Genomic DNA, 55747 nt, shown 5'->3' on the forward strand with positions numbered 1-55747 from the left:
CTTCGCGCCCGGCTGCCTGCCTGCGGCACCGCTTCCGGTCACTCACCGCCCACGCGGCGCAGCCGCAGATCGGCGGCCCCCTTCTTCGGGTTGATCCCGCCCGAATACCGCGTCTGGAGGAGGTCCGCACCCACCTCATCGACCGCCTTGCAGGAGGCCGAGGCCAGGGAGCAGGGCCGGCTCGGGGAGGTCGCCGCGGCCGAGACGACCCTGGCCGCCGCACTGCAGAAGCTGGAGGCCATGCGTGATCTGACCGCGAAACACACCACCGTCCACCTCGGCACGCCCGACTTTCGCAGGAGCGCCGGACGTCTTGATGCCGAGCTGTGACGGTGGCGCCTCGAATCAGTAGCGTCTGTCCAGGGCATCAACGAGGCTGCGGAGTTCGCGCGCCCGCCGTCGAGTCATCGCCGACATCACCGCTTCAAGGTGCTCGCGGGCCTGCCACGGGTCTCCGCAACAGGCCCACTCCGTGCAGCCGTCGCTCCCGTAGTCCCAGAGGCGACGATTCGGCTGGTGAACGAAGCTTCTCCAGCGCACCACCGATGCCCCGATCGAGCCCGGCCACAGGTACTTCTTCTGACGCTCGATCCGTCGAACCTCAGCGAGTGCTGCCGAGGACAGGCCATGGATGGTAGTGATGTCGTCCTGCATCCGAGGCCGACGCGAAAGCTCGGTACGGACGCGGCCAGGCCGTCTACGCGGCATCGGCCTTTCTGGTGATCGTCATGACGGTCATCTTCCCACCAGCGGAAGCCATCCGGCCAGCGTCGAGCGCAAGGACGGAACACCGTTCGACACCCGCGCTTCGCCGCGAGGAGCGGAGGCCACTCATCGGACCTTCTTATCGGGTCGGACTGTCAGGATGAGCCGCTATCGTGCAGCCGTGACCGGTTCCGGGCAGCGTCCACTGCTCTTCCTCGATGTCGACGGACCCCTCATTCCCTTCGGCGCGGCGTCGCAGAAGTATCCGACGTATCAGGCGAGTCCTGAACCACGGGGAGCCGACTCGAACCCGCTTCTGGCCAGGATCAATCCCGAGCACGGGCGCCGGCTGGCGGCGCTACCGTGCGATCTGGTCTGGGCCACGACGTGGATGGCCGACGCGAACGAGTGCATCGCTCCGCGGATCGGCCTGCCCCAGCTGGACGTCGTGATCTGGCCGGAGCCATCCGATACTGATGAGCAGGACGAGCGGAACGGGCTGCACTGGAAAACCCGCACACTTGTCCACCGGGCTGGAAGGCGCGCATTCATCTGGGTCGATGACGAGATCACGAACACCGATCGAACCTGGGTGTCTGCACACCATCAAGGACCTGCCCTGCTCCATCGCGTCGACCCCCGTCAGGGCCTGACCGACGCTGACTACGCCACTCTGAACAAGTGGCTGCAGAGGACCATCGGGGCGCCCCCGGCGCATGGTTCGGCGTGAAGCGGGCCCACGAGTCAAGCAGCCCACGACACGCCGAAGAGCCGGACGTCGAATAGCCTGCCTCAACATGACGCGCGCTTGGATCTTCCCGATGTCGCTTGTGGTCTGCGGCTCACTCGTTGCGACCACGATGGTCGTCAGGGGATTTCCCGGCGCGGCCGTTGCGCTACTGCTGGTGTTCGTCCTGCTCGCAGGGCTGAACTCGCCGCTGGCGTTCCCGCGGTCGATCGGTGCGGCGGAGGCACAACGCCGCAGCGCGGTCGACGGCCGACCGATCGTCTACTGGCGGGCGGGCTGCACGTACTGCCTGCGCCTGCGGATCCGGTTGGGCCGCAGCGCCCGCCGGCTGCATTGGGTCGACATCTGGCGCGACCCGGCTGGGGCAACGGCGGTGAGGGCAGCCAACGATGGCGACGAGACCGTGCCGACCGTCGTGGTGGCGGGCCGGCCGCACGTCAACCCCGATCCCGAATGGGTGCGCGGACAGCTCCCCCCATCCACGTGATGGGGAGCGGTTCACCAATCCCGGGCCTGCGCCCTCAACGTCGGACGCTGATCCACCGTTGATGTAGTGCAGAGAGGGAACCGGTACCACCTGAGCAGATCCATCCCGTACGACCGGACCTGGCCGCCGGGCTGCCGGCGCAGCGCCGTGCGGACCCGGGCCCGGTAGCGGGCCTCATTCGCCCGCCGCCTTTGCTCACGGCAGCTTCGGGAGAACAGGGCCGTGCCCCCGCGTCTGGGGGCACGGCCGAGGTTCATCCCGCCATCGGCAGGACCTTCCGGGACCGCACCGCGTTGAGCTCGTCCGCGGCCACCGGCGCTCCGCTGTCCGCGTCGACATAGCTGACGCGGACGAGGGGAGCGTCGCCGCTGTCGCGGCCGGCCGTGGCGTCGAGTGCGAACACGACCGCGACCGGGCGCGCGTTGTCCTGGTCCCCGTACACCCCCGAGTACTGGAGGATGCGCCAGCCGTCCTCCTCCCAGTGGTCCAGGAGGGCGGACCGGACCACCGGCGCGGCGGCCTGCCAGGCGAGCGAGCTCTCCAGGAGTTCGACGCTTGCCGCGACGGGCACCTGATTCCCGCCGGCGGTCCCGAGGAGCGGATGGCCGAAGACGCGCAGCCTCGTCCGGCGCAACGGCAGCAGCCACCACCGGTCGAGGTCGGCCGAGAGGGCGATCAGAACCGCCGTCGCCCCGGCCAGGAAGAGAACGGCACCGGCAGGCCGCTGGGCGACCGCCGACCACCAGGTGTCCTGCGCCACCGCCGCCGTCGCCCCGCCGATGAGCACCACCGCCGCCCGTGCGAACGCCCTCCAGGTGAGGGGGGATTCCTCACTGGCCGAGCATCCGCACGATGACTCCGGCGCCACGGCCCGGCCGTAGCCGAGATAGCCGAGGAAGCCCGCTCCGAGCGCCGCGGTGGCGGCCCCCGGCACCGGGTTCGCCGGGGCCACCAGCAGCCCTGCCGCGATGAGGAGTTCAGCCGCGCCCGTAGCGCGCAGGACCGTCGTGGCCCGCTCGCTGCTGCGCAGCATGCGGGCCAGCGCCGTCTTCGGGGCCTGCCGCGCGGTGCCCCGGCTGAACGCCTTGACCGCTCCGGTCCACCCGAGCAGGCCCGCGAGGACCAGCGGTGCGAGGCCCGTTGTCAGTGACAGCATCTCTTCCTCTCCCCGTGTCCCTGGGCCCGCATCAGTGGCCGACGGAGATGCGGACGACGTCCACGGAGTTGTCGGACGGCCGCCAGGCGCCGAGCACCTGGGCGCTCTGCCCGATCCGCAGCTGGGACAGGTCGGACGTCAGTGCGCGACCCGCGTAGGAGGCGCTGGCGTCCGGGGCGACGTGGCCGACCAGTTCGTGCTGCCCGTGGGCGAGGTGCAGCCGGTTCTTCGCGATGCCGCGGATCTGCGTGTCCAGGTTCACGATGTTCACCCACACCGCGTCCGCGGCCACGGTGCCGTCCGGCATCGTGATGCCGCGGGCGTAGAGTCCGTCGCCGACCTCGATGACTTCGGCCGTGGTGGCGCGCACCTTCCACACGCTGGTGACGTTGGTCATCTGTACCCGGGAGTGGCCGCCGTTGGATCCGGCCACCTCCAGAACACTGCCCGTGATGCCCGTGATACGGCCCTCCACGAAGGTGGACTTCGCTATCGCGGGGTCGAGCGAGGGTTCCGAGGCGAAGGCGGAATCGGCGTCGATGCCGCCGAGCGCGGTCGCGCCGATGATGGTCGCGCCGCCCAGGGCGGCGTTCGAGAGGAAGCGGCGACGGCGCATCCCGTCTGCCCGGTCGTATCGTGCGGTCATGTCCGGCCTCCTCACTCGTAGATGTAGACCGGCAGCTTGCCGGAGCTCAGGTTGCCGATCGCCGAGAAGGCGGCCGGTGTCAGGTCGAGGACGCGGTTGGTGCGACAGGTGCCGTTGCAGCAGGCCGCCTCGCCGCACCACTCCTTGGTGCGCGGGCCGCAGTCGGTGATCGTGATGCATACCGTCGCGCCCGAGCACTGGTGCCTGACGTTCATGACCGCACCGCAGCCGCGTCTGGGGATGCTCTCCCCGCAGAGGTCGGGCCGGGTGATGTCCCAGCACGCCTGCGAGGCGTTGGGCCACGCGCCGTGGTTCGCGCCGGACTGGCAGGTGCCGCAGGCGCCACCGCCGGCGCTGGAGCACGGCCCCCAGGCGTTGCCGCAGCAGAACCAACTGGTTTCACCGGCCCACAGGCTGGTTGATCCGCAAGCCATCGTGTTGCCCCTCCCGAGAGAGTTGACGAGTGCATGACAAGTACGTGACCGGCCGGCGGCGGGCACAGAGCAAGCGGGTACGCCCGTGGTGCGGCCGAGGACGGTGGTGCGGGCGAAGCAACTCAATGATGCGCGTAGACAAGCGGGTTGCATAGATGGCCTGTTCCGTATCGCGGGGAGGCCCGCCCCTCGCCGGCCGCCGCGTACGGCCCCGGCCGTCCGGTGCGCCGGCCGCTCAGCCCTCTGGTCCCGTACGACGGACCAGGCGGCCCACGAACCACTCCCTGGCCAGGTCCGCGACCTCCGCGAGGGCGCCGGGTTCCTCGAACAGGTGCGTCGCACCGGGAACCACGGCCAGTCGGCTCTCGCAGCGCAGTTGCGCCTGGGCCCGGCGGTTGAGGTCCAGCACCACCGCGTCCTCCCCTCCGACGATGAGCAGCGTCGGTGCGGTCACCTCCGGCAGACGGCGTCCGGCCAGATCGGGCCTGCCGCCCCTGGAGACGACGGCCGCGGCCGGGGAGCCGGGCTCGGCGGCTGCCCACAACGCGGCGGCCGCGCCGGTACTGGCGCCGAAGTAGCCGACCGTGAGGCCCCGGGTTCCGGGCTGGTCGAGCAGCCAGCGCGTGGCATCGGACAGCCGGCGGGCGAGCAGGACGGCGTCGAAGACGTGGGCGCGGTCCAGTTCCTCCTCCGCCGTGAGGAGGTCGAACAGCAGCGTGGCCAGACCGGCCTCGTTCAGCGCGGCCGACACGGAGCGGTTGCGCGGGCTGTGCCGGCTGCTGCCGCTGCCATGGGCGAACACCACGATGCCGGTGGCCCCTTCGGGGACGGACACCTGCCCCTGGAGCCGGACCGGTCCGGCACGTACCACGACATCCGTGGCCCTCATGCCCGCTCCTCCCGCAGCTCCCGAAGTCGCCGCGTCATCGTGGCCGCCACTCGGTCTCCTGGAGAAGGTGCGCTCGTCTTCCTGAAGAGAGCGCACACGTCCGCCCCGCATCGACACCAGGGGTTGAGACGTTCCGCTGTCCCACGGCCCCGGACCATCCGTCTCACGGCCACGGCGCCACGGACCGGACGTCCCGGCAACCCCGCACCGCCCTTCCACGCTACTCGCGTTCCGCCCGGCCGCGAGCCACTGACCGGCTCCAGCTCCGGATCCCACCGTGACCGCACTCCCGTGTCCGCCTCCGCGGGAGCCGCGCCCCTCCTCCCCGTTCCGCAGCCGCTCATCCCTTGACGACGCCCAGCGGCACCAGACGGGCGACCGGGCGGGCGAGTCCGGCGCCCTCGGTGACGGCGGCGACCGCGTCGACGTCCTTGTACGCTTCCGGCGTCTCCTCGGCGAGGCCACGCCACGACGAGGGCCGCACGGCGATCCCCCGTGCCTCCAGCTCCCCGCGAAGCCGCTCCCCACGGACCATGCGCAGTGCGTGGTGACGGCTCCAGACCCGGCCGGCACCGTGACAGGCGGAGTGGAAGGCATCATTGCCGGGCAGACCGACCATCACGTACGAGGCGGTGCCCATCGTCCCGGGCACCAGCACCGGCTGCCCCGCCCGGACGAGGTCTTCGGGCAGGCCCGGATCGCCGGGCGGCAGCGCCCGTGTCGCGCCCTTGCGGTGGACGCACAGCCGACGCGCCACACCGTCCACCTCGTGGGTCTCAAGTTTCGCGGTGTTGTGCGAGATGTCGTAGACCAGCTCCAGACCGACTCCCGCAGCTGTCGCGAAGGCGCGGCGGCCGGCCTCGGACAGCAGCTGACGGTTGGCCCGGCCGTAGTTGGCGGCCGCGGCCATCGCCCCGAGGTAGGCGCGGCCCCGCGGCGATTCGACCGGCGTGCAGGCCAGCTGCCGGTCCGGAACCTCGATGTGGTGCCGATGGAGTTCCTGGTCCATCACGCGGACGTGGTCGGTGCACACCTGGTGGCCCAGACCGCGCGAGCCGCAGTGGATCATGACGCACACCTGGCCCACCCGCAGGCCGAAGGCGGCCGCGGTGTCCGGGGCGTAGATCCGGTCCACCGCCTGGACCTCCAGGAAGTGGTTCCCCGAGCCGAGGCTTCCCACCTGGTGGAGGCCGCGCTCGACCGCGCGCTTGCTCACCTGCCCCGGGGCCGCGCCGTCCAGGACGCCGTAGTCCTCGCAGCGTGTGAGGTCGCGCGGAACACCGTGGCCGCTCTCGACCGCGTACCGGGCTCCGCCAACCAGCAGATCGTCCATCTCCCCAACCCCCGACAGCTTCCAGAGTCCGCCGCGTCCCATGCCGCGCGGGATGGTGCTGTCGAGGATGTCCATCAGTCTGCGCATCCGGTCGTGGCCGAGATCCGCGCGGTCGATGCCGGCGGCCAGCAGCCGTACGCCGCAGGAGATGTCGAACCCGACGCCGCCGGGCGAGATGACGCCGCCGTGGGAGATGTCGGTGGCTGCCACTCCGCCGATCGGGAAGCCGTAACCCCAGTGGACGTCGGGCATGGCGAAGGAGGCCCGGACAATGCCGGGGAGCGTCGCCACGTTCGCCACCTGCTCCAGCGCCTTGTCCCCGGCCGCCTGCGGCAGCAGCGCCCGGGAGGCGAACACCGTCCCGGGCACGCGCATCGGATCCCGCCGCTCGATACGGAAGCGGTACGGGCTCCTCTCCACCAGTGCGATGTCCACGTCCCTCACCTCCAGTCGATCGTCAGCCGTCCGTTCCGGTCGGCGACGGCGGTGCCGAATTCGGCGCAGGCCGTGGTGAGCCGTTCGCGGATCCACTCCCGTTCCGCGCCGCGCGCCAGGCGGGTGTGGCAGTAGTCCAGGGCCAGCGGCACCACCTCCACCCGGGCGGGAACCAGATGCGCGGCATCCGGTCCGTCCAGAGTCACCAGGAAGAGAAGCCCGAGGTCGTTGCGCAGGACCGGGTCGACCGCGTAGTCGTCGACGAAGTCGCCCAGGTCGTAGAGGATCCGGGGGGCTGTCCCGTGGAAGACATGGGCGGAGTGCCCGGCGACCAGCGTCGCTCCCGCCGCCAGCAGCTCCGGGGCAGCCGCCGCGACGTGCCGCGGCGGCCGGGAGGTCATGTTGGGGCCCCAGTGCGGCGTGACCAGGACGACATCCGCCGCGGCGGCGGCCCGGCCCACCGACTCCGTCAGCCAGCCGGGCACCCCCGCGTGGAGATCGGCCCAGGCCACACCGGGACTGTCCGCCCCGGCCGCGTACTCCTCCGGGTGGTCCGTGACACCCACCACCGCCAGTCGCACACCGACCGCCTCCAGCACGGTGAACCCGCGGGCCGCGCGGGCGTCCGCACCCGCGCCGACCGCGTGGACGCCCGCCCCGGCCAGCAGGGTGCGGGTGTCGGCCAGGGCGTCGTACCCGTAGTCCAGGGCGTGGTTGTTCGCGAGCGTCACACAGCTCGCGCCCAGGCCGGCCAGGACCTGTGCGGCGGCCGGGGGAGCACGGAAGAAGAACGCCTTCCACGGGTCGGACCAGCGGCGCCCGCGGTCCGAGACACAGCACTCCAGGTTGAGCACGAACAGGTCCGCGCCCGCGAGCGCCTTCCTGACACCCGTGGAGACCAGCGTCTTTGGCACCGGTGAGCGGCGCAGTTCCTCGGCGACGCCGCGCCCGAGCATGGTGTCGCCCGCCAGCGCCAGCGTGAGCACCATGGTCCTGCCCCTTCCCCGTCTGCGCTCAGACGTCGAGGGTCACCCCGCAGCTCCAGCCGCCCGGGCCGCCCCGCAGCCGGAGACCGTGCAGCGACACGGCCTTCGGTACCGCACCGACCGCAACGGCGGTGCCGGCATCGGCCATGCAGAAGCGGACCGTGCACAGAACCCGGCCGAATCCCGCCGACCGGATGGTTCCCACCTCCAGATCGAGCGGAATCTCACCGTCGGCGTCCATCCGGTAGACGACCTCCTCCAGGACGGACACCAGCAGATCCTCGTCGGACTCCGCCGTCACCGCGTATGCGCGTTCACCGACCACCGAGGCCGACGACGTGTCGGCGAAGCCCTCCAGCACCGCGCGCACGGCCTCGGCGATGCAGCCCTCGGCCGTCGGCGACCACGCCTCCACCCGCATGTCCGCGGTGTGCGGCACGGTCCGGTGGCCACGCGCGCCGGGCTGCTTCCCCGCCGGTTTCCGACCGCCCACGGCCGGCGCCTCTCCGTCGTCCTTCGGACTCTCCGTCGTCCTTCGGATGCACGGCCCGACGCCCCGTTGCGAGCACCGGGCGATGCCTCCTCCAGAGTCGTCCCGGACGCCGCTCCGAGGCAACCCGCACGATGAATACGCCGTTCCTCACGGATACGCCGTTCAGTCCGGTCGCACCAGAGCTTCGAGCGGGAGCACCCCCACGCCGTCGAAGAGGCTGCGGGCCGTGGCGATGCGCCGCTCGCGCACCGGGCCCGGAGCGGTCAGCCTGTCCAGCGACCGGATCAGCGCCCACGGGTCCGGTGCGTGGTCGGTGAGACCGCGCTCCGCCATCCGCAGGGCGCCCTCCCTGCCGTGTCCCGGAATGGGCCGATAGCTGACCACCGGCACCCCGGCGGCCATCGCTTCGAGCGCCGTCTGTCCCGCCGCGTTGTCGATCAGCGCGCGGGAGGCCCGCATGAGCCCCGGCATGTCCTCGACCCAGCCCGTGGCGTCGGCGTGCGTGATGCGTGACAGGTCCCGGCGCAGGCGCGTGTTGGTACCGCAGAGCACGACGGGTCTGTAGCCCGCCGAAGCCACGAGCCGCGTGGTCTGCTCCAGGCGGGCGCCGGCCCCCCAGGCTCCCGTCGAGATCAGGACCGGCGGACGGCCCGACGAGTCGAGTCGTCGCCGCCAGTCCGTCGCCGTGGGCGCAGGGGCGTGGAACCGGGATGCCACCAGAGCACCGGAGACGACAGCCGGCTGCCGGACCGCTTGCCGTACCTGATGGGCACCATCGGATGTGAGACACAGATGGAGGTCGTTGCCCGGATGCAGCCATTGGCGGTGAACGGCGAAATCGGTGATGACGACCGCGCTCGGAACGGCGAGGGCACCGCGTGAGCGGAGCCCGCCGGTGAGCTGGGCGGCGAGGTGGAAGACGGGGACGACGACGTCAGGTTGCTGCTGTTCGACGAGGTTCAGCAGTCGGCGCTGTGCGAGGGAAGCGAGCGGGGCGCTGCCGGGGCGGGGGCCGCTGCCGGCGCGGAAGAACGCCGCGTACAGCCCCGCGTAGACGACGGGCGCGCGGCAGATGACCGACCGGTAGAAGCAACGCAGCCCGGCGCCGATCCCGGGAGGCAGCAGATCAAGGACATCGACCGTCGCCGTCCGTCCTCCGTCGGCCTCCAGCCGACGGGCCAGTTCCGCGGCCACCGCATGGTGACCGGAGCCCATGCCCGCGCTGAGGATGAGGAAACGTCCGGATACCGCGCTCATCGGCCGTACCCTTCCTGGCACTGGCACTGGCACTGGCACTGGCACCCGCACTGGCACTGGCACCCGCACTGGCACCCGCACTGGCACCCGCACCCGCACCGGAGCAGGCCGGTTTCGGCCCTGGGAATGCCTTCCTGTCGCTCCGAGCCCGACGGTGCCGATAACGCCTCTGCCCGTCGCGGCGGGAACATCCCCCTCCGGCCGAGGCATCGCGACGCTGCCGAGGGCTCGGCTGCACGATCAGCAGGCACCTGTTCACCTTTCGCTCGGCGAGCACCCGAGGGATCCATCGGACGCGGCACTGAACGCGGTCCTTCCATCATTCTGTGGGTGCGAGCGGTGCGGTGCAGTGAGGTGTGAGCCCCGACGGTTTTACCGACGCGCGCCCGGGCTACTCCTAACCCGACGCGGCGACGCGAAGTCCCACATCCTGAATCCGCGAGGAGCGCCGCGCCGCCCGGTGCCGACACAGGGGAGAGGCCATGCCACGTGTTCCGGACATCGCGCACCGCGGGGCGCGCGGCCGCGACGCGTCCGACGGCCCCGAGGCCCGGTCCGGAGTGGCTCTGGTGACGGGGGCCTCCTCCGGGATCGGAGCCGCGGTCTCCCGCCGGATCGCGGCCGAGAAGGGCTGGCGGCTCCTCGTCACCGGCCGTGACCGCGAGCGGCTGGACGGTGTCGCGGCGACGACGTACTCCACGGCGCTCTACGCGGACCTGATGTCACCCGACAGCACCGAGCAACTGGTCAAGGAGGCCCTCGACACCGTCGGCGGAGTCGACCTGCTCGTGGCCGCGGCGGGGGTCGGCTGGGCGGGCTCCCTGCACTCCATGCCCGCCTCCGCAGCCGACCGGGTCCTCACCGTGGACCTGGTGTCCGTCGTCCATCTGGTACGGCTCCTGCTGCCGCACATGCTCGCAGCGGGACGCGGACACATCGTCCTGATCGGATCGGTGGCCGGATGCGCAGGGGTCCGCAGCGAGGCCGTCTACTCGGCGGCGAAGGCGGCCGTCGCCACCTTCGCCGACGCGTTGCGCTACGAACTGCGCGGAACCGGAGTACGCATCACCCATCTGGTCCCCGGAGTGGTCGACACCCCGTTCTTCGAACGCCGAGGAATGCCGTACACCCGTTCGTGGCCCCGGCCCATGTCCCCGGAGAGAGTCGCGGACGCGGTCTGGGACGCCGTCGTGACAGGCCGTGACGAAGTGTTCGTCCCCGGCTGGCTGCGCCTGCCCGGCTGCGTGCGCTCCGTCGCCCCCGGTCTCTATCACCGGCTCGCCGCCCGCTTCGGCTGATCGGCGACATGAACGCTCTCGCCGTGACGCTCGCGCTGTTGGCGGCTCTCGCCAACGGCGCCGCATCGGTGCTGCAACGACGGGCCGCCATGGAACAGGTGGAGTTCGAGACAGCGGGCGGCAGACCGGACGTGCGGCAGGCGGCACGCCGACTGACACAGCTGGTACGCCGCCCCTTCTGGCTGGCCGGTGCGTCGGCGCTCGGAATGTCAGCGGCCCTCCAGGCATGCGCGCTGGCCGTCGGCAGTCTGTCGGTGGTCCAGACGCTGATGGTGAGCGAACTCCTCTTCACGCTGCTGCTCGGCACCGCGGTCTTCCACCACCAACCGGGCGGCAGGACCTGGATGTCGTTCCTGACGCTCGCCGTGGGTCTGGCGCTCTTCCTGGCCGCCGCCGGTCCGTCGGTGGGCGAGGCGACGGGACGGGCCGGCACCTGGCTGGTCGTCGGCGCCTGCGCCGCGACGGCGGTGGGCGCGCTGACCCTGCTCGCCCGTGTCCTCGGCGGCGCCACGTCCGCCGCGGCGCTCGGCTGCGGAACGGCCATCTCCTTCGCCTGCACGGCTGCCCTGATCAAGGAGGTCACGGGCAGGATCCCGGAGGGCGTGGCCGTGGTCCTGACCACCGGGTACCTGTACGCGATGTGCTGCGCCGGGCTGTTGAGCCTGCTGCTGCTCCAGAGCACCTTGCGTGCCGGGACGCTCGCCGCCTCGCAGCCTGCCCTCACCCTCGGGGACGCGCTGGTGAGCGTGGTGCTGGGCACAGCACTGTTCGGTGAACGGATCGGGCTGGGCGCCCATCTGCTGCCGACCGTACTCGGTGCGTGCCTGATCGCTGCCGGAACGGTCGGTCTGTCGGTCTCCCGGGCGGCCGCGGGCCACTGGGACTCGACGGGAGCGCCACCCACGACGGAGCAGGACCGACGGCGGTCGCCGGCCGAAGACGACGGAGAGACGGAATCCCGATGAACACCCGACCCATGACGATCCCCCCTGCGCTCCGTGCGCCACTGGCCCTGTCGGCGCTGGCGCTGACCACGCATGTCGTGCCCGCCGGGACATGGCTGCCGGGTCTGCGGCGGAGATGCTTCCCCGCCCTGGCGGGCCTCGGGCACCCTGGCCACATCGCTCTGACCTTCGACGACGGCCCGGACCCTCGCTCCACCCCGCACTTCCTTCAGGTACTGGACCAATTGTCCGTACGTGCCACGTTCTTCGTTCTCGGCGACAGCCTTCTCCGCCATCCGGAACTCGGCCGTGACATCGCACGCCGCGGACACGAGCTCGCCGTTCACGGATGGACGCACAGCCGCCCGTGGCTTCCCACCGTCGTCAGGGACGCCCGCGAAATCGCGCGCGCCACCGAGGCGGTCCGCAGCATTTCCGGCGTCCGGCCGCTGTGGTACCGGCCTCCGTACGGAATCCTGACCGGTGGCCGCTGGACGGCGGCCCTGCGGTCCGGGCTGAGGCCGGTCCTGTGGTCGGCCTGGGGCCGGGACTGGACCGAGGACGCGACCCCCGCACGGGTGTCCGCGACCGTGCGCAGCCGACTCCGGGGCGGCGGCACGGTCCTTCTGCACGACGCCGACCTGTCCGCGTCCGGCCGCTGGCAGCCCGCACTCGCGATGCTGCCGGGCCTGATCACCGGCCTCCGGGCCGAGGGCCTGACCGTGGGCCCGCTCGTCGACCACGGCCTCGCCCCCGGCTCCCGGGCGACGGGTGGGTTGCGCTCTGGGCGGGGCTAAGGGCTGTCCCGCCAGGGATTGCGGGACAGCCCTTGGCTAGTCGGAAGCGGTGGGGCCCGTCACCGCGACCTGGGCCGGGCGCAGGAGGTGGTCGCCGACCCGATAGCCGTGCCGCAGCACTTCGGTGCAGACGGTCTCCTGGGCCGCGCCGCACGCGCGGTACGTGATCGCCTCATGGGTGCGGGGATCGAAGGGCTCGCCCGGCGCACCGACGGTCCGCAGGCCCAGCGCCGTCAGCCTCTCCTCAAGTACGTCGGAGACGACCGCCGCCGCACCCTTGTCGTCGCCCCGGTGACGCACCTCTTCCACCACGTCCAGGACCGGGAGCAGGCCGGTGAGCACGTTGACCACCGCGATCTCCCGGATGGCCAGGCGGTCTCGGCGTACCCGCTTCCGGTAGTTGTCGTACTCGGCCTTCAGTCGTTGCAGGTCCGCGGTCAGCTCCGCGATCCGCTCGTCCCGTGGCGCCGCCGCCGCCCGATCGGCCCTGCCGGTGCCAGGGCGGGCCCCGCCGGTGCCGGCCGTACCGGACGCGTCCGGTACGGCGGTATCCGGGCGTCCCCGGCCCTGGAGGACGAACGGTTCGACCCCGCGCACGTCGCGCACCAGCACAGGCGACCGCTCTCCGTCACGCCCGACATGCGGATTCTTGCTCATCCCGCATCTCCCTTGCGCTCGTCATCGACGATCTCCGCATCGACGACGTCCTCCTCCTCCCTGCCCGGCCCGTCAGCGGTGGAGCCGGTGGCCGTGCCCCCTCCGGCGGCATCACCCTGGGCCTGTGCGTAAAGCGCCGTGCCGATGCGCTGCGCCGCCGCAGTCGCCTTCTCGGTGGCGGTACGGATCTCCGCGGTGTCGTCGCCCTTGAGCTTCTCCTTGACGTCCGCCAGGGCGGACTCGGTCTCGGAGCGGACGTCTGCGGGGATCTTGTCGGCATTGTCCCGGAGCAGCTTCTCTGTCTGGTAGACCAGAGTCTCCGCCCGGTTGCGGGTCTCGGCCGCCTCCTTGCGCTGCCGGTCCTCCTCCGCGTGCTGCTCGGCCTCGCGCACCATGCGGTCGATGTCGTTCTTCGGCAGCGAGGAGCCGCCGGTGACGGTCATCTTCTGCTCCTTGCCGGTGCCGAGGTCCTTGGCGGCGACGTGCATGATGCCGTTCGCGTCGATGTCGAACGCGACCTCGATCTGCGGGACACCGCGCGGGGCCGGCGGCAGGCCGGTCAGCTCGAACATGCCGAGCTTCTTGTTGTACGCGGCGATCTCGCGCTCGCCCTGGAAGACCTGGATCTGCACGGACGGCTGATTGTCCTCGGCCGTCGTGAAGACCTCGGAGCGCTTGGTCGGGATCGTGGTGTTGCGCTCGATGAGCTTCGTCATGATGCCGCCCTTGGTCTCGATACCGAGGGACAGCGGGGTCACATCGAGCAGCAGGACGTCCTTGACCTCCCCCTTGAGCACACCGGCCTGGAGCGACGCGCCGATGGCGACGACCTCGTCCGGGTTCACGCCCTTGTGCGGATCCCGGCCTGTCAGTTCTCGCACCAACTCGGTCACCGCAGGCATCCGTGTCGAACCGCCGACCAGGATCACGTGGTCGATGTCCGCCACTTTGATTCCGGCGTCCTTCACCGCGTTGTGGAACGGAGCCTTGCAGCGTTCCAGCAGAGCCGACGTGAGCTGCTCGAACTGGGCGCGCGTCAGCTTCTCGTCGAGATGCAGCGGGCCCTCGGCGGACGCGGAGATGTAGGGCAGGTTGATCGTCGTCTCGGTCGCGGACGACAGTTCGATCTTCGCCTTCTCGGCGGCCTCGCGCAGACGCTGCAAGGCCATCTTGTCCTTGGACAGGTCCACGCCGTAACCGTTCTTGAACTGTTTGACCAGGTGGTCGACGACCGTCTGGTCCCAGTCGTCACCGCCCAGGTGCGTATCGCCGTTGGTCGCCTTCACCTCCACCAGGCCCTCGCCGATCTCCAGCAGCGACACGTCGAAGGTGCCGCCACCGAGGTCGAAGACGAGGATCGTCTGGTCGTTCTCCTTGTCCAGACCGTAGGCCAGCGCCGCGGACGTCGGCTCGTTGATGATCCGCAGCACGTTCAGGCCCGCGATCTGGCCTGCCTCCTTGGTGGCGGTGCGCTGGGAGTCGTTGAAGTACGCCGGGACGGTGATCACCGCGTCCGTGACGTCCTCCCCGAGATGCGCCTCGGCGTCCCGCTTCAGCTTCTGGAGCACCCGCGCGGAGATCTCCTGCGCGGTGTACCGCTTGCCGTCGATGTCGCCGGACTCGGGGAAACGCCAGTGAGCGTCCCCCATGTGCCGTTTGACCGATCGCGCGGTGCGCTCCACATTCGTCACCGCCTGCCGCTTGGCGACTTCGCCGACCAGCACCTCACCTTGCTTGGCGAACGCCACCACCGACGGCGTGGTCCGCGCACCCTCGGTGTTCTCGATCACCGTCGGTTCGCCGGCTTCGAGAACGGACACCACGGAGTTCGTGGTTCCCAGGTCGATGCCCACTGCCCGCGCCATGGTTGCCTCCCTTCAGGGCCGAACCGGCTGCCCGCGCGGGTGGGAACGGAATTGATCCGGGTCGAATGGATCCGGATGAGCCGGGCGGTCGACCGGTGTTCGGCGCCTGCGTGGCGTCGGCGGACGAAAGCGGCGAAACCGCGGGGCCCGGAGCTGACGGGGCGGGATGAGCGTCGACTGCGCTCACGGCCGTCCTCCGGGAGACATACCGTCATCATCCGCATGACATCGTACTTGTCATCCTTTGGATGACATGTTACAACCAGAATGAGGTGAAGCGCAGGGGCACACAGTGCCCGGACTCACCTGGAGGTGACGATGATGCTGATGCGCACCGACCCGTTCCGTGAACTCGACCGGCTGGCCCAGCAGTTCATGGGCGCCACGGGCACCTGGTCACGGCCCTCCGCGATGCCGATGGACGCGTACCGGGAGGGCGACGAGTTCGTGGTCGCCTTCGACCTCCCCGGCATGTCTCCCGACTCGATCGACATCGACGTCGAACGGAACATGCTGACCGTGAAGGCGGAGCGACGGCCGACGGCCAAGGGCGAGGACGTACAGATGGAGCTCTCCGAGCGGCCTCTGGGCGTCTTCTCCCGCCAGATCGTCCTCGCGGACACGCTCGACACCGAGAAGATCGACGCCGGCTACGACGCGGGTGTGCTGACCCTGCGCATCCCGATCGTGGCACGCGCGAAGCCCCGCAAGATCAACATCAGCCGGACCGGCTCGGACAAGCAGATCAGCGCCTGACCCGGTGACCCGGTGGCCCGGAGTCCCGGTGTCCCGGTGTCCGGGTGTTCCGGTGGAACGCGGAGGACAGGGCACGCATCCTTCCCCTCCCTCGCCCCGTCCTCCGCCCCGCCCCGCCCCGCGCGGTAAGGACCGGGGTGGACGTGGGCGCGATGGGGCCACGGCCGGGCAGGGCCGGCCGCCCGAGTCCGCCGACGTCAGTCGGGTGGCTCCGGAACAGGGCGGGATCCGGGCTCGGGTTCCGGGGACGGCTCGGTGTCCGGCTGGGGTTCGGGCTCGGTGGGACCGGGCGCGGAAGGCGACTGCGGGTCGCGCGGCACCGGATCCGGCCGACTCGGAACGGGGCCCGGACCTTCAGGGGTGGGTTCTGCGGTCATCGCTCTTGTCCTCGCGTCGCGCGCTGGTGACGAACGCCGGGATCGGTTCTCGGTCCAGGTGCGTGCTGCATGTGATCAAGGATACCGGGAGTGACGTGGCGCACAGGTGAGCTCCCGGGCCGACGTTCAGTTCCCGATGTTCGTCAGCGTGCCGGACGCTTCCACCATGTTCAGCACGGTGCGCGAGGTGACGAGGTACGGAACCCCGGCGGGGGAGTAGCAGACGGCGATCATCACGTACCCCTTGGGAATGCTGCTCTGCGACGTTCTGAAGAACGGTTGCACCAGGTAGCGGACGCTGCCGTCGGGCTCTTCCGCGATGTCCTTGGCGACTTGGTTCTCGAAGTTCGACATACCGAGGACGAAGTTGTTGGTGAGCTGCTGCCCGCAGGGGCTGAGGTTCTTTTTCAGCTTGTTGGAACCCCCGAATCGTGCGGCGATGATGTGGCATCGCGCCAGATCCACCTCCGGATCCAGGCCGAGCCGCCGCAACGCGAGGCGCGCCTCCGCGTAGCCGAACGGATCTGGTTTCTTCTCCGCCGTCCTTCCGCTGCCGCTGCTGTTGTTGGGCGGCTTCTTCAGGCAGGCCTGCCCGGTTTCCGTACGGCCGTTGGCGCCGAGCGAGTTGAGGATCCATCCGTCGCCGCTCGGGTCCGCACCGCGGGGGAGGGAGCGGGCGCAGTCCTGCGGCCGGTCCTCGTCGTCGGTGGTTGTGGAGGCGGCCCGCTCCGCCACGTCCGCCGGTGACGGCGCGCCGACGAGTACCTGCTCGTCCTGCCGCTGCGCCTGCTGCAGAGCCGTGGTGTCCACCTCGGCGAGGACACGGACGTGGGCGTCGGCGGTGGATCGGACGCCATAGGGCTCCGGTACGCCGCTGACCCGGGAGCGGGATTGCGCCTCCCGTCTCTTGACGGCTTCCTGAGCGGCGTAGAGCGACCCGGCGTCGGTGTCCGTGCAGGCGATGTCGCCGGTGCTGTCCAGCGGCAGCACCTCGGTGGCCGTACAGGTGCCGGCCGGCCGGCCCTCGATCTGCACGACCGCCGTGAGCCGGACCGTGACCTGGCCGCCGGTGATGCGCTTTCTGGCCTCCCGGCTCAGGGTGATGCCGTTGATACGCGAGGTCACCTCGCAGCCGGTGGCGGCACAGTCCAGATCCGGCTCCGTCTCCACCTCTGCGGTGATTCCGGCATCCAGTGCCGTGCGCAGTTCCGGGATGCTGTCCCGGAACTCTCCCGCCAGGGTGGCACTCTCGGCCCGGGACAGCGCGGCGACCGTGAAGGAGCCCGCCGCCGGGGTGTCGGCCCAGGCACGTACGGCGGCGAGGGCATCCGTGGCGGCCGGCTTCCGCAGGACGGCCTGGGCCGCCGCCGTTCCCGTACGGTCCGCCGGCGCGCCTCCGGGTGCTGTAAGGGATCTGAATTCCAGCAGCCGGTGCGGGCGCGCCTCCGACACGTACAGGACACCTTGCGGCGTGGTCGCCCGGAGCGCCGGTACCCCGCCCACCGTGACGGGCGGGGCATCCGGCCCCGGCAGCGTTGTCTCCTCACTGTTGAGGGCCTTCAGCAGCCGGTTCGCTATGACGGAGGGGCTCTGCCCGGCCTCGGGGGTGTCCGCGGATTCCGCGCCGGGCGCCGCACCGGCGCCGACGACCCACTGGCCCGCGAGGTCCGAGTCGCCGCGGGAGTCGCCCGAGCCGTCGGGGGCGGTGGGCCCGCTGCCGGGCAGCTTGACGTAGGTGGTGCCGCCGACGGACATGGTGGTGACCTGCGTCCCGTCGTACGCGGCTTCACCGAGTGCGGCGCCGGACGCGGTGACGCGCATCTCGGTCCAGGTCGATCCCTTCGTCGTCGTGCGGTAGCGCACGGCAGGTTGCAGGCCCAGGTCCACGAGCGCCGCCGCGATCGCCGCGCGGTCGTCCGGTGGCGTCGTCCCGGAGGTGTCATGCCAGGTCAGCAGCGCCGCGGTGACGGCGGCGGCCACGCCTGCGGCCACCAGCGCGGCCCGGCGCCCGGACGCGACCGCCCTCCGGGTGGCAGTCGGGCTTCCGGGCGCCTGCCGCGATGATCCTGGCTGCCGGGTCGCGACAGGCGGTGCAGGCTGCTGGGCGGTAACAGGCGTTCCGGGCTGCCGGGCCGGAACAGCCGGTGCGGGCTGCGGCGCGCGCCCGGGTTTCGGCACTCCGCCCGAGCCGGACCGGGCCCCGCCGCGCGGCTGCCCCCAGGTCGCGCTCGTCGTGCCCGGCGGCGTCGCAGGAACCCCGCCCGACCGGTTCGGCGGTGACGGCCGGGCGGCGGGCGGCGAAACGGGCTGCTTCAGGGGAGGCGGCACGGCAGGAGGGGAAGCGGGCTGCCCCAGGGGAGGCGGCACGGCACGTGGAGTATGGAGCCAGGTCGGAAGCTTTGGCTCGTCAGACCCTGTCAGCCAGTAGTGGTCCCCCACCGAAGCTCCTTTCGTCAGTGTTTCTGAAACCCCGGCAGCGCATGCGTCTCGTGCGGCGGGGAGGCCGCGGCATCATTGCTGCCGGTAGCACACGGTGTAGGCGAGTTCCGGATACTCCCGGGACCGCCAGGTCGACCACCCGTTGTTGCCGCAGAAGGACGTGGCCCAGTAGCGGCTGGTGCGCCCGGTGACGACGACGTTGGAGGTGCTGCACGAGCCCGTGTTGGTGAACGTCGCGTTGTCACCGCTGCCGCGTTTGAGGAGGCACTGGCGCACTTTCGCGTACCCCATGGCGTCCGGGTAGTTCATCGACAGGCACAGCAGGAGGTCCAGGTCGGCGTTGTCCGGACCTCTGAACGGCTTCAGCAGGTTGTAGCGCGGCCACCCGTCGCATTTCGATTCGTCACGTCCGCGGTAGACGGCGAGGACCTTGAAGTTCCCCGTCCCGCACTGCTCGGTGTGCCAGCTTCCGGTTCCGTTCGGGCCGTAGACGCAGTCCCCCTGATCGGCGTGGTACGCGTTACCTCCCGGACTGAGGTAGCTCAGGCACAGCACCAGATCGTGTCTGGACGACGAGATGCTCTCGTCGCTGTCGTCGACGTCGTCGCAGCTGTTCAGGTCGGTGGTGTCGTGGCGGATGTCCACCACTTCGAAGGCCCCGTCCGTACAGTCCGTCGTGACCAGGTCCGCATCGTCGCGTGTTCCTTCGTCATCGAAGCAGGAGCCGATCTCGGCGTCGCCGATGGGGTCGGGTGTGGCCGATGGGGACTCCGTTTCGTCGTCGGTCTCCGTCTCGTCGTCGGTCTCCGTCTCGTCGTCGGTCTCCGTCTCGTCCGGTGTGCCGAGGCCGTCGTCGGAAGGGTCGGCCGGTTCGTCGGTCCATATGTCGGTGGAGGAGACGTCCGGCAGCGCCGAGGCATGGGAGTCCGCGGCGGACGAACCGTCACCGGACGAGAAGGTCACCCCGAGGAAGACCACGGCGGCCACGAGGGCGGCTACCAGGGCGGCGGCCTTGCCCGTCGACGGCCTGCCGGGCAGCCCCCGCGTCAGGGCCGCGATCCCCGGTGGCGGCACCGGGCGGGGGCTGCGCGCCGACGGTGCGGCGGGCTGCCCCGGACTCCGATGCGACGGCGCGACGGGTGCGGAGGGCGCGGCGGACGTGACGGGTGCGGCGGATGCCGCGGTGGCGGCGGCGGTGAGCTGTTCGGCCCAGGCCGCCGGTGTGGGACGCCTGGCCGGGTCCTGACCGAGACCGGCGCGGGCCAGGTCGGCCAGCTTCGGAGTGAGCGAGGCCAGCGCGGAGGGGTCGGTGGCGGTCTGGTCCCGGGCGAAGAGCCGAACGGCGAGCAGGGAGAGCTTGTAGACGTCGCTGGAACGGGTCGCCTTCTCCTCGCCTGCGGGGATCTGCCAGTCGGGTGTCTCGGCCTGGGGCAGCGCGGTGGCGCCCCGCAGGCGCATGGCGTCGCAGTCGATGAGGAAGCACTCGGGCTTCGGATCGGTGGTGAACAGCAGGTTCTTGGGGGAGAGGTCGCCGACCGTGATGCCGATGCGGTGCAGCCGGTCGAGCGTGGCCGCCAGGTCGGCCAGGAGCAGCACCCGGTCGCGTTCGCTGAGGGTCAGGCCGATTCCGGCGACGTAGGTGTCGTCGTTCAGCAGGTACTCCAGGTTGGCCAGTCGCCGGGTGCCTGAGGCGGTCCCGGTCAGGCTCCTGAAAGTGAACCGGAAGCGGTCGGGTACGAGGCGCATGAGGAGCCCGCAGGTGTGGCCGTTGCGCTGGACCACGGCCGCGGGCCAGGCCGTCTTGTCACACAGCCACCGGCCCTCAGCGGCGCTCAGCGTGCCGGGCAGATCCACCTGCGAGGCCAGCGCCGCGGTGTCGAGACCGGGCAGCACGGCGGGGGAGTACTCCTTGTAGGCGACGTCCCAGCCGCCGTCCACCGCCTTGTTGATCTTCTTGTTGGCGACCTCGTGCACCGTGCCCTGGCCGCCCTGGCCGAGTTGGCGCCCCAGGGTGAGCACGCCGTGCTCGACGACGGGCGTGGGCGCGGGTGTGGGGCTCACTCTGCTCCTGCTCCCCTGTGCGGCCAGATCACCAGCAAAGTGCGGTCGTCGTCGAAGGTCTCCCGGGAGAAGTCGAGGAGATGCGCCAGCCACAACGGCGACGCCGGTGCGGCGAGGTGGTGGGCGAACAGGGCACCGACCTGGCCGTCACCGTCACCGAGCGGATCCGCGAAGCCGTCGGTGCCGACCAGCATGGTGTGCGTGGAGTCCAGCCGCACCGTGGTCCGTTCCAGCGCGTCGGGCACGTAGGGGAGCGGAGTGACCTCGTTCGACACCAGCAGGGTGTCGGAACCGGTCTTGGTGCCGAACAGCGCCTCATACCGGCCAGTGGACCGGTCCAGCACCCAGGCCCCCGAATCCGCGATACGGCACAACTCGACCACGGAACCCGCCGGGTCGGGACGTACCACGCCGGCCACGAGCGTCGTCGCGTACAGGGCCGCCACCTCGCCCGCCGCCGGCTCCCTTCCGCTCAGCCGCCACTTGGCCAGCTGCCTCAGCCGCTCGGCGGCGTGCAGCACCACGTCCCGGAAGTCCAGCGGCCCCTCGCCCGACGACAGCAGGCACAGCATCCGCTCCACGGCGGACCGGCAGGCCTCGACGGCGCCGAACTCCGAACTGGAGGCGCTGGACACGCCGTCGGCGACGGCGAACACGATGCTGCCGGTCGCCTCGTGGACCGCGGCCCGCACCGCGTCCTGGCGAGGCTGCCGGTAGTAGCGGTGCTTGGCGCCACGCACCGACGCGGAACGCAGACAGTGCGACGGCGTGGACCAGCCGTCGCACTCGGTGTCGGGGAAGTCGAAGGCGTACTGGCCCGGCGGCCGGGCCTCGAACTCCGGGCCCGCCACACCCACCGTGACCTTCTGCCACGGCGCGGCCCGCGGTGCGACGTCCGGGGGCGGCGCCTCGGCCGTGCTCACTGCCCGACCTCGTCGATCGCCATGCTGAACTGGTCCGGGCGGTTCACCACCAGGTGCGGGCTGCCCGAGTTCAGTGCCTGCCCCGAGGCCACCAGGCTCGCGGTGAGCGCGTGGAAGAACTCGGCGACCGCCCGCCCGATGTCGGTCCCGGGCTTGGCGACGAACGCGAACTCCGGCCGCGTCGCCACCTCCACCATGGTGCCGGCGCGGGCGTCACCGATCCCGCAGGCCACGATGTTGGGAGCGGTCGGCGTCTGCGCCCGGTCGGTCAGCCGGGCATGCGGTTGCCGCCACGCTCCCCCGTCGGTCGGCTGGCCGTCGCTGAGGAAGAACACCACCGGCCGGTGCACCTTGTAGCCCTCGCCGCGCAGCCACTGGACGTCGGACGGAATCCTGCCCAACAGGTCGTCGAAGACCGCCTCGTAGTTGGTCAGGCCCCGGATCTCGACCTGCGGCAGACTCGTCTCGTGGCGCATGTCGGCCACCGCGAGACGCACCTCCACGTCATCGGAGAAGCCCAGCACGGCCAGCCGCAGCTTGGCCGCGACCATCGGCTCGGCCCGCAGCCCCTCACAGAGCGAGATCAGGCCGTTGGACAGATCTTCCTCGTACGGGCTCATCGAGCCCGACTCGTCGGCCAGTACATAGGCCGGCAGCAGTACGCCCTTCGTTTCCGCCATGCGGATTCGTTCCTCTTTCCGTGTCACACGTTGTCCGGCCGGCGCGCGGCCGTGGGCTCACCAGTCGCTGTTGACCAGCAAGGCTCTGATCGCGTCGTCGAGGCTCTGGAACATGCCGAGTTCCTTCTTGCCCATGGACGCCCGCCGGCCGGCGAACGCCTGCCAGCCGCCCCAGGACGTCGAGATCGCGTGTCCCACCGGCGCCCCGCGCAGGACGCTCCCCTTGTAGACCTGGACCACCTCGTCCTGGCCTTGGGACAGGACGTCGAGAGAGAACCCGGCCTTGTCCGCCAGTTTCTGCACGGACTTACCGATATGCGCCATAGCCAGCTCCGTCACGTGTGTGCCTTGCCTGCCCTCCGGCCGGGGCGGACTTGCCAACCATGGCGGCAGGCGCTGCAATGCAGATGAAATTTCGATGATGTGCGGGTGGGAGTGGAGGCGTCGCGGTGGACGGGGGAGTCCCTCAGCGGCTTCGTATCGAGTTGCTCGGGCCGGTCTCGGCCTGGCGTGGCGAAGAGCCGCTGGACATCGGGCCCGCACGGCGGCAGGCCGTCCTCGCGGCCATGGTGCTGCGCCGGAGCAGACCGGTCAGCCAGGAGCACCTGCTCGACGCGGTGTGGGGCGCGCATCCGCCGGCGTCCGGCCGTCGCCTCCTGCCGAGTTACGTCTACCCGCTGCGCAAGGCACTCGACCCCGAGGGGACCGACCGGGCGAGCTCGGTGATCCGCAGCGGCAGCGGCGGATACCGCTTCGTTCTGGACGAAGTCCAACTCGACACGGAGGAGTTGGCCGAGCAGGCCGAAGCGGCGCGGCGAACGAAGACCTCGGGCGACCTGGCCACCGCCATGGACCGGTTCGCCGCCGCCGTCGCCCTGTTCCGGGGCGAGCCCCTGTCCGGACTGCCGGGCCCGTTCGCCCAGGGCGAGCGACAGCGGCTGTCGGAGCGCCGGCGCGCACTCCAGGCCGAGATGCTGGAATGCCTCGTCCTGCTCGGGCGGTCCGGTGACGCACTCGACGACCTGACCGCGCTCTCCACGTCCGATCCGCTCAACGAATCACTGCTGGCGCTGCGCATGCGCGCCCTGTACGGAGTCGAGCGTCAGGCCGAGGCGCTGACGGCCTATCAGGACATGCGCGACCGCCTCCGCGACGAATTGGGCGTCGACCCCGGCGAGAAACTCCGCCGTGTCCATGAAGCGGTACTGCGACGCGAGGACGCACAACTCCTCGGCCCCGCGGCGGCCCGGCCGACCGACCGGCCGGCTGCCCGGCCTCAGCCTCAGCCCCAGCCCCAGTCCCAGTCCCAGCCCCAGCCTCGGCCCCAGCCCCAGTCCCAGCCTCGGCCGCGGCGCGCCGTGAACGACCTGCCGGGTGTCGCCGGCCGGCTCTCCGGGCGCGCGTACGAACTGAGGCTGTTGACCGCGCCTTCCCCTTCCGACGCCGTCTCGGTCGTGACCGTGGACGGCCCGGCGGGCGTGGGAAAGACCACGCTCGTCGTCCGCGCGGCCCACGACCTGCGCGCCGACTACCCCGACGGCTGCCTCTACGTGGACCTGCGGGCCCACAGCGAGGGCCGGCAGAGCCCGACCCCGCAGCGGGTCCTGCGGCGCTTGCTGCGCTCTCTCGGCGCGACCGACAGTGAGGTACCGAGCGACCTCGACGAACTCACCGCGGCCTGGCGCGCAGCGACCAGCTCGTTACGGCTCCTGATGGTGCTGGACGACAGCGTGAGCGCGAAGCAGGTCGGGCCGCTGCTCCCGGCCGGACCGGGCAGCAGGGTGCTGGTCACCGGCCGGCGGCGGCTGGTCGAACTCGACACCGACCGCAGGGTGACCCTGGAGCCCCTGGAGTCCGGCGGCGCGGTGTCCCTGCTCCGGCACCTGATCGGAAAGGAACGGTCGGACAGGGAGCCGGAGGCGACGCGCGAACTGGCCCGGCTGTGCGACGGACTGCCGCTGGCGCTGCGGATCGCCGGGGCGCGGCTGCAGACCCGCCCCGCGTGGACGCTGGCGTACCTGGTGGAACGGATGACCGGTCAGGAAGGCCGGCTCGGTGAACTGAGCGCCGGGGACCGCAGCGTGGAGGCGGCCTTCCGCCTGTCCTACGACCAGCTCCCCCAGCGGATGCGCCGCGGATTCCGTGCCCTGGGGCTGGCGCCGACGACCGAGGTCGACCGGCTGGCGTCGGCGGCCATGCTCGACTGCTCGCCGCCCGACGCGGAAGAGACCCTGGAGAGTCTGGTCGACACGAGTCTGTTGCAGGAGCCCCGACCGGGTCGCTACCGCCTGCACGATCTGGTCCGGGCGTATGCGCGGCGGCTGGCGGAGGCCGCGTCCGCGGAGGCCGAAGCGGCACGTGGCGCCGTGTTCCGCCTCTACCTGGACGCGGGCCGCATCGCCAGTGACTGGGGCCCCGGAGGGTTCCCCACCGGACCGCAGCCCGTCGGTGCGCCGTTCACGGACTGGAAGCAGGCGGAGAGCTGGCTGGATGCGGCGGGCGGTGAGCTGCCCGATGTCGTCGCGCAGGCCGCAGCGGTGGGCGAGGCGGATCTCGCCTGCTGGATCGCCGAGGCGCTGAGCGACTATTTTCTGCGCCGGGGCCGCTATCACGAGTGCCGGGCCGCCCTTGAGGCGGCACTCGCCTGCGCGGACGACGCCGCCGACCGGAGGATGGCGCCCGCCCTGCGGAACGGCATGGGCATGGTCGACTTCTATCAGGGGCGGTTCGCCGAGGGACACACCTGGTTCACCGAGGCTCTTCGGATCAGCCGCCGTGACGCGGACCGGCGCGAGGAGGCCCGGGCACTGACCGGACTGGGCGCCGCCGAGTTGAACTCGGGCCGGGTCGAGGAGGCGGTCACCCGCATCACGGAGGCGGTGGCCCTGTCCGAGCGGCTCGGCGACAACTGGCTTGCCGCCACGGCACTCAGCCTGCTCGGCACGGTCCACCAGATCCTGGGGCGCAACGACGAGGCACTGAGCTGCTTCACCGGCGCCTGCACCCATGCCGAGACCAACGGCAGACCCCACCTGCTCGGCCGGCCCCTGTCCTGCATCGCGGACGTCCACCTCGGCCTCGGCGATTACCGCGAAGCGAGGGATCTGTTCCGCCGGGCCACCGACCTGGTCGCACAGGGCGGAGACGTGCTGCTGCACGCGATCTCGCTGACCCGGCTGGGTACGGCCGAGGAAGGCGCCGGCGACCTGGGCAGTGCCATGGCCCTGCACCACGAGGCGCTCTACCGGCACGGGCTCCTCGACCCGCTCATGGAACCGCAGTACGACCGGTTGGAGATGGACATCCGCTGCCGACTGGGCCAGACCTACGCCACGGCGGGCCGCCACCGCGAGGCAGGCGAACAGTTCCAGGCCGCACTCGCGGTGCCCGGAGCCCGGACCCACGCAGGGGAGTACGCACGGGCGACCGAGGGCCTGAGCGCCTCCGCGGTCGCCTGACGTCCCCCGTGCCCGTACGGCCGAGCCCCCGCGCACCCGCGGTCGGCTACCGGGGTCGCGCCCCCGCGCACCCGCGGCGGGCTACCGGCACGGGCACGCGGGCCGGACCGTCCCCCCGCTTCCGCACCTGCCGCGGTGGTCCGGGAGGTCAGTCGTCCCGATCGGAGACGAGCCGGGGTGGCCGGTGCTCCGGTGCCCGGCAGGAGCGCGACCGGATCACTGCTGAGGGATCGCGCGCACGGGATGCTTGCTCATCACGGAGACCCGGTTGAACGCGTTGATCGTGATGGCCACCCAGATCACCGCGGAGATCTCGTCGTCGGTGAGGACCAGGCGGGCCGCGTCGTAGGCGCTCTCCTGCCCGACGGCGTCCGCGGGGTCGGTGGTGGCCTCCGCCAGGGCGAGCGCCGCGCGCTCCCGCGCGGTGAACAGCTCGGTGTCGCGCCAGGCGGCCAGTACACCCAGGCGTTGGGCGGTCTCGCCGGCGCGCACTGCGGCCCGGGTGTGCACATGGAGGCAGTACGCGCAGCCGTTGATCTGGGACACGCGGAGGTTGACCAGTTCCACGAGGGTGCGGTGCAGTCCCGCCTCGGCGGCGGCCTCGCGGACCGCTTCGGCTGTGTCGATCAACGCCTGGTAGGCCTTCGGACTCTGCTTGTCGACGAAGACCCGCTTGCTCGCGCGGCCTGTCGCTGTGTCAGTCACCCTGGACTCCTTCATGAGCCGCCACCGGCCCTCGCTCTGCCGTGCGCCCCGTGGTCGGCGCAGCGGCCTATCATTCAGAAGCAATTGTTGAACATGAAATAATCCTGGTGAGAGAGGGGCGCTCCATGAGCGACGTCGAGAGGGATCCCGCCGTACAGTCCTGCCGGGACTCGGACCCCGGCCGACCTGTGCCGGAGGTCGACGTCCTCTCCGCGCGGGACGTCCCGTTGGGCGGTCCGCGGGCGATGACGGTACGGCGTACGCTGCCGCAGCGCACCCGGACGCTGATCGGAGCCTGGTGTTTCGCCGATCACTACGGCCCCGACGACATCGCCGACACGGGCGGCATGGACGTCGCACCCCATCCGCACACCGGTCTGCAGACGGTGAGCTGGCTCTTTGCCGGGGAGATCGAGCACCGGGACAGCATGGGCAGCCACGCACTCGTCCGGCCCGGAGAGCTGAACCTCATGACGGGTGGGTACGGCATCAGCCACTCGGAAGTCTCCACCCCCGGCACCGCGATCCTGCACGGGGTACAACTGTGGGTGGCGCTTCCCGGAGAACACCGGCACACCGGCCGGGACTTCCAGCACTACGTCCCGAGCCCGATCAGGGTGGACGGGGCCGACGTCAGAGTGTTCCTGGGCACGCTGGCAGGTGACACCTCACCGGTGCAGACCTTCACGCCCCTGCTCGGCGCGGAACTCGTCCTCGACCCCCACTCGACGACCACGCTCACCGTCGACACCGCCTTCGAGCACGGGCTGCTGGTGGACCACGGAAATGTCCGTGTCGGTGAAACACTCCTGCACTCGGCGGAGTTGGGCTACATCGGCACGGGAAACGGCACCCTGACGCTGGCGAACGAGACGGATGCCGTGGCTCGGGCGGTCCTGCTCGGAGGGACGCCGTTCGAGGAACAGATCGTCATGTGGTGGAACTTCATCGGCCGGACCCACGAGGACATCGAGCAGGCGCGTGAGGACTGGGAGAACGGCGACCGCTTCGGCGAGGTCCATGGCTACGACGGCGACCGCCTGCCGGCTCCCGAACTGCCGTCCGTCGCCCTGAAGCCCCGCGGCCAGGTGCGCTGACCTGGCGCCATGCGTCCGCCAGGGGCCTTCATCGCACTGGTCACACCGGCACAGACGCCGCCGACACCGAGCTGAGGCGTCCGGAGTTTCCAGATCTTGGCCGCTCTGCGCCCTCGGCCCCACGACCGAGCAGCCGCACCGCGCACTCGTCGACGCCCTCGCCCGCCGCGTGGCCTCCGCCCGCACCCGGACGCGGGGCGGAGTGCAGCAGGCGGCTTCGGTACGGTCGAGGGCGACGGCCGCTACCGGCTTCCCGCCCGCCCTTCCCCCACGCCGGTATCGCACCGCGCAAGGACCCGACGTACCACCGAAAGGCGCACGATGACGCAGCCCGCCCCCGCTCCCACCGTCCGGCGAGTGGATCCCAAGCACCGCTACGAAATCCTGGTCGACGGCAGGACCGCAGGTCTCACGGCCTACCGCGACCGTGACGAACAGCGCGTTTTCTACCACACGGAGATCGACGACGCCTTCGCCGGGCAGGGCCTGGCCTCCACGCTCGTACAGCAGGCGCTGAACGACGTGCGCGCCTCGGGGAAGCGCATCGTGCCGGTCTGCCCCTACGTGGCGAAGTTCCTCAAGAAGCACGAGGAGTTCGCCGACATCACCGACCTGGTGACCCCGGAAGTCCTGCAGTGGTTGGACACCGCGCGGTCGCACTGACACGCGATGGAGCACCATGCTGCGGACCGCCGCCCGCGACATCGTTCTCCAGGCCACGTCGACCATCCGGTCCCACTCGTCGACGAGCAGGGAGTCCAGCCGCGACAGGGGCATGACCCCGGCGCTGCCGACGAGGGCGTCGACGCGGCCGTGGCGGTCGCGGGCGGCCCGGAGGGTGCCCACCGGTGTACCGGCGGTCGTGGGTCTCCCGGCGCGGAGCGGATCGCGACCACGAAGGTGAACAGTGAAGCGGGCTGCGGCACAGGACGTGTGCCGCAGCCCGCGGGCGGTTGCGGGGGTGGCTCAGGCCGCGCTGTTGCGCAGCTCCGCCACCGTGTCCGCGGTCAGGGGCCGTGGGCTGTGGTCGGGGTCGACGAGGACGACGGTGCAGGTGGCGGCGTGGGTGAGGGCGGTGGTGAAGCTGCCGTCGGCGAACTGGGCGAGGAGGCCGCGCGGCGAGCGGCCGACCGCGACGGTGACGGCCTGCGCGTCGGCGGCGTGCCGGGCCAGGGCGCGGCCGGCCGCGGCGTGGTCGCCGACGCTGGTGAGGACCTGGCCGGTGGCGGTGATGCCGTGGGCGGCGAGGCGGTCGAGGTGGGCGGTGACGGTCGCGCGGGCGTGGTCGAAGTCCTCGGCTTCGACGGCCTGTTCCTCGACGACGGTGGTCTGCTGGACGTGGACGACCTCCAGGGGGCTGCCGGAGGTCCGGGCGAGCCGTGCCGCCGCGTCGACTATCACAGCGGCCTTCTCGTGGGCGCCGACGGCGACGATGACCGGAGGCGTGCCGCCGCTCGGCTCGCTTCCGACGGGAGTGAGGGTGGGCGTGACGGGCTCGCCGTCGCCCATGTGCTGCTCGGCCTGCCGGAGCAGGCGGTGACCGCTGGCCAGGACGGGGATGGCGAGGAGGAAGGTGGCGGCGCCGAGGTAGAAGGGCACGCTCAGGTCGGTGGCATCGGCGAGCTTGCCCGCGACGTACGGGGCCAGGCCGCCGCCGATGAAGCGCAGGAAGCCGTAGGAGGACGAGGCCACCGGGCGCTCGACCGGGGAGACGAGCATGACGGCCTGTGTGGTGAGGGTGTTGTTGATGCCGATGAACGCGCCGCTGACCACGACCGCGACGATCACCACGGTCGGCGTGGCCACGCCGGCGGCGATGACGGCCATCACGATGCCGAGGCCGAGCAGGTTGGCGTACAGCACCGGGGCGGTGCCGTACCGGGCCTGCAGACGCGGGGCGACGAAGACACTGAAGGCGGCGACCAGGAGGCCCCAACCGGTGAACACCAGCCCGAGCTGATGGGCGTTCAGCTCCATGGGGTAGGGCGCGTAACCGAGCATGGTGAAGAAGCCCCAGTTGTACAGCAGGGCCATGATGCCCATGGTCAGCAGGCCGCGGTGACGCAGTGCCTTGAGAGGGGCGGTCAGTGAGATGGGCTGCTTCGGCTTGGGCAGGGAGGGCACGAACGCGAGGGTCGCGATCAGGGCGATGCCCATCAGGACGGCGACGCCGAAGAACGGTCCGCGCCAGCTGATGGCGCCCAACTCGCCGCCGAGCAACGGGCCGACGGCTATACCGAGACCGAGAGCGGTCTCGTAGAGGATGATCGCGCCGCCGAAGCCGCCACTGGCGGAGGCGACGATGACGGCCAGGGAAGTGGCGATGAACAGGGCGTTGCCCAGGCCCCAGCCGGCGCGGAAGCCGACGATGCCGTTGATGGAGTCGGTGGTGCCGGCCAGGGCGGCGAAGACGACGATGACGGCCAGCCCGATGACCAGGGTGCGCTTGGCGCCGATGTGGCTGGATATCCAGCCGACGATCAGCATGGCGACAGCGGTGACGATCAGGTAGCTGCTGAACAGCAGGGAGACCTGGCTGGGCGAGGCGTGCAGGCTGTCGGCCAGGGCGGGCAGGATCGGGTCGACCAGACCGATGCCCATGAACGAGATCACGCAGGCGAACGCGACGGCCCAGACGGCCCTCGGTTGCTTGAAAGGACTGGCGGTCTTTCCGTGCGGTGCACTCATGTGCGCTCCTCTTCCGGAACGTCGAGCGGTAGGGGGGTGGAGCCGGATGGTTCAGGAGCGGGCCTGGCGGTCCTGGATCGCGCGGGCCAGGGCGGGCAGCGCGACCTTCACCGCCTGCTGCTCCGGTTCGGTGAGCTCCTCGACGAGGAGCTGGAGGGCGTGAGTGCGCTCCGCACGCCGCTGCCGGGAGACCTCCAGGCCCGTGTGGGTGACCTCCACCAGGACGGCCCGGCCGTCGTTGCGGTCGGCGACGCGGCGTACGAGGCCCGCGCGCTCCATGCGGGTGACGAGCTGGGTCATGTTCGGCTGGGACACGCCCTCGGCGCGGGCCAGGTCGGTCAGCCTGGTCGGGCCCTCACGGCACAGACGGGCCAGCGCGGAAGAGGTCGCCACGCTCAGGCCGCCCGCGTTGGCGCTCTGACGTACGTAGCGGACCATCTGCTCGACGGCGGTGATCAGATCCTCTGCAGGCAAGCCTGTTTCCATAACCCGCTTATGCATAGCCTCATTATGCATATACGTGTACTGCGAAGCAAAGTTGGGCCCGGCGGGGCCCGGAGGAGTCGTGCCGGAGGCGACGGACCCGAAGGGCGTACAGCGCACCGTCGATGTGGTGTGCGCCGCCGACGGCTCTGCGAACGGGCAACGGCGGCGCTCAAGGCGCCTCCTGGCCCGTCCAGGCCGCGCCTGAGGCTGCTCTCGACCCTACGGTGGTGGCATGGCGGTGATCAGCGGTTGGAGGCGGGGAGCGCGGGCTCGGATCGGTGTGTGGGAGGCACTGGGCCTGGTTCTGCTCTTCGTGCTGTCGGTCCTGGCCGCCTCGGTCGTACGGCACGGGCACCAGTTCTCCCTGCGGTGGCCCGTTGTGGTGCTGGCCGTGGTCGGCTGCTCCGCGCTGGTGTGGCGGCGCCGTCACCCCTTCGTCGTCCTGGCCGTCGCGGTCGCCTGCGGGGTGGCCTTTCAGATCGTCGGGATCCGGGAGAGTCCGCTGGTGATCAGCCCGGTCCTGGTGTCGATCTACACCGTGGCCGCGCTGACCGACCGGCGTGCCACCTGGATGGCGGGTTCGTTCTCGGCTGTTGTCCTGGTGGGGGCGGCCGTGATGTGCGACCCGCACTCCTGGCTGGCCCCCGACAACGCCGCGATGCTGGCGTGGACGGCCCTGCCGGCCGCTGTCGGGGACGGGGTGCGTTCACGTCGCGCCTACATCGCGGCCGTCGAGGAGCGGGCCGAGCACGCGGAGCGTACGCGTGAGCAGGAGGCGCAGCAAAGGGTGGCGGCCGAACGGGTGCGGATCGCCCGTGAGCTGCACGACATCGTCGCGCACCACATCGCTCTGATCAACGCGCAGGCCGGCGTGGCCGTGCACCTGGTGGAACGGCGGCCGGAACGGATCCTGGCCGCTCTGGAGGACATCCGGGACACCAGCCGGTCCGCGCTGGACGAACTACGGGTGACCGTGGGGCTGCTGCGGCAGTCCGGCGACCCGGTGGCGCCGCGTGACCCCATGCCGGGCCTCGCGCGCGTACCGGCGCTTCTGACGTCGTTCGAACGTGCCGGACTGACCGTGACCCACACGGGGCGCGGCACCGCCCAACCGCTGCCACCGACGGTCGATCTGGCCGCCTACCGCATCGTGCAGGAGGCCCTGACCAACGTCCGCAAGCACGCCGGGGCCGACCACGCCCGGTTGTGCCTGCACTACGGCGACGAGCGGTTGACGATCACCGTCGAGGACGACGGGCGAACCGGGGAGGACCACACGCATCCGGGGACGGGGCACGGACTGATCGGGATGCGGGAACGCGCTGCCGCGGTCGGCGGCTGGCTGTACGCGGGAGCGCGCCCGGAGGGCGGGTTCACCGTGACGGCCGAACTGCCGTTGCGTCCCGGCCTGGTGAGGGGCAAACCGCCGGAGAGGGACACACATGACGATTCGCGTACTGCTTGCCGATGACCAGGCCCTGCTGCGGGGCACGTTCAGGATGTTGTTCGACTCCGCGGACGACATGGAGACGGTGGGGGAGGCGTCGAACGGGCAGGAGGCACTGGAGCTGGCATGCGCACAACGCCCTGACGTGGTCCTGATGGACATCCGCATGCCGGAGATGGACGGCATCGACGCCACACGGCTCATCAGTGAGTCCGAGGAGACCGCAGACGTGAAGGTGCTCATCCTGACCACCTTCGAGGACGACGAGCACGTTGCCGAGGCACTGCGTGCCGGGGCGAGCGGATTCCTCGGCAAGGGGGCCCGGCCCGAGGAACTTCTCGACGGTGTCCGCACGGTCGCCGCGGGTGAGGCACTGCTGTCCCCATCGGCGACCCGCGCGCTGATCAGCCGTTTCCTCGCACAGCCGGACGCGTACTCGGCGGACGTGCACGAACGGCTGGAGTGCCTGACACGTCGGGAACTCGATGTCGTGGGGCTGGTGGCGCTGGGACTGTCGAACGACCAGATCGCCGAGCACCTGTTCGTCAGCCCCCTGACCGCGAAGACGCACGTCAACCGGGCCATGACCAAGCTGGCCGCCCGCGACCGGGCCCAGCTCGTCGTCATCGCCTACCAGTGCGGCCTGGTCACCCCGGCGACGGAACCGGGGCGTTCACCGGCGTCCGACTGATCGCAGGCGCGGTACGTGTGCGCCGGTCCAGCCGTAGACGAGCGGGCCGGATACCGCAGCCGTGGTAGCCCGGAAACGCTGCACGGGGACGACGCGCGAGGGGCCGCTCCTGGGCGAAGGTGGGAAGGCGAACGGAGGTTTCGCCATGATCGGAACCCACTGCCTGACCACGTGCTGCGACGCCGAACCGAGGACGCGGCGCACACCCTTTCGGCCCCGGCGCCACCTGCGTGAGCCCCGAAGCCGTCCTCCGGCTCCCCGCAGCGGCGCCGCCCGGTACCGCTCTCGCCGGTGCCCGGCCGTCCCCACGGGGTCGGCACGCACGCACCGTGCGGAACACCGCCCCTTCGGGCCCTGAGCCTCGGGCCGCGCGCACGAGGACGGCACGGCGCGCCGTGCGCCCGGCCGCGCGACCGACGGCGCTCTCGCCGTCATCATCCTGCCCGGCGGCCCACCACCGAGACCGGACACTCACGCCCGACCTGCGGCCGCGACGACCGCGACCGGCAGTTCAGCCAGGAAGGACCAGCTCCCATGCTCACCGCAACCACGAAGCACCACACGATCAGTGAACGACCGGCCGAGGAGCACACTCCCCAGGCCACTGCGACAGAAGAGGTGATCACGGTGGGAGCTCAGCAGGGAACCCGCTCCGCGCGCCGGGACTGGCGCGACTACCGCGCACTGCCCGCACACCTGTCCCTTCTCCGCGACGCCCTGGCCGCCGGCGCCGACCGGCACCAGGAGGTGTACGGGAAGGGCGAGGCCGGAGACCGGCACGCGGCACCCTGCCGACGCGGCCCGGCCCGCGTGGCCGGCACCACGCAGCTCACCCTGGCCCAGTGGGTCAGCAGGACCGCGAGCATAGGGAACCGGAGCTGACGCGAAAGCAGCGGCGAGACCGGGGCGGCTCGGCACACGGCCTCCGGGCACGCGTCCTCCGGCAGGAGGGGCCCACCGCACACCGGCCCCTCCACCGCCTGCTCGGCATACGGTGCTCTCTGCCCGTTCCGGATGGCGCATCGCGAGAGGACAGCTTCGTATGCCGACGTACAACAACCCGGTGATCAGCGGTTTCCACCCTGATCCCAGCGTGTGCCGAGTGGGTGAGGACTACTACCTCGTCTGCTCCAGTTTTGAATACTTCCCGGGGGTGCCGCTCTTCCACAGCCGGGACCTGGTCCACTGGCGGCAGATCGGCAATGTCCTCGACCGGCCCGGACAACTGGACCTGCGGGACGACGCACGGGCCTCCGGCGGCATCTACGCGCCGACGATCCGCCACCACGACGGCCGGTTCTACATGATCACGACGAACGTCAGCGGACGAGGCAACTTCATCGTCACCAGTGAGCGGCCCGAGGGGCCGTGGTCGGATCCGGTCTGGATCGACCTCCCGGGCATCGACCCGGACCTCGCCTGGGACGACGACGGCTCGTGCTGGTGTGCCTTCTCCGGGGTGCGGGTGGCCCGCATCGACCCTCGGACAGGAGAGGTACTGGACGGTCCGTGGCCGGTGTGGTCCGGAACGGGCCTGCAGTATCCCGAGGCGCCGCACCTGTACCGCGTCGGGGACTGGTGGTACCTCATGATCGCCGAGGGCGGCACCGAGCGCGGGCACGGCGTCTCCATCGCCCGGGCCCGTTCACCGCGCGGTCCCTACGAACCGGCCCCGGCCAACCCGATCCTCTCCCACCGCAGTACCGACCGGCCGATCCAGAACACCGGCCACGCCGATCTGGTCTCCGCGCCCGATGGCAGCTGGTGGATGGTGCTCCTGGCCACGCGGCCCCGCGGTTCCTCCCCGGGCTTCCACGTCCTGGGCCGCGAGACGTTTCTGACCCCCGTCCGCTGGGAGGACGGCTGGCCGCAGGTCGGACCGGTGCTGGAGGAACACCAGGCCCCGGCCGCCTGGCAGCCGACCGAACCCGCGCCGTACCGTGACGACTTCGACACCCCGGTGCCGGCGCCCGGCTGGATATCCCCGCGCAGCCGCCCCGACCGCTCCTGGTCCCTGAGCGACCGGCCGGGGTGGCTGACCCTGACCGCGACAGGTCCCACCCTCGACCGTCCCGGGCACACGTTCATCGGGCACCGGCAGCAGCACCGCGACTGCCGGGTGTCCGCCCGCCTGGACCCGGGAACAGGCCGCGCGGGACTGTCGGTGCGTCTGGACGAGGCCCACCACTACGACATCGAGGTCAGCGGCGGAGAGGCCGCCGTGATCGCCCGGATCGGCCCACTGCGCCAGGCCGTTGCCCGGCACCCGGTGCCACCGGGGCCGCTCACCCTGGTCATCGAGGTGCGCACGACCGACCAGGTGCCCCCGTCCGTCGTCTCCGCCGGACACGCGGCCGGTGAACCGCTCGGCGTCGGCGCCGACGGACCGGACACCATCGCCTTCTCGCTCCTGCTGCCCGAGCCCGTGCTCCTGGCCGAGCTGGACGGCCGCTACCTGTCGACCGAGGTCGCCACCGGCTTCACCGGCCGCGTGATCGGCATGTACGTGACCGACGGCTCCGCGGCCTTCGACTGGTTCGACCACCGGCCCACGACCGTCCCCGCGCCCCGGAGCGAGCACGACGCCGCCGACCCCGCGCCCCGGAGCGAGCACGACGCCGCCGCGCCGCGCTGACGGTGGGCGCGGCGGCGCCACCGGAGGCAAGTTGACCCGGTCACGGTGGCGCCACCGGAGGCACGGGGGATCCACGTCCAGCGGTCCGCCGTCCCGGAGTGGGGGCGGTGTGCCGCGCACGGCGGGCCGCGGTGACAGCACGCCGTCCCGTGCGCCCACCCCGGCCCCGCGAGCACGGGACCGGGCGGTCAGCCCTTGACGAACGTGCTCTCGACACCGGGGAACCCCTTGTCCCACCAGTGTCCGTAACGCCGGTAGACAGCGGGATCGCGGTCGGAGAGCAGGGCCCGCAGCTTCTCCGCCTCCTCGGTCAGACCGCGCCACGCGGTCTTGCCGAGTTTGCGGAAGGCCGTCAGTTCCAGGCCGCCGTCGGTCGCGCGCCACACTCCGGCGACCTGTCCGTCGACGAGCAGGCAGGGCAGCGCGTCGCCGTTGCGCCGGACGACCAGCGGCCGGTACTCCTCGGGTACGACCCGGCCGGCACCCGCGTGGGCCAGCAGTGTGCTGTCCCACATCGGCAGCAGCCTCGGCGGCGCGGGGGTGTCCTCCGCGGGCACGGAAGCGTCCGCCAGGTCGAACAGGGCGGCGCGGCCCGGGCCCGGCACCCGGACCACCTGGTCGCCGAGCTCATCCAGTGCCCGGGTGATCACGGGGCGCGTCAGCAGGGTGAACCGGGCGAAGTCCGGGGCGGACGCGGGCCCGAACGCCCGCAGGTAGGCAAGCAGCAGCCGCTGCGCCCCGGGGCCCGCTTCCTGCGGCACGGAGCCGGGGGACGCCGGAGAGGCGAGGTAGGAGTTCGGCTGGGTGAACGACCACGGACCGCCGGTCGGCGCATGATGTATCGGCGCGTACGTGCGCAGCGCCCACCACACACGGTGCGCGTGCTCGCCGAACCGCCCCGTGATCTCCTCCTCCACCTCGACGCCGGTGCGGGGCCGCGCCAGGAACCCGGCGAGCTCGGCGAGCAGAGCGTCGGCGGCGTTGTGGGCCAGCCCTGTCGAGGTGAAGCGGCGGTCGTACACACGCGACGCCCGCAGGCTGCTCACCATGGCGGCGTGGAAGGACGCGTAGTCCTCGGCGTGGACGGCGTGCAGCGTGATCCGCATGAGCGTCGCCTTCACGATCCGGCGTTCCGTGAACGCCGCGTCGAGATCCTCGGGTGCGAAGCCCTCCACGCGGTTCCACAGCGCCAGGTACGGCGACGCCGGTGTCTGCGCCTGGAGAGCACAGACCTGGCGGACCGCGTCCGCAACGTCCAGGCGGCGGCGTTCGAGCAGGAGTTGACGGTCCAGAGTGGCCAGGGCGAGCTGTCGCGCAGTGAGGCTCATGGGCGGATTATGTCGCCCCCGGCAGCCGCGGACGCCGGTGGCCGGAACGAGCCGCACGGCACCCGGAGACCCGGCTCGTGCGATGGCGCGCTCGTGGTGTCCGGATCGGCGCCGCTGCCGTCGGCGGCCGGGCACGTTCCCGCGCGTCTTCCGGGTGATCGGCCGGCTCGCCCGCCGTACCTCATCGGATTTGTTGAAAGTTCATGCAGCTGCGTATAGGCTGCTCCATATCTTGAAAGTTCAAGCTATTTTTTCTCAGTCCTCAGAAAGACCTGTGCTCATGACCCCCCACCTCGACGTTGCCCGCCCCTCCTCGACCTCCGCTGCCGGCACCGGAGGCGTCGGTGCCTCGTTGCACGCCTACGATGTCGGTCTGCTGCTCCTGCGTGTCGTTCTCGGTCTCACGGTCGCCGCACACGGTGCGCAGAAGCTCTTCGGCTGGTTCGGCGGCGGAGGGCTCGACGGCACCGGCCAGTTCTTCACCATGAGCGGCTACCCCTCCGGCAAGGCGATGGCGGTCATCGCCGGGCTCAGTGAGACGCTCGGCGGAATCGGCCTCGTGCTCGGCCTGCTCACCCCGCTCGCCGGTGCCGCGGTCCTCGGTACGATGATCAATGCACTGGCCGTCAAGTGGGGCGGCGGCTTCTTCGCTCCCGACGGCGTCGAGTACGAGATCCTGCTGGCCGCCGGTGCCGCGTCGCTGGCACTCACCGGACCCGGTCGGCTCGCCGTCGACCGCTTCCTGCCCGGGCTGCGGGCCCACCGCCTCGGATACGGAGCCGCGGCCGTGGTGCTCGGTGCGCTGATCGCCGGCCTCGTCCTGTTCATCCGCAACTGACCACGGCCCAGACGTCGTTGACCACCGCACATGATGAAGGGAAGTGCATCCCATGGCCGTACGTCGGCTCAATCACGCCGTCCTCTACATCCGTGACGTCGACCGCGCCGTCGACTTCTACACCGATGTCCTCGGATTCGTCGTGGAACACCACCTGCCCGGGCGGGCGGCGTTCCTGCGGGCCCAGGACACCGAGAACGATCACGACCTCGGCCTCTTCGCTCTCGGAGCGCAGGCGCCCGGGCCGCAGCCCGGCCACGTAGGGCTGTACCACCTGGCCTGGGAGGTCGGCACGCTCGGGGAGCTCGCCGAGACCGGCCGCCGGCTGCGGGCACGGGACGCCCTCGTCGGCGCCTCCGACCACCTGATGTCCACGTCCCTCTACGCGAAGGACCCGGACGGCAACGAGTTCGAGGTCATGTGGCGCGTGCCGCGCGAGGACTGGCCCGAGACCGAGGACCTGCGGCCTCGCCCGCTCGACCTGGACGCGGCCATCGCCCGCTGGGGCGCCGACCTGAAGACCGGAGCGGCGGCCGGCGCCGCGACCTGAGGCGGCCGGCTGAGCGGGAGGCGGCCGGCCGCGCGGGAGACGTCTTCGTGGCGGCCCGCCGGGTTCGATGCCTGCCGCGGGACGGTCGAAGTCAGGTCACGGACGGGTCGGTTCGCTCCCGGGCAGCCGTGCGCGCAGCGTGGCGGCGAACTCCTCCGCCCGGGACAACTGGACGCGCAGCTTCTCCACCTGTTCCGCGGCGGCCTGCTCGTACCGGCGCACCCGCTCCAGGAGTGCCTCGCGCTCGTCGGTGTCGGACCCGGCGGCGTCGAGGCGGTCCGTGACCTCCAGCAGGTCGCGCATCTGCTCCAGGGTGAAGCCGAGCGGCTTCATGCGCCGGATGACCATCAGCCGGGCGACGTCGGTCTCGGTGTAGAGGCGGAAGCCGCCCTGCGAGCGGGCGGAGGGGACGACCAGGCCGGTCTCCTCGTAGTGCCGGATGGTGCGCAGGGACAGCTCGGTACGCGCGGCCACCTCGCCGATCTGCATGTGCTTGCCGTCCACGTCCCCGCTCCTGGCCTTCCTGTCGCGGCGGTGCCGCGTTCCGACCCGGCCCCGCCGATCTCTACCCTAACGTTAGGGTAGAGTTCCTCGCGTCGGGGCGGCTCTGCCGCAGCCCGGCGTTGCCGTGCCGGGGTCGACGCCGCCCCTGGCGCAGACCCGATTCTTGCAGGAGAGAAACGTGCGCGAGCACAGGACGTCCGGCGCCGCCGCTTGTCCGCTGTGATGCTCCACCGGCGGACGTGACACGGCGGCCCCACCGGCGTACCGCTCTCGCTCCGTCCGATCTTCGGACCACGGTTCCGTCCCGCGGAGCCGCACACGGGGTGCCGGTCGGCCCTCCGCGTCCCCCGCGTGCCCCCTTCACCCCGAGCGGGACGCGCCTGAATGACGACAGGTAGCTGCTCCTTGTCCTCCTCCGCTGTGACTCCCGCCGTGCGGCTGCGCGCCCTCAGGCCCGACTGGCTGAACGATCCGAAGGTCTGGCGCACCGAGGTGCTCGCCGGCCTGGTCGTCGCCCTCGCGCTGATCCCCGAGGCGATCTCGTTCTCGATCATCGCCGGAGTCGACCCCGCCATCGGCTTGTTCGCCTCCGTCACCATGGCCGTCACCATCGCGGTCGTCGGGGGCCGCCGCGCGATGATCTCCGCCGCGACCGGTGCCGTCGCCCTCGTCATCGCGCCACTGAACCGTGAGCACGGCCTGGGCCATCTGATCGCCACCGTCATCCTGGCCGGTCTCTTCCAGGTGGTCCTCGGGGCACTCGGGGTGGCGAAGCTGATGCGATTCATCCCGCGCAGCGTGATGGTCGGCTTCGTGAACGCCCTGGCGATCCTGATCTTCATGGCCCAGGTCCCCGAAATGACCGATGTGCCCTGGGCGGTGTACCCGCTGATCATCGGTGGGCTGGCGCTGATGGTCTTCTTTCCGAAGATCACCACTGTCGTCCCGGCCCCGCTCGTCTCGATCGTCATCCTGACGGTCGTCACCGTCGGCGCGGCCGTCGCGGTGCCGACCGTGGGCGACAAGGGCGCCCTGCCGTCCTCGCTGCCGGTGCCGGGTCTGCCCGACGTGCCGTTCACACTCGACACCCTGACCACGATCGCCCCGTATGCCCTCGCGATGGCGTTGGTCGGCCTGATGGAGTCGCTGATGACCGCGAAACTGGTCGACGAGATCACCGACACCCACTCCAACAAGACCCGTGAGTCGATCGGTCAGGGCATCGCCAACATCGTCACCGGTTTCTTCGGCGGCATGGGCGGCTGCGCGATGATCGGCCAGACGATGATCAACGTGAAGGTCTCCGGCGCCCGCACCCGCCTGTCCACCTTCCTCGCCGGCGTGTTCCTGATGGTGCTGTGCATCGTCTTCGGCCCGGTCGTCTCCGACATCCCCATGGCCGCTCTGGTCGCGGTGATGGTCATGGTGTCGTTCGCGACCTTCGACTGGCACTCCATCGCGCCGAAGACGCTTCGGCGGATGCCGGCCGGGGAGATCGCCGTCATGGTGATCACCGTCGCGTGCGTGGTCGCCACGCACAACCTCGCGATCGGTGTCGTCGTCGGCTCGATCACCGCCATGGTCGTCTTCGCCCGACGCGTCGCCCGTCTCGCGGAGGTCACCGCCGTCACCGACCCCGACGGCGGCACGGTCGTCTACCGGGTGACCGGCGAACTGTTCTTCGCTTCCTCCAACGATCTCGTGGGCCGGTTCGACTACGCCGCCGACCCGGACACGGTCGTGATCGATCTGAGCGCGGCGCACATCTGGGACGCCTCCTCGGTCGCCGCCCTGGACGCGATCGAGACCAAGTACGCGCAGCGCGGCAAGACCGTCGAGATCACCGGCCTGAACGATCCCAGCGCCCACCTGCACGGCAAGCTCAGTGGCGAGCTCTCGGCCGGTCACTGACCACGGCGGTACGGTCGGGCCCCGAAGCCCGGCGCGAGATCGCCTTCTCCACCGACCGGAACGACATCGCCCCGCTCCCGGCGTGACGTCCGGGCCGGCGCGGGCCGGTGGACAACGTCCGGGACTGCTGCCGGGCGAGGCCGGGGGAGCGCCGAGGGCGGCGAGGGCGCGGACCGCGCGCCCGGCCTGCACACGCGGGGCCGAGGCAACTGGGCCCAACACGCTGGGCGTTTGGGCCTGCGCTGGGGTCCGTGCGCCCTGGGGCCCTCCGCGCCGCCCTTCTACCGTTCCACGCCGTCACCGCGCTGCTCGCCGTGACCGCGCTGCTCGCCGTGACCGCGCTGATCGTCATCACCGCAGGAAGTTCCCTTTGCGACCGTCCGGGTGAACAGGCCGCCACCGCGCTGCTCGTCACGTCCGCTTCGCACGGGAAACGCCCGCGCCGCCGGCCGCGCACCTGAACTCCTTGGCGCGACACCCCGCGCAACAAGTGCCAACAGAATTGTTGACAATCTTGTTGGCCTAGATTTAGCTTCGACAGGCACTCACTCAGGGAGGGCAGATGCCGAAGGAAGCCCGTCCAGGCTCCGGAGAGCAGGCCAAGCAGTACGCGCTGGAGCAGTTGCGGCAGGCGATTCTGCGCGGCGAGATGGCGCCGGCTCAGCGGCTGGTGGAGAACGAACTCGCCGAGCAGTACGACGTCACCCGCGCCAGCATCAGGGCGGCGCTGCTCGACCTGGCCTCCGAGGGGCTGGTCGAGCGGATCCGCAACCGCGGATCGCGGGTGCGCGTGGTCACGGTCGAGGAGGCCGTGGAGATCACGGAGTGCCGGAGGGCGCTGGAAGGACTGTGCGCGGCCCAGGCCGCCGTACGGGCCACCGACCAGCAGCTCGACGAGCTGACCGGCCTGGGCGACGCCATGTCCAAGGCGGTCGCCGGCGGCGATCCGGTCACCTACTCCGAGCTCAACCACCAACTGCACGCCCGGATCCGGGAGTTCTCCGGCCAGCGGACGGCCGTCGGTCTCCTGGAGCGGCTCAACGCCCAACTGGTGCGACACCGCTTCCAGTTGGCACTGCGGCCGGGCCGCCCGCAGCAGTCCCTGAATGAGCACCTGGCCGTGATCGAGGCGATCCGCGCCAGGGATCCACGGGCGGCCGAAACGGCCGTCCGCGCCCACCTCAGCAGCGTGATGGACGCCCTGCGCGACGACTGACGCGATGCCGAGCGGGTGCACACCTGTCAGCAAGGAGATGCAGCAATGACCGACGGCAACGCGCCCGCCACCCCACGATCGACACTGGTGATCACCGCACACGCCGGGGACTTCGTATGGCGGGCCGGTGGTGCCATCGCTCTGGCCGCCTCCCGGGGCGAGAAGGTCACCATCGCGTGCCTCACGTTCGGCGAGCGCGGGGAGTCCGCCCGGGCCTGGCGCGAGGGCAGGAAGCTGGACGAGATCAAGGCGATACGCCGCGACGAGGCCGAGCGTGCGGCCGCCACGCTCGGCGCAGCGGTCCGCTTCTTCGACGCCGGCGACTACCCGCTCGTGGCCACCGCCGAGCTGACCGACCGGCTCGTCGCCGTCTACCGCGAGACCCAGCCCGATGCCGTGCTCACGCACCCCGCCGAGGACCCCTACAACGGCGATCATCCGGCCGCCAACCGGATGGCGCTGGAGGCCCGCGTCCTCGCCCAGGCCATCGGCTACCCCGGTCAGGGCGAAATCATCGGCGCCCCGCCGGTCTTCTACTTCGAGCCGCACCAGCCCGAGATGAGCGGCTTCAAACCCGAGGTCCTCCTCGACATCACCGAGGTCTGGGACACCAAGCGCAAGGCCATGGAATGCCTCGGCGCACAGCAGCACCTGTGGGACTACTACACCGACCTCGCCGTACGCCGAGGCGTCCAGCTCAAGCGCAACGCGGGACCGAACCTGGGCCTGGCCCACCGGACCATGGCCGAGGCCTACATGCGCCCGTACCCGCAGATCGCGAAGGAGTTGGCATGAGCGGCGTCATCGTCACCCATCCGCCCAAGGCCGACGCCGAGGACGTCGCGGCGCTCGCCGGATACGGCACCGCCACGGTGGGCGAGGCGATGGGCCGCACCGGTTTCCTCGGCACGCACCTCAGCCCCGCCCAGCAGGGCACCCGTGTCGCGGGCACCGCGGTCACGGTCCTGTCCTGGCCCGGCGACAACCTCATGATCCACGCGGCGGTCGAGCAGTGCGGCGAGGGCGACATCCTCGTCGTCACCACCACGTCGCCCAGCACCGACGGCATGTTCGGCGAACTGTTCGCGACCGCACTGCACAGGCGGGGCGTGCGCGGCCTGGTCACCGACGCCGGCATCCGCGACACCGCCGAACTGCGCGCCATGGGCTTTCCCGCCTGGTCCGCCGCCGTCAGCCCGCAGGGCACCGTCAAGGCGACCGGAGGATCGGTCAACGTACCGGTCGTGATCGGAGGCCAGATCATCCGCCCCGGTGATGTCATCGTCGCCGACGACGACGGCGTCGTGGTCGTGCCCCGTGAGCGCGCCGGGCGGACCGCCGAAGCCTCCGAGGCCCGCGAGCGGAAGGAGGCCGACGCCCGCGCCGCCTTCCTGGAGGGTCAACTCGGTCTGGATCGCTACGGGTTGCGGGACACCCTCGCCACCCTCGGTGTGACCTACCGGACGTACGAGGAGTACACCGCCGCAGCGGGCGAGGGAGCCGGGTCGTGACCGGACCCGCAGAGGTGCGATGCATGCTGATGCGCGGCGGCACCTCCAAGGGCGCCTACTTCCTGGCCGAGGACCTTCCCGCCGAACCGGCCGCTCGCGACGACCTGTTGCTGCGGATCATGGGCAGTCCCGACCCGCGCCAGATCGACGGCCTCGGCGGTGCGCACCCGCTGACGAGCAAGGTCGCCGTGGTGTCGCCGTCCGACGACGCCGAGGCCGACCTCGACTACCTCTTCCTCCAGGTCGGCGTCGAGAAGGCCGAGGTGTCGGACCGTCAGAACTGCGGCAACCTGCTCGCCGGAGTCGGCCCGTTCGCGGTCGAGCGCGGAATCGTCCCGCCGGGCGACGCCGAGACGACGGTCCGTATCCGCATGGTCAACACCGGGGACCTCGCCACGGCGACGTTCCCGACGCCGGGCGGCCGGGTCGAATACACCGGCGACACGGCGATCTCCGGGGTGCCGGGGCGCGCGGCCGCGGTGACGATCGCGTTCCCGCCCGGTGAGGGGCCGTTGCTGCCCACGGGACACGTCCGGGACACCGTCGCCGGCGTCGAGGTGACGTGCGTGGACAACGGCATGCCGACCGTGCTGATCATCGCCGACTCCCTGAAAGTGACCGGCTATGAGGAGCCGGAGGAACTGGAAGCGAACGGCGACCTTGCCGCACGTCTGCACGAAATCCGGCTCGCGGCGGGCAAGTTGATGCGCCTGGGCGACGTGACCGACGCGACCGTCCCCAAACTGACCCTTCTCGCCCCACCCCGGCACGGCGGCGCGGTCACGACCCGCACGTTCATCCCCGTCCGCTGCCACACCTCCATCGGCGTCCTCGGCGCGGCAAGTGTGGCCGCAGGGCTGCGCATCGAAGGAAGCGTGGCGGAGGGAATCGCGCGCCTGCCCCACCGGGGTGAGCCACTGCGCATCGAGCACCCCACGGGGTTCACGGACATCGAAAGCAGCCTCGCCACCGGGCCCGACGGCCTGCCCTCCGCCCGTCGCACCGCCGTGGTCCGTACGACCCGCAAGATCTTCGACGGCACCGTCTTCCCCCGGTCCGCCGACACGCCCCCTCCGCCCGCACGATCCTCATCCTCAGGAGGTCAATGATGACCCCACCCCTCGGCGACATCGCCCACGTGGGCCACGCCCAGCTGTTCACCCCTGACCTCGACGCCAGTGTCGCCTTCTTCACCGACTTCCTGGGCCTCACCGTCAACGGGCAGGACGGCGACACCGTCTACCTGCGGACCTTCGACGACTACGAGCACCACAGCCTCGTTCTCACCGCCCGCGACCAGCCCGGACTCGGCCGGCTGGCGCTGCGCACCTCCAGCGAGGAAGCCCTCCGGCGCCGCGTCCGGGCGGTCGAGGAGGCGGGCGGCACCGGCCACTGGACCGAGGACGAGCCGGGCCTCGGCAAGGTGTACGTCACCACCGACCCGGACGGCCACGAACACGCTCTGTACTGGGAGAGCGAGTACTACCGGGCCCCCGACGCGCTGAAACCTGCACTGAAGAACCAGCCCCAGGCCAAGCCCGGCCGAGGCGTGGGCGTCCGGCGCCTGGACCACATCAACTTCCTGGCCGCCGACGTGCTCGCCAACGCCGAGTTCCAGCAGAACGTGCTGGGCGCCAGGCCCACGGAACAGATACGCCTCGACACCGGCAGGATCGCGGCCCGCTGGCTGACCTTCACCGACAAGTCGTACGACGTCGTCTACACCTCCGACTGGACGGGCTCCACGGGGCGGCTGCACCACATCGCCTTCGCGACCGACACCCGCGAGGACATCCTGCGCGCCGCCGACCTCGCCATCGACTCCGGCGTGTTCATCGAGACGGGTCCGCACAAGCACGCCATCCAGCAGACGTTCTTCCTCTACGTCTACGAACCGGGCGGCAACCGCATCGAACTGTGCAACCCGCTCACCCGCCTCGTCCTGGCCCCCGACTGGCCGCTCGTCACCTGGACCGAAGCGGAACGCGCCAAGGGACAGGCGTGGGGTCTGCGGACCATCGAGTCGTTCCACACCCACGGCACGCCTCCTGTTGAGGGCTGACCGGGCAATCACTGACGGCACGCCTCCTGTTGAGGTCTGACGGGCCATCACCCACGGCCTGCCTTGCCTTGAGGTCTGACCAGGTCATTCGGCCCCGGGGACACCTGTGCGTCGCCGGGGCCGACATGTTCTTCACGATTGTCAACAAAAGTGTTGACGAAAGGGTTCCGGCTTCCTAACGTGCCGGTCACACCCCCCTCGGCCGCCTCTTCGGCCGCTTCCTTCTCCCACCGCTCCTGGGACACCCCTCCCGGACGAGAGGAACAACGATGTCCTCCTCCGCCACCCCAGCCACCGTGAGCCGCGGCGCCAGAATGGCCAGGCTGGTCTTCGCCCTGTGCTGGCTGGCCGTCCTCTTCGACGGCCTCGACATGTTCATCTACGGTTCCGTTCTGCCGCACATGCTTGAGGAGAAGGCCCTCGGCCTCACCTCGGGCCAGGCCGGTGACCTCGGCAGCTACGCCACCTTCGGCATGCTGGTCGGCGCGCTCACCGCGGGCACGGTCTCCGACCGCATCGGCCGCAAGAAGATGATGGCCGTCTGCGTCACCGTCTTCTCGCTGGCCTCGGGCCTGTGCGCGGTCGCCCCGGACGTCACGGTCTTCGGACTCGGCCGCACCCTCGCCGGCCTCGGCCTCGGCGGCCTGCTGCCGACCGCGATCACCATGGTCTCGGACTACGCGCCGCGCGGCCGCGGTGCCCTCATGGTCGGCGCACTGATGACCGCCCATCACACGGGAGGCATCGTGTCCGCGTACGTGGCGCAGTGGCTCGTGGAGCCGCTCGGCTGGCGATCCGCGTTCTGGGTGTGCGTCGTCCCGTTGCTGTTCGTGCCGGTCGTCGTCAAGGTCATGCCGGAGTCGCTGAGCTTCCTCGTCGCCAAGGGCCGCACCGACCAGGCGCGACAGCTCGCCGCCGCGCACGGCGTCGAACTGCCTGCCGTGAAGGAGCGGGGCGCGGCCGGCGCCGGCCGCTGGGACGCTCTGGCCGACCTGTTCCGCGCCCGTCAGTGGAGCCAGACGCTGCTGTACTGGCTGGCGTCCTTCGGCGGCCTGCTCCTGGTCTACGGCGTCGCCACCTGGCTCCCCACCCTGATGCGCGCCGAGGGCTACGACCTCGGCTCCTCGCTCCAGTTCGTGATCGTCTTCAACCTCGGCGGCATCGTCGGCATGCTGGTCGCGGGCCGCGCCGCCGACCGCTTCGGCGCCCCGCGCATCTCCGCGATCTGGTTCCTGCTCACCGCCGTCAGCGTCTATCTGCTCAGCATTCACATGGCGCTTGCACTGACCTTCACGGTGGTCTTCCTCGCCGGCGTCTTCCTCAACAGCGCGCAGACCATGATCTACGCGACGGTCTCGATCCGCTCGGACGCCGACAGCCGGGCCACCGCCGTGGGCTGGACCTCCGGCATGGGCCGCTTCGGCGCCGTCTTCGGCCCCTGGCTCGGCGGCCAACTGCTCGCCTCGGGCCACGGTGACCGGGGCTTCACGGCCTTCGCGCTGACCGGCCTGTTCTCCATGGTGTTCATCGGCATCGCCTCGCTGCGCAAGAACTCGCAGAGCCTCGCGCCGAGCACCGGCCGACCGGCACGAGCCGCCCACTGACCCGGCACGGCACCGTGGCCCGGACCCTCCCGCACGTTCCGGGGTCCGGGCCACAACGCGGTCGGCACACGGCGGTCAGCCAACTCGGCGTGCTCACGCGAACGTGCTCAGGATCGGGTGGCTCAACGGAAGGCGGTGGCATTCTCCGAGGCCCATTGCTGGAACGTCCTGGCCGGGGCACCGGTGATCCGGGAAGCGGTGTCGCGCACCGTGAGCAACTCGTTGTTGACGTCGCCTCCCGTCAGGTCGAGCACCGCGTCCGCGGCTTCGCCGCCCAGGAAGACGGCCATCCGACGATGGGCTTCCTGCCGGCTGATCTCGGCGAACGGCACGTCCCGCCCCAGTGCTGACGCGATGGCCCCGACCTGCTGCCGGGCTGTGATCCGCTCCGGGCCGGTCAGCGCGTATGTCCGCCCCTGGTGGCCGGACTCGGTCAGTGCCACCCGGGCCACCGAGGCGATGTCCGCGGGGTGGATCGTGGGGAGGCCGATGTCCGCGTAGGGCACGCGGACCGTTTCGTGCTCGCGGATCGTTGCCGCCCACCACAGGGCATTCGAGGCGAACTGTGTCGGCCGCAGGATCGTCCAGGCCATGCCGCTGTCCTTGAGCAGCTGCTCGACAGTCAGGTTTTCGCCGGCGGGGCCCAGGTGCGGATGGGTCTGGACGGTAATCGACGAGACCAGCACCACGTGTTCCACGCCTGCCCGCCGGGCCGCCTCGATGATCTCGACGTCCGAACCCATGCGTGACACAAGAAACAGTGAGCGGACCCCCTCCAACGCAGGCTTCAGCGAGGCTGTGTCAGCGAAGTCACCCGTAACGGCTTCGACTCCTTTTGGGAACGCTGCCCGTGTGATGTCACGGGTGAGCCCCCTCAACGGTCCGGCGCCGAACGCCTGGAGCTCTTGCAAGAGGGCGCTTCCGATATTTCCGGTGGCTCCGGTCACGAGGAACATGAGGTCTTCTCCTGTCATCAGGCGGTGATCAACACGCTGTGACGTTAAGACCTCAATCAAGCTTCAGGTCAAGCGGGATCGGTGGGTGGTGCGAGCCGGGCACGCGCATCCGCGCTGTCCCTACGAGGATTCCCGTTGACCGGTGTCCGCCGCGGAGTCGGGCGTGGCGCTCAGGGGCAGCAGCCGGGGGCGTTTCGCGGTGCGGCCGTCGCCGGAGGACTGACCGCGCACACGGCGCCCGAGCCAGGGGCCGAGGAACGCGGCCGCCCAGCGCAGTTCGGCTCCTGCGGCCTGCCGGCCCGTGGGAACCCTCTGCGGTGGCAGGGGGAGCGTCCAGGCGTCGTCGCTTCCGGGCAGGTGGATGGCTTGTGCGAGGGCTGCGGCGATCCGCTCGTGGCCGAGGGGGCTGGCGTGGAGTCGGTCCGCACTCCACAGCCGTGGATCGGTGGCTACGGCCTGTCGGCCGATTTCGGCGACCGCGACCCCGTGACGGGCGGCCGCAGCGCAGATGCGGGTATTGAGGTCGAACACGCGGGACCTGATCGGCCGGGCAAGGGGCACGATCTTCCCTACGTCGGGGAAGGTCAGCGTCACCACGTGGGCCCCGGCTGCCGTGAGCGAGCTGAACATCTCCTCCATGTGCCCGGCCACCTCCGCGGCGTCGAACCGGGGCCGGAGCAGGTCGTTGACCCCGGCGACGACGGTGGCCAGGTCGGGCCGCAGGGCCAGGGCGGGCCCCAGCTGTTCAGTGCGGACCTGGCCGGCGACACGGCCTCGTACGGCAAGGTTGGCGTACCGAAGCCCCGGGCTGACGGCCGCGAGATGGTCGGCGAACCGGTCGGCGAAGCCGCGTAGGCCCACGGCGTCGTCCCCGTCGCCGAGCCCTTCGGTCTGGCTGTCGCCCAGGGCGACGTAGCGCAGGTATTCACCGTTCGGCATGAGTCGACTGCCTTTCCTTGAGGACGGCTGCGATCCGCAGGCACCAGTCCCGGTGCTCCTGCTCAAAGGCCAGGCCGCGCAGGCAGGTCAGGTACGGCCCGATCCGCTCGCCCCGGCGGAGGAACTCCTCCTCGTCCGTATCGCCGCGCAGTTGCCGCAGCAGCTTGCCGAGAAGCTCGATCTTGGCCTCGGCCGCGGACGCTCGCTCTTCGAGCTGTTCGATCACCGGCGCCGTGCCGATGCGGTCGGCGACCTGGACCTTGACGAGCAGATCGTCCCGGATGAACGAGGGCTTCGATACGGCTACGGCGAATGCCTCCAGCTCGGCGCGACCGGCTTCGGTGACCCGGAACAGACGCTTGTTGGGCCGGGTCGTCTGGACCACCTGCCGACCCGCGACCAGCCCTTCCTTCTCCAGTTTGGTCAGCTCGGCGTACAACTGCTGTGGCAGGGCGTGCCAGAAGTTCGCGACGCCGACGTCGAACACCTTCGCCAACTGGTATCCGCTGTACTCGCCGTCCAGCAGCGCCGCCAGCACCGCATGCCGCAAGGCCATCGAAGCAGCCCCTTCCCTTTCCTCGTCCGCCACTGCATCCTACTCAAGAAAATGACTAGTCATATTCTTGAGTAGGAGAAGAGGTCATGGAGACTGCTGAACGCTTCCGCGCTGCCGTGGAGAAGGGCGAACTCGCCGCACTGGACGACCTGTTCACCGAGGACATTCGCCTCTACAGCCCTGTGAAGTTCACGCCCTTCGAGGGCAAGCCCATGGTGCTGGGACTCTTCGGCGTCCTGCTGCGCACCTTCGAGGACTTCCGCTACACCGGACACTTCGAGGGCACGGCCGAGACCAGCACCGACGGCGAAGAAGCTCCGTCGGCGATCCTGCTCTTCCGGGCCACCGTGAACGGCAAGCAGATCCACGGCATCGATCTGCTCCAGTTCGACGGGGCGGGCCGGGTCAAGGAGTTCACGGTGATGGTTCGCCCCCAGTCCGCTGTGCACGCCCTGGGCCAGGCGGTACGTGCGGGCCTGGTCGCCGACGGGCTCGTCCCCGATTCCGTCGACCGCTAAGCCTTGATTCACCGAGGTGGTTTGAGAATGGTGTTTTGATCGACTTCGGGTCGGTTGGCCAGGTGAGGGCAGGTTGTGTCCGCTGGTTTGCCCAGCTTTTCCACAGGTTCGGTTCCGGTCGGGCCCTTGCGGGCGAGGTGGGCAGGGACTGTTCGTATCAGCCGGCCGGTCCGTGGGCGGTGGAGAACAGGTGTGTCCAGGTGTGCTGCCAGGGCCAGTTGTGCGGTAGGTGCAGGGTGCGGATGCCCTTGAACCGGCCGTACTCGGCGCCCTGCTTGGTCCGGCCGTAGACCCGCTTGTGGGTGGAGTCGACATCAATGAACGCCTTGTCGCCGGCGCCGGGCAGCAGCGGGGTGTGCGCGGTCAGTTGGTCGAGGAACCTGCGGTGGACAGCGTGGAGTTGGAGTGCGTGACCGTGGGTGAACGAACGGAGGAATGTGCCCGGCGTGGAAGGCGCACGGACCCCCTGGAACAGGGTCGGCATCGCGCCGTGCCGCAGGATATGGAGGTCGTCGATACTGTCCGCGCCCGCCGCCATGCCGGCCACGATGCTGCTGGCCTTGACGTCCGCCGACGCACCCGCGCCGTTCGTCATCCCGCTCAGCTTCACCTTCTGCGCCACCAGGCCCGACAGCCCGCACCGTTCGGCCAGCCGCATCACCGGAACCAGCCCGGCATGCGCGACCAGATTCGGGTCATCGAACGCAGCGGAGACCGCCGCTGGAGTATGGGAAACTTGCATCTCGGAAGTGCCTTGCCCATCGTGCGTGCTGGAAGCCTCAAGAACTCCCATCATCGCAGGTCGCAAGGCACTTCCTTATTTCTCGAAGAGTCATCCACAGCCATCAGATCGGTGGATCAAGGCTAAGAGCAGGGACGGACGACCACGTGACTCACGCCATTCAAACCTCGATGGCATGAGCCCAGGGTTCGATGCATAGGACACGGTGTTGGCAAGGACGGCCGTCGGTGAGGGGTGAGGGGTGAGTAGGTGAGTGGCCCTCGGGGCTGTCGTCGCGGGGTCCGGCAATCCGTCCGTGCCCGAGGAGCTCCCGTCTTGGGATCGGCGTCGCCTGGTGGGCGGTCCGTTCAGGCTGTTCGACCCAGGCGAGTGCGCCGCGCTCGAACGGGAGACAGGGCTGCCCCTGCCACCCGCGTACCGCTCGTTCCTGGCCCCGCCGCTGCCCGGCCCGGCAGCGCTCCTTTCATGACGGGTCGTCAGTCCGCCCGCCGTCGAACCGGCTGCCGGCATGCACCAGGCCGGATTCGTAGGCGTAGACCACGGCCTGCACCCGGTCACGCAGGTTCAACTTCGCCAGCATGCGGCTGACGTGCGTCTTGACGGTGCCTTCGCCCACGTAGATGGCTGCCGCGATCTCGGTGTTGGACAGGCCGCGGGCGACCAGCGCCAGCACCTCGCGCTCCCGGTCGGTCAGAGCGTCGACGCCGACCGCCGGCGCGAGCGGCGCCGCAGCGGTGCCCACGAACCGCTCCAGCAGGCGGCGGGTCACGCTCGGCGCGACCACCGCTTCGCCGCGCACGACCACGCGGATGGCTGAGAGCAGGTCGGCGGCGAGGGTGTCCTTGAGCAGGAATCCGCCGGCGCCGGCCCGAAGCGAGGCGTAGACGTACTCGTCGAGGTCGAACGTGGTCAGCATCAGGATCCTGGTGTGGCCGGTGCCGTCGGCGCAGATGCGACGGGTCGCCGCGACGCCGTCGATCTCCGGCATGCGCACGTCCATCAGCACGATGTCAGGTTGGAGTTCGAGCGTCAGCGCCGCCGCCTGCGCGCCGTCGCCGGCTTCGCCCACCACCTCCATGTCCGGCGCGTTCTCCAGGATCATCCGGAAACCGGTGCGCACCAGAGCCTGGTCGTCGGCAATGAGTACCCGGATCACGCTTCCCGCCCCTCGACGGGCAGGTGCGCCCGCACCACGAAACCGCCGTCGGACCGTGGTCCGGCACTGAGCCGGCCTCCGAGCAGTTTCACCCGACTGTCCATGCCCCGCAGGCCGTTGCCGCCGCCATCGTTCCCGTTCGGGCTGTGCCCGTCGTCGCCGACCTCGATACAGACCTCGGCGTCCGAATAGCGGATCACGACATCGGCGCTCGCTCCGGCGCCGGCGTGCTTCATGACGTTGGTCAGCGCCTCCTGCACGATGCGGTAGGACGACAGGTCCACGGCTGAGGGCAGCGTACTCGGCGTCCCGTCCACGCGCAGCCGCACCGTCGTGCCCGTCTGGCGTACCCGGGCGAGAAGGCCGGGTAGCTGGGCAAGTCCCGGCTGCGGATGCCAGGTGTCCTCCACCTCGCCCAGTGCGGCAAGCACCCGGCGCATGTCCGCGAGCGAGTCGCGGCCGGTCTTCACGATCGTGTGCAACGCGCTCCGGGTGTCGGCGGGCCGGTTGTCCAGCGCGGCATCGGCGCCCTGTGCCTGGATCACGATCAGGGACAGGCCGTGCGCCACCACGTCGTGCATCTCGCGGCTGATCCGCCCCCGCTCCGCGGCCACCGCCAGGGCCGCCTGCTGGTCCCGCTCCCGCTCCAGGTCCGCGGCGCGCGCGTGCAACTGATGCAGGTACTCCCGTCGGCTCCGGGTGCCGGAACCGACCGCCCAGGCGGCGAGCAGCACCGAGCCGAGCAGGGCCACAGCGCTCCAGGTGTTCGAGCTCTCCGCCCGGCCGGCGACGGTGGTGTCGACGTGTCCGTGCGGAGGGCCGGTGAGGTGGACCACTTCGAACCTGAACGACGGCACCCCGTTCACCGGACGGCCCCGCTGCGCGTCGGAGAGACACCAGCCGACGACCAGTAGCAGCAGCCCGGCCAGCGCCGCCCGCGACACGGGGCGCGGGCAGTGGGCCGCGACCGTGGCGAGCAGCACCACGACGGCCAGGTCCACGACCGTGGGCACCACGATCGCCAGGTGTCCCGCCGTGGCCAGCACGCAGACCCCGAGCATCGGCAGCGGCCGGCGCCGCCGCAGCGCGACACCGACCAGGGCGAACGCCGTCGCGGTCCACCACCCCCAGACCACAGCCCCGCCCCACGCGCCGCCGGACGGGGCGGCGGCCACTGCCCGCAGCATCGCGGCAGGGTTGTTCACCGGCAGGCACACCGCGAGCAGCCCGGCCGCCAACGCCCCGTCCTGTACCACGGGTTGGTGTGCCCAGGAGCGCAGGGCAAGCAGTGGCTGCATAGTCATGAGCGTCGAGTCTAGGTACACCACTTGTGCCGTCGCGTCTGTCTCAGGACATACGCGAGTGCCACGCCGTCCGTCCCGAGACAGACGCGGGTAGCGGCGGACCGGCCGCACGGTGGTCGCATGACACAACACGAATCAGTGGAGTCCCTGACCGGCCGACGGCCGCTGGGCCGACGTTCGCTGCTCGGGCTGCTGGGCGCTCCGGTGGCCGTCGGCGGCGCGTGGGCGATGTTCGGCACCACCGCCGACGCTGTCCCCCGGCCCGCGGCGGGCTCCGGCTCGTCGGTGCCGGTGGAATTGCGGCCGGGCGGGGAGTTCGAGCAGTTCCTGGCACAGTTGGCGGCGGAGGACACGTTCTCCGGCACGGTGCTGGTGGTCCGCGGCAAGCGGACGGTGCTGGCCCGCTCCTACGGCATGGCGGACAAGGCGAAGTCCGTCCCGAACACCGCCGACACCATATATTGCCTCGCCTCGGTCACCAAGCTGTTCACCGCTGTGGCGGTCGCGCAGCTCGTCCAGCAGGGCAAGGTGGCGTTCGAGAAGACACTGGGCACGTACGTGGACGGCTTCCCCTCCACTGTCGGTGACACCGTCACCGTCCACCACCTGCTGACCCACACCTCCGGCATGGGTGACTACCACGGCATCGACGGCTACTTCACCGCGGCGGCCGGATGGACCACCGCCGAGCAGGTGATGGCCGGGACGCTGGACTTCATCCGGAAGGCCCCGCTGAGCTTCCAGTCCGGCGCCGGCCACCAGTACAGCAACTCCGGTTACACCGTCCTCGGCGCGATCGTCGCGCAGGTCTCCGGACAGTCGTACTACGACTACATCCGGCAGCACGTCTTCGGACCGGCCGGCATGGGCGACTCCGACTTCTGCACCAAGGCGCAGTGGCGGTCCGACCGGCGCATCGCCCACCCGTACAGGAAGCAGCCCTCGGGGCAGCGCATCGATGGCGTGGACCAGGAGCAGCTGTTCACCGGGCTGCCCGACGGCAACGCCTTCTCCACCGCCCCGGACCTGGTCCGCTTCACCAGGGCGCTGCTCGACGGCACGCTGCTGGACCCCGCCCACATCGACCTGGTCGTGGGCGCGAAAATGCCGGCGGCGAGCCTCCCGGCGAAGCCTGGGCTGCCGGCGAAGACCCTGTTCGAGGCCTACGGACCGGGAGTGACCCTGCGCAACGGCAAGTGGGCTGTCGGGCACAACGGGGGCTCCGACGGTATTTCCACGAACGTGGAGTGGTACCCGTCGACGGACTGGGTCGCGGTGAAGCTCAGCAACTACGACCCGCAGGACACGATGGTCGTCGACGACAGGATCCAGGGGATCCTCACCCAGTAGCCGGGAGTGTGGAGGCCGCGTCGACGGCGGTGCCGCCGTTCTGCGTGCGGCCTGGTGACGCGCCCCGTCGGCGTGCTGGTCACAGCCATCCGCAGCGCTGTGCCTGCAGGGCCATCTGGAAGCGGTTCACGGCACCGAGCTGGGCCATCAGGATCTGCACGCGGCGGAACAGCGTGCGGCGACTGATTCCCAACTCGCGACTGATTCCCAACTCGCGGGCGATGACGTCGTCGCTCGCGCCGCCCGCAAGGAGCCAGAGCAGATGACGGTCGGCGGGGGCAGGCCGCCGGGCCGGGTGGTGCGGCCGTGGAACGGCAGGGCGTTCTGCCAGGACTGCTCGAACAGCGCGACGAGCGCGGAGAGCAGACCGCACGGCTGCACCACGAGCATGGTGTTGTGCACGTCGGCCTCCTTGATCGACAGCGACACGAGCGCGTACGCCTCGTCGATGATCACGAGTTTGACCGGCACCGACGGCAGCACCCTGGCCTGTTCGCCGGCCTTGATGCACGGTTCGATGACCTCCTTCAGGTGGCCCGGATGCTCCAGCGACTCCCGCGAGTACACGACACGCTGCGTCACACCACGCGCGAGCGTGGCCAGCGCGTCGTCCGTGGCCCCGGACAGGGGGAAGTACGGCGGCGACTCGAACTGCCGGATCTGGTCGCGGGCACTCGCCCAGGCGTGACGAATCCTGGGGCCGACGGCGTCGCCGGTGACGACCTCGACGAGATGGTCGTTGTACGCGGCGAGCCGCTGTCGCCGGAACGACTCGAACGCGCCCCCTACGGTGATGCGCGACTCCTCGACCTCGGCCGCCCGGTGCCGGGCGAGGATCTTCAGGCCTGCAGTGGGCGGAACCGGGGCCACCACGTCCCCGCCCTGCTCGGCGGCACTGGCCAGACCGGCGTCGACCAGCGCTCCGTACGCCGTGGCGAGTTCCGCATCGTCCAGACAGGCCGCGGCTCCGATCGCACTCAGCGGAGCGGGGGCCAGGTCCAGCAGTGCCAGGTAGACCTGACCTGCCGCCCGATCGACATGCGCGACCAGATTCGGGTCATCGAACGCAGCGGAGACCGCCGCTGGAGTATGGGAAACTTGCATCTCGGAAGTGCCTTGCCCATCGTGC

52 protein-coding genes and 3 pseudogenes are annotated in these 55747 nt (G+C 70.8%); 26 read left to right on the forward strand and 29 right to left on the reverse strand.

Going from position 1 to position 55747, the window contains the following annotated elements; genetic code table 11:
• The first annotated feature begins 147 nt into the window (after nucleotides 1-147).
• Nucleotides 148-330 carry a hypothetical protein gene (locus ACFVUT_RS17960; RefSeq protein WP_389649624.1) on the forward strand — a complete coding sequence of 61 codons (183 nt, stop codon included), beginning with the start codon at nucleotides 148-150 and terminating at the stop codon, nucleotides 328-330.
• Between the two features lie 15 nt (nucleotides 331-345).
• On the opposite strand, the gene ACFVUT_RS17965 is transcribed toward ACFVUT_RS17960, so the two are convergent.
• Complete coding sequence (locus tag ACFVUT_RS17965) at nucleotides 346-654, reverse strand: hypothetical protein (protein WP_389649621.1); 309 nt, start codon at nucleotides 652-654, stop codon at nucleotides 346-348.
• A 232-nt stretch (nucleotides 655-886) separates the two neighbouring features.
• On the opposite strand from ACFVUT_RS17965, the gene ACFVUT_RS17970 reads away from it, so the two are divergent.
• Together ACFVUT_RS17970 and ACFVUT_RS17975 are read left to right on the forward strand one after the other, a co-directional pair.
• Nucleotides 887-1435 carry an HAD domain-containing protein gene (locus tag ACFVUT_RS17970; protein ID WP_389649618.1) on the forward strand — a complete coding sequence of 183 codons (549 nt, stop codon included), beginning with the start codon at nucleotides 887-889 and terminating at the stop codon, nucleotides 1433-1435.
• A gap of 67 nt (nucleotides 1436-1502) precedes the next feature.
• Nucleotides 1503-1940 carry a glutaredoxin domain-containing protein gene (locus ACFVUT_RS17975; protein ID WP_389649616.1) on the forward strand — a complete coding sequence of 146 codons (438 nt, stop codon included), beginning with the start codon at nucleotides 1503-1505 and terminating at the stop codon, nucleotides 1938-1940.
• 253 nt (nucleotides 1941-2193) lie between these two features.
• On the opposite strand, the gene ACFVUT_RS17980 is transcribed toward ACFVUT_RS17975, so the two are convergent.
• From ACFVUT_RS17980 to ACFVUT_RS18015, 8 genes and pseudogenes are all read right to left on the reverse strand, one after another.
• Complete coding sequence (locus tag ACFVUT_RS17980) at nucleotides 2194-3096, reverse strand: MauE/DoxX family redox-associated membrane protein (protein WP_389649613.1); 903 nt, start codon at nucleotides 3094-3096, stop codon at nucleotides 2194-2196.
• 31 nt (nucleotides 3097-3127) lie between these two features.
• Nucleotides 3128-3742: a cell wall protein gene (locus tag ACFVUT_RS17985; protein ID WP_389649610.1), complete on the reverse strand. Its 615-nt coding sequence runs from the start codon at nucleotides 3740-3742 to the stop codon at nucleotides 3128-3130.
• Nucleotides 3743-3753: 11 nt separating this feature from the next.
• Nucleotides 3754-4176 (reverse strand): hypothetical protein, encoded by a 423-nt coding sequence (locus ACFVUT_RS17990; protein WP_389649608.1) that lies wholly within the window; start codon nucleotides 4174-4176, stop codon nucleotides 3754-3756.
• A gap of 235 nt (nucleotides 4177-4411) precedes the next feature.
• Nucleotides 4412-5095, reverse strand: a pseudogene (locus tag ACFVUT_RS17995) (dienelactone hydrolase family protein); the annotation flags it as partial.
• A 310-nt stretch (nucleotides 5096-5405) separates the two neighbouring features.
• Nucleotides 5406-6833, reverse strand: coding sequence for an RtcB family protein (locus ACFVUT_RS18000; RefSeq protein ID WP_389649605.1), 1428 nt, complete (start codon nucleotides 6831-6833; stop codon nucleotides 5406-5408).
• Nucleotides 6834-6838: 5 nt separating this feature from the next.
• Nucleotides 6839-7822, reverse strand: a complete 984-nt coding sequence (locus ACFVUT_RS18005; protein ID WP_389649602.1) for a CapA family protein — start codon at nucleotides 7820-7822, stop codon at nucleotides 6839-6841.
• 25 nt (nucleotides 7823-7847) lie between these two features.
• Nucleotides 7848-8312, reverse strand: coding sequence for an archease (locus ACFVUT_RS18010; protein WP_389649599.1), 465 nt, complete (start codon nucleotides 8310-8312; stop codon nucleotides 7848-7850).
• A gap of 162 nt (nucleotides 8313-8474) precedes the next feature.
• Nucleotides 8475-9569, reverse strand: a complete 1095-nt coding sequence (locus tag ACFVUT_RS18015) for a galactosyldiacylglycerol synthase (protein ID WP_389649596.1) — start codon at nucleotides 9567-9569, stop codon at nucleotides 8475-8477.
• Between the two features lie 482 nt (nucleotides 9570-10051).
• Here ACFVUT_RS18015 and ACFVUT_RS18020 point away from each other — a divergent pair, with 482 nt between their 5' ends.
• Genes ACFVUT_RS18020 through ACFVUT_RS18030 form a run of 3 tightly spaced genes read left to right on the forward strand, consistent with a single transcriptional unit; the run spans nucleotide 10052 to nucleotide 12608 of the window.
• Entirely contained in the window at nucleotides 10052-10867 is an 816-nt protein-coding gene (locus ACFVUT_RS18020) for an SDR family NAD(P)-dependent oxidoreductase (RefSeq protein ID WP_389649593.1), read from the forward strand.
• An 8-nt stretch (nucleotides 10868-10875) separates the two neighbouring features.
• Nucleotides 10876-11832 carry a DMT family transporter gene (locus ACFVUT_RS18025; RefSeq protein ID WP_389649590.1) on the forward strand — a complete coding sequence of 319 codons (957 nt, stop codon included), beginning with the start codon at nucleotides 10876-10878 and terminating at the stop codon, nucleotides 11830-11832.
• 11 nt (nucleotides 11833-11843) lie between these two features.
• Nucleotides 11844-12608, forward strand: a complete 765-nt coding sequence (locus tag ACFVUT_RS18030) for a polysaccharide deacetylase family protein (RefSeq protein ID WP_389649587.1) — start codon at nucleotides 11844-11846, stop codon at nucleotides 12606-12608.
• Between the two features lie 36 nt (nucleotides 12609-12644).
• Here the strand turns inward: ACFVUT_RS18030 and grpE are convergent, their stop codons facing one another.
• Both grpE and dnaK read right to left on the reverse strand, forming a co-directional pair.
• The gene (grpE, locus tag ACFVUT_RS18035; protein ID WP_389649584.1) at nucleotides 12645-13265 is read right to left on the reverse strand and encodes a nucleotide exchange factor GrpE; all 621 of its coding nucleotides are present in this window, start codon (nucleotides 13263-13265) and stop codon (nucleotides 12645-12647) included.
• A complete protein-coding gene (gene dnaK, locus ACFVUT_RS18040; protein WP_389649581.1) occupies nucleotides 13262-15130 on the reverse strand; it encodes a molecular chaperone DnaK in 1869 nt (622 codons plus the stop codon). Before dnaK ends, grpE begins: the two co-directional genes overlap by 4 nt.
• Before the next feature lie 321 nt (nucleotides 15131-15451).
• On the opposite strand from dnaK, the gene ACFVUT_RS18045 reads away from it, so the two are divergent.
• Entirely contained in the window at nucleotides 15452-15886 is a 435-nt protein-coding gene (locus ACFVUT_RS18045) for an Hsp20/alpha crystallin family protein (RefSeq protein WP_389649890.1), read from the forward strand.
• A gap of 503 nt (nucleotides 15887-16389) precedes the next feature.
• Here the strand turns inward: ACFVUT_RS18045 and ACFVUT_RS18050 are convergent.
• From ACFVUT_RS18050 to ACFVUT_RS18070, 5 genes are all read right to left on the reverse strand, one after another.
• Nucleotides 16390-18243, reverse strand: coding sequence for a DNA/RNA non-specific endonuclease (locus ACFVUT_RS18050; RefSeq protein WP_389649578.1), 1854 nt, complete (start codon nucleotides 18241-18243; stop codon nucleotides 16390-16392).
• Between the two features lie 531 nt (nucleotides 18244-18774).
• Nucleotides 18775-20763, reverse strand: coding sequence for a hypothetical protein (locus ACFVUT_RS18055; protein WP_389649576.1), 1989 nt, complete (start codon nucleotides 20761-20763; stop codon nucleotides 18775-18777).
• Nucleotides 20760-21686, reverse strand: coding sequence for a protein phosphatase 2C domain-containing protein (locus ACFVUT_RS18060; RefSeq protein ID WP_389649573.1), 927 nt, complete (start codon nucleotides 21684-21686; stop codon nucleotides 20760-20762). The genes ACFVUT_RS18055 and ACFVUT_RS18060 overlap by 4 nt, the downstream gene beginning before the upstream one ends.
• The gene (locus tag ACFVUT_RS18065; protein WP_389649571.1) at nucleotides 21683-22366 is read right to left on the reverse strand and encodes a hypothetical protein; all 684 of its coding nucleotides are present in this window, start codon (nucleotides 22364-22366) and stop codon (nucleotides 21683-21685) included. The genes ACFVUT_RS18060 and ACFVUT_RS18065 overlap by 4 nt, the downstream gene beginning before the upstream one ends.
• A gap of 57 nt (nucleotides 22367-22423) precedes the next feature.
• Nucleotides 22424-22690: a hypothetical protein gene (locus tag ACFVUT_RS18070; protein ID WP_389649568.1), complete on the reverse strand. Its 267-nt coding sequence runs from the start codon at nucleotides 22688-22690 to the stop codon at nucleotides 22424-22426.
• Between the two features lie 125 nt (nucleotides 22691-22815).
• Here ACFVUT_RS18070 and ACFVUT_RS18075 point away from each other — a divergent pair, with 125 nt between their 5' ends.
• Nucleotides 22816-25824, forward strand: a complete 3009-nt coding sequence (locus ACFVUT_RS18075; protein ID WP_389649565.1) for a BTAD domain-containing putative transcriptional regulator — start codon at nucleotides 22816-22818, stop codon at nucleotides 25822-25824.
• A gap of 216 nt (nucleotides 25825-26040) precedes the next feature.
• Here ACFVUT_RS18075 and ACFVUT_RS18080 read toward each other — a convergent pair whose 3' ends face one another.
• Nucleotides 26041-26544, reverse strand: a complete 504-nt coding sequence (locus ACFVUT_RS18080) for a carboxymuconolactone decarboxylase family protein (RefSeq protein ID WP_389649563.1) — start codon at nucleotides 26542-26544, stop codon at nucleotides 26041-26043.
• A gap of 110 nt (nucleotides 26545-26654) precedes the next feature.
• Between ACFVUT_RS18080 and ACFVUT_RS18085 the strand changes: the two genes are divergently transcribed.
• Together ACFVUT_RS18085 and ACFVUT_RS18090 are read left to right on the forward strand one after the other, a co-directional pair.
• Entirely contained in the window at nucleotides 26655-27626 is a 972-nt protein-coding gene (locus tag ACFVUT_RS18085) for a pirin family protein (RefSeq protein ID WP_389649561.1), read from the forward strand.
• Nucleotides 27627-27947: 321 nt separating this feature from the next.
• On the forward strand, nucleotides 27948-28289 hold the full coding sequence (locus ACFVUT_RS18090) for a GNAT family N-acetyltransferase (RefSeq protein ID WP_389649560.1): 342 nt from the start codon (nucleotides 27948-27950) through the stop codon (nucleotides 28287-28289).
• Nucleotides 28290-28343: 54 nt separating this feature from the next.
• On the opposite strand, the pseudogene ACFVUT_RS18095 reads toward ACFVUT_RS18090, so the two are convergent.
• The 3 genes and pseudogenes from ACFVUT_RS18095 to ACFVUT_RS18105 all read right to left on the reverse strand — a co-directional run.
• A pseudogene (locus tag ACFVUT_RS18095) lies at nucleotides 28344-28457 on the reverse strand (oxidoreductase); the annotation flags it as partial.
• A gap of 135 nt (nucleotides 28458-28592) precedes the next feature.
• Complete coding sequence (locus ACFVUT_RS18100) at nucleotides 28593-30314, reverse strand: MFS transporter (protein ID WP_389649558.1); 1722 nt, start codon at nucleotides 30312-30314, stop codon at nucleotides 28593-28595.
• A 51-nt stretch (nucleotides 30315-30365) separates the two neighbouring features.
• Nucleotides 30366-30815: a MarR family winged helix-turn-helix transcriptional regulator gene (locus tag ACFVUT_RS18105; RefSeq protein WP_389649557.1), complete on the reverse strand. Its 450-nt coding sequence runs from the start codon at nucleotides 30813-30815 to the stop codon at nucleotides 30366-30368.
• 217 nt (nucleotides 30816-31032) lie between these two features.
• Between ACFVUT_RS18105 and ACFVUT_RS18110 the strand changes: the two genes are divergently transcribed.
• From ACFVUT_RS18110 to ACFVUT_RS18125, 4 genes are all read left to right on the forward strand, one after another.
• Complete coding sequence (locus tag ACFVUT_RS18110) at nucleotides 31033-32271, forward strand: sensor histidine kinase (protein WP_389649556.1); 1239 nt, start codon at nucleotides 31033-31035, stop codon at nucleotides 32269-32271.
• On the forward strand, nucleotides 32243-32938 hold the full coding sequence (locus ACFVUT_RS18115) for a response regulator (protein ID WP_389649554.1): 696 nt from the start codon (nucleotides 32243-32245) through the stop codon (nucleotides 32936-32938). Before ACFVUT_RS18110 ends, ACFVUT_RS18115 begins: the two co-directional genes overlap by 29 nt.
• Nucleotides 32939-33472: 534 nt before the next feature.
• Nucleotides 33473-33820, forward strand: a complete 348-nt coding sequence (locus ACFVUT_RS18120; protein ID WP_389649552.1) for a hypothetical protein — start codon at nucleotides 33473-33475, stop codon at nucleotides 33818-33820.
• Between the two features lie 160 nt (nucleotides 33821-33980).
• Nucleotides 33981-35573 (forward strand): glycoside hydrolase family 43 protein, encoded by a 1593-nt coding sequence (locus ACFVUT_RS18125; protein ID WP_389649550.1) that lies wholly within the window; start codon nucleotides 33981-33983, stop codon nucleotides 35571-35573.
• A 188-nt stretch (nucleotides 35574-35761) separates the two neighbouring features.
• Here ACFVUT_RS18125 and ACFVUT_RS18130 read toward each other — a convergent pair whose 3' ends face one another.
• Nucleotides 35762-36901, reverse strand: a complete 1140-nt coding sequence (locus ACFVUT_RS18130; protein ID WP_389649547.1) for a winged helix DNA-binding domain-containing protein — start codon at nucleotides 36899-36901, stop codon at nucleotides 35762-35764.
• 280 nt (nucleotides 36902-37181) lie between these two features.
• On the opposite strand from ACFVUT_RS18130, the gene ACFVUT_RS18135 reads away from it, so the two are divergent.
• On the forward strand, nucleotides 37182-37739 hold the full coding sequence (locus ACFVUT_RS18135; protein ID WP_389649544.1) for a DoxX family protein: 558 nt from the start codon (nucleotides 37182-37184) through the stop codon (nucleotides 37737-37739).
• A 52-nt stretch (nucleotides 37740-37791) separates the two neighbouring features.
• Nucleotides 37792-38289 (forward strand): VOC family protein, encoded by a 498-nt coding sequence (locus tag ACFVUT_RS18140; RefSeq protein ID WP_389649542.1) that lies wholly within the window; start codon nucleotides 37792-37794, stop codon nucleotides 38287-38289.
• A 96-nt stretch (nucleotides 38290-38385) separates the two neighbouring features.
• On the opposite strand, the gene ACFVUT_RS18145 is transcribed toward ACFVUT_RS18140, so the two are convergent.
• A complete protein-coding gene (locus tag ACFVUT_RS18145; RefSeq protein ID WP_389649539.1) occupies nucleotides 38386-38793 on the reverse strand; it encodes a MerR family transcriptional regulator in 408 nt (135 codons plus the stop codon).
• 420 nt (nucleotides 38794-39213) lie between these two features.
• On the opposite strand from ACFVUT_RS18145, the gene ACFVUT_RS18150 reads away from it, so the two are divergent.
• The 8 genes from ACFVUT_RS18150 to ACFVUT_RS18185 all read left to right on the forward strand — a co-directional run bounded on the left by ACFVUT_RS18150 (nucleotide 39214) and on the right by ACFVUT_RS18185 (nucleotide 47097).
• Nucleotides 39214-40704 carry a SulP family inorganic anion transporter gene (locus tag ACFVUT_RS18150; RefSeq protein ID WP_389649887.1) on the forward strand — a complete coding sequence of 497 codons (1491 nt, stop codon included), beginning with the start codon at nucleotides 39214-39216 and terminating at the stop codon, nucleotides 40702-40704.
• Nucleotides 40705-40955: 251 nt separating this feature from the next.
• On the forward strand, nucleotides 40956-41165 hold the full coding sequence (locus tag ACFVUT_RS18155; RefSeq protein WP_389649536.1) for a hypothetical protein: 210 nt from the start codon (nucleotides 40956-40958) through the stop codon (nucleotides 41163-41165).
• Between the two features lie 101 nt (nucleotides 41166-41266).
• Complete coding sequence (locus ACFVUT_RS18160) at nucleotides 41267-41920, forward strand: GntR family transcriptional regulator (RefSeq protein ID WP_389649533.1); 654 nt, start codon at nucleotides 41267-41269, stop codon at nucleotides 41918-41920.
• 45 nt (nucleotides 41921-41965) lie between these two features.
• Entirely contained in the window at nucleotides 41966-42715 is a 750-nt protein-coding gene (locus ACFVUT_RS18165) for a PIG-L deacetylase family protein (protein WP_389649530.1), read from the forward strand.
• Entirely contained in the window at nucleotides 42712-43431 is a 720-nt protein-coding gene (locus ACFVUT_RS18170) for a 4-carboxy-4-hydroxy-2-oxoadipate aldolase/oxaloacetate decarboxylase (protein WP_389649527.1), read from the forward strand. The genes ACFVUT_RS18165 and ACFVUT_RS18170 overlap by 4 nt, the downstream gene beginning before the upstream one ends.
• Nucleotides 43428-44540 (forward strand): 4-oxalomesaconate tautomerase, encoded by a 1113-nt coding sequence (locus ACFVUT_RS18175; protein WP_389649525.1) that lies wholly within the window; start codon nucleotides 43428-43430, stop codon nucleotides 44538-44540. Before ACFVUT_RS18170 ends, ACFVUT_RS18175 begins: the two co-directional genes overlap by 4 nt.
• Nucleotides 44540-45493, forward strand: a complete 954-nt coding sequence (locus ACFVUT_RS18180; RefSeq protein ID WP_389649884.1) for a VOC family protein — start codon at nucleotides 44540-44542, stop codon at nucleotides 45491-45493. The genes ACFVUT_RS18175 and ACFVUT_RS18180 overlap by 1 nt, the downstream gene beginning before the upstream one ends.
• Nucleotides 45494-45762: 269 nt before the next feature.
• Nucleotides 45763-47097 carry an MFS transporter gene (locus tag ACFVUT_RS18185; protein WP_389649523.1) on the forward strand — a complete coding sequence of 445 codons (1335 nt, stop codon included), beginning with the start codon at nucleotides 45763-45765 and terminating at the stop codon, nucleotides 47095-47097.
• Nucleotides 47098-47219: 122 nt separating this feature from the next.
• On the opposite strand, the gene ACFVUT_RS18190 is transcribed toward ACFVUT_RS18185, so the two are convergent.
• From ACFVUT_RS18190 to ACFVUT_RS18200, 3 genes are all read right to left on the reverse strand, one after another.
• A complete protein-coding gene (locus ACFVUT_RS18190; protein ID WP_389649520.1) occupies nucleotides 47220-48053 on the reverse strand; it encodes an NAD(P)H-binding protein in 834 nt (277 codons plus the stop codon).
• Between the two features lie 120 nt (nucleotides 48054-48173).
• On the reverse strand, nucleotides 48174-48992 hold the full coding sequence (locus tag ACFVUT_RS18195) for an SGNH/GDSL hydrolase family protein (protein WP_389649518.1): 819 nt from the start codon (nucleotides 48990-48992) through the stop codon (nucleotides 48174-48176).
• Nucleotides 48979-49548: a PadR family transcriptional regulator gene (locus ACFVUT_RS18200; RefSeq protein ID WP_389649515.1), complete on the reverse strand. Its 570-nt coding sequence runs from the start codon at nucleotides 49546-49548 to the stop codon at nucleotides 48979-48981. The genes ACFVUT_RS18195 and ACFVUT_RS18200 overlap by 14 nt, the downstream gene beginning before the upstream one ends.
• 86 nt (nucleotides 49549-49634) lie before the next feature.
• Here ACFVUT_RS18200 and ACFVUT_RS18205 point away from each other — a divergent pair, with 86 nt between their 5' ends.
• Nucleotides 49635-50066 (forward strand): nuclear transport factor 2 family protein, encoded by a 432-nt coding sequence (locus ACFVUT_RS18205; RefSeq protein ID WP_389649513.1) that lies wholly within the window; start codon nucleotides 49635-49637, stop codon nucleotides 50064-50066.
• Between the two features lie 157 nt (nucleotides 50067-50223).
• Here ACFVUT_RS18205 and ACFVUT_RS18210 read toward each other — a convergent pair whose 3' ends face one another.
• The 3 genes from ACFVUT_RS18210 to ACFVUT_RS18220 all read right to left on the reverse strand — a co-directional run bounded on the left by ACFVUT_RS18210 (nucleotide 50224) and on the right by ACFVUT_RS18220 (nucleotide 53268).
• Complete coding sequence (locus ACFVUT_RS18210) at nucleotides 50224-50808, reverse strand: hypothetical protein (RefSeq protein WP_389649510.1); 585 nt, start codon at nucleotides 50806-50808, stop codon at nucleotides 50224-50226.
• A gap of 463 nt (nucleotides 50809-51271) precedes the next feature.
• Nucleotides 51272-51964: a response regulator gene (locus ACFVUT_RS18215; RefSeq protein WP_389649508.1), complete on the reverse strand. Its 693-nt coding sequence runs from the start codon at nucleotides 51962-51964 to the stop codon at nucleotides 51272-51274.
• Nucleotides 51961-53268 carry a sensor histidine kinase gene (locus ACFVUT_RS18220; protein WP_389649505.1) on the reverse strand — a complete coding sequence of 436 codons (1308 nt, stop codon included), beginning with the start codon at nucleotides 53266-53268 and terminating at the stop codon, nucleotides 51961-51963. The genes ACFVUT_RS18215 and ACFVUT_RS18220 overlap by 4 nt, the downstream gene beginning before the upstream one ends.
• Before the next feature lie 120 nt (nucleotides 53269-53388).
• Here ACFVUT_RS18220 and ACFVUT_RS18225 point away from each other — a divergent pair, with 120 nt between their 5' ends.
• Nucleotides 53389-54618: a serine hydrolase domain-containing protein gene (locus ACFVUT_RS18225; protein WP_389649502.1), complete on the forward strand. Its 1230-nt coding sequence runs from the start codon at nucleotides 53389-53391 to the stop codon at nucleotides 54616-54618.
• Between the two features lie 79 nt (nucleotides 54619-54697).
• Here ACFVUT_RS18225 and ACFVUT_RS18230 read toward each other — a convergent pair.
• Nucleotides 54698-55668, reverse strand: a pseudogene (locus tag ACFVUT_RS18230) (LuxR family transcriptional regulator).
• Nucleotides 55669-55747: the final 79 nt, after the last annotated feature.

Origin of the sequence: Streptomyces sp. NPDC058051, assembly GCF_042885475.1 — a bacterium.
In the GTDB taxonomy this organism is placed as follows: Bacteria; Actinomycetota; Actinomycetes; order Streptomycetales; family Streptomycetaceae; genus Streptomyces.

Coding starts and splice junctions, on each gene's coding strand:
- ACFVUT_RS17965 (WP_389649621.1), bottom strand. CDS start 654: ATGCAGGACGACATCACTACCATCCATGGCCTGTCCTCGGCAGCACTC.
- ACFVUT_RS17975 (WP_389649616.1), top strand. CDS start 1,503: ATGACGCGCGCTTGGATCTTCCCGATGTCGCTTGTGGTCTGCGGCTCA.
- ACFVUT_RS17980 (WP_389649613.1), bottom strand. CDS start 3,096: ATGCTGTCACTGACAACGGGCCTCGCACCGCTGGTCCTCGCGGGCCTG.
- ACFVUT_RS17985 (WP_389649610.1), bottom strand. CDS start 3,742: ATGACCGCACGATACGACCGGGCAGACGGGATGCGCCGTCGCCGCTTC.
- ACFVUT_RS17990 (WP_389649608.1), bottom strand. CDS start 4,176: ATGGCTTGCGGATCAACCAGCCTGTGGGCCGGTGAAACCAGTTGGTTC.
- ACFVUT_RS18005 (WP_389649602.1), bottom strand. CDS start 7,822: ATGGTGCTCACGCTGGCGCTGGCGGGCGACACCATGCTCGGGCGCGGC.
- ACFVUT_RS18015 (WP_389649596.1), bottom strand. CDS start 9,569: ATGAGCGCGGTATCCGGACGTTTCCTCATCCTCAGCGCGGGCATGGGC.
- ACFVUT_RS18020 (WP_389649593.1), top strand. CDS start 10,052: ATGCCACGTGTTCCGGACATCGCGCACCGCGGGGCGCGCGGCCGCGAC.
- ACFVUT_RS18025 (WP_389649590.1), top strand. CDS start 10,876: ATGAACGCTCTCGCCGTGACGCTCGCGCTGTTGGCGGCTCTCGCCAAC.
- ACFVUT_RS18030 (WP_389649587.1), top strand. CDS start 11,844: ATGACGATCCCCCCTGCGCTCCGTGCGCCACTGGCCCTGTCGGCGCTG.
- grpE (WP_389649584.1), bottom strand. CDS start 13,265: ATGAGCAAGAATCCGCATGTCGGGCGTGACGGAGAGCGGTCGCCTGTG.
- dnaK (WP_389649581.1), bottom strand. CDS start 15,130: ATGGCGCGGGCAGTGGGCATCGACCTGGGAACCACGAACTCCGTGGTG.
- ACFVUT_RS18045 (WP_389649890.1), top strand. CDS start 15,452: ATGCTGATGCGCACCGACCCGTTCCGTGAACTCGACCGGCTGGCCCAG.
- ACFVUT_RS18065 (WP_389649571.1), bottom strand. CDS start 22,366: ATGGCGGAAACGAAGGGCGTACTGCTGCCGGCCTATGTACTGGCCGAC.
- ACFVUT_RS18070 (WP_389649568.1), bottom strand. CDS start 22,690: ATGGCGCATATCGGTAAGTCCGTGCAGAAACTGGCGGACAAGGCCGGG.
- ACFVUT_RS18080 (WP_389649563.1), bottom strand. CDS start 26,544: ATGAAGGAGTCCAGGGTGACTGACACAGCGACAGGCCGCGCGAGCAAG.
- ACFVUT_RS18085 (WP_389649561.1), top strand. CDS start 26,655: ATGAGCGACGTCGAGAGGGATCCCGCCGTACAGTCCTGCCGGGACTCG.
- ACFVUT_RS18090 (WP_389649560.1), top strand. CDS start 27,948: ATGACGCAGCCCGCCCCCGCTCCCACCGTCCGGCGAGTGGATCCCAAG.
- ACFVUT_RS18100 (WP_389649558.1), bottom strand. CDS start 30,314: ATGAGTGCACCGCACGGAAAGACCGCCAGTCCTTTCAAGCAACCGAGG.
- ACFVUT_RS18105 (WP_389649557.1), bottom strand. CDS start 30,815: ATGCATAAGCGGGTTATGGAAACAGGCTTGCCTGCAGAGGATCTGATC.
- ACFVUT_RS18110 (WP_389649556.1), top strand. CDS start 31,033: ATGGCGGTGATCAGCGGTTGGAGGCGGGGAGCGCGGGCTCGGATCGGT.
- ACFVUT_RS18115 (WP_389649554.1), top strand. CDS start 32,243: ATGACGATTCGCGTACTGCTTGCCGATGACCAGGCCCTGCTGCGGGGC.
- ACFVUT_RS18120 (WP_389649552.1), top strand. CDS start 33,473: ATGCTCACCGCAACCACGAAGCACCACACGATCAGTGAACGACCGGCC.
- ACFVUT_RS18125 (WP_389649550.1), top strand. CDS start 33,981: ATGCCGACGTACAACAACCCGGTGATCAGCGGTTTCCACCCTGATCCC.
- ACFVUT_RS18130 (WP_389649547.1), bottom strand. CDS start 36,901: ATGAGCCTCACTGCGCGACAGCTCGCCCTGGCCACTCTGGACCGTCAA.
- ACFVUT_RS18135 (WP_389649544.1), top strand. CDS start 37,182: ATGACCCCCCACCTCGACGTTGCCCGCCCCTCCTCGACCTCCGCTGCC.
- ACFVUT_RS18140 (WP_389649542.1), top strand. CDS start 37,792: ATGGCCGTACGTCGGCTCAATCACGCCGTCCTCTACATCCGTGACGTC.
- ACFVUT_RS18160 (WP_389649533.1), top strand. CDS start 41,267: ATGCCGAAGGAAGCCCGTCCAGGCTCCGGAGAGCAGGCCAAGCAGTAC.
- ACFVUT_RS18165 (WP_389649530.1), top strand. CDS start 41,966: ATGACCGACGGCAACGCGCCCGCCACCCCACGATCGACACTGGTGATC.
- ACFVUT_RS18170 (WP_389649527.1), top strand. CDS start 42,712: ATGAGCGGCGTCATCGTCACCCATCCGCCCAAGGCCGACGCCGAGGAC.
- ACFVUT_RS18180 (WP_389649884.1), top strand. CDS start 44,540: ATGACCCCACCCCTCGGCGACATCGCCCACGTGGGCCACGCCCAGCTG.
- ACFVUT_RS18185 (WP_389649523.1), top strand. CDS start 45,763: ATGTCCTCCTCCGCCACCCCAGCCACCGTGAGCCGCGGCGCCAGAATG.
- ACFVUT_RS18190 (WP_389649520.1), bottom strand. CDS start 48,053: ATGTTCCTCGTGACCGGAGCCACCGGAAATATCGGAAGCGCCCTCTTG.
- ACFVUT_RS18195 (WP_389649518.1), bottom strand. CDS start 48,992: ATGCCGAACGGTGAATACCTGCGCTACGTCGCCCTGGGCGACAGCCAG.
- ACFVUT_RS18200 (WP_389649515.1), bottom strand. CDS start 49,548: ATGGCCTTGCGGCATGCGGTGCTGGCGGCGCTGCTGGACGGCGAGTAC.
- ACFVUT_RS18205 (WP_389649513.1), top strand. CDS start 49,635: ATGGAGACTGCTGAACGCTTCCGCGCTGCCGTGGAGAAGGGCGAACTC.
- ACFVUT_RS18210 (WP_389649510.1), bottom strand. CDS start 50,808: ATGCAAGTTTCCCATACTCCAGCGGCGGTCTCCGCTGCGTTCGATGAC.
- ACFVUT_RS18220 (WP_389649505.1), bottom strand. CDS start 53,268: ATGACTATGCAGCCACTGCTTGCCCTGCGCTCCTGGGCACACCAACCC.
- ACFVUT_RS18225 (WP_389649502.1), top strand. CDS start 53,389: ATGACACAACACGAATCAGTGGAGTCCCTGACCGGCCGACGGCCGCTG.